At 56.7% G+C, this 57,330-nt stretch carries 54 protein-coding genes (2 of these 54 only partly in view); 36 read left to right on the top strand and 18 right to left on the bottom strand.

All coding sequences use genetic code 11. The annotated features are described in order from the left end of the window. The 3 genes from MA884_RS14700 to MA884_RS14690 all read right to left on the bottom strand — a co-directional run. On the bottom strand, positions 1–813 hold the 5' portion of the coding sequence (locus MA884_RS14700; protein WP_256231203.1) for an AraC family transcriptional regulator. The gene continues 15 nt to the left of window position 1, outside the view; only the first 813 of its 828 coding nucleotides appear in the window; its start codon is at positions 811–813; its stop codon lies beyond the left edge, outside the window. Positions 814–898: 85 nt separating this feature from the next. Further along, entirely contained in the window at positions 899–1,561 is a 663-nt protein-coding gene (locus tag MA884_RS14695; protein WP_256231202.1) for a redoxin domain-containing protein, read from the bottom strand. A 397-nt stretch (positions 1,562–1,958) separates the two neighbouring features. Then, positions 1,959–2,570, bottom strand: coding sequence for a cytochrome P460 family protein (locus tag MA884_RS14690; protein ID WP_256231201.1), 612 nt, complete (start codon positions 2,568–2,570; stop codon positions 1,959–1,961). A gap of 398 nt (positions 2,571–2,968) precedes the next feature. Here MA884_RS14690 and MA884_RS14685 point away from each other — a divergent pair, with 398 nt between their 5' ends. The 8 genes from MA884_RS14685 to ccmI all read left to right on the top strand — a co-directional run bounded on the left by MA884_RS14685 (position 2,969) and on the right by ccmI (position 9,096). Next, complete coding sequence (locus tag MA884_RS14685) at positions 2,969–3,397, top strand: cytochrome c family protein (RefSeq protein ID WP_256231200.1); 429 nt, start codon at positions 2,969–2,971, stop codon at positions 3,395–3,397. A 105-nt stretch (positions 3,398–3,502) separates the two neighbouring features. Then, positions 3,503–4,276 carry a heme ABC transporter permease gene (locus tag MA884_RS14680; RefSeq protein ID WP_256231199.1) on the top strand — a complete coding sequence of 258 codons (774 nt, stop codon included), beginning with the start codon at positions 3,503–3,505 and terminating at the stop codon, positions 4,274–4,276. After that, positions 4,273–4,461, top strand: coding sequence for a heme exporter protein CcmD (gene ccmD / locus MA884_RS14675; RefSeq protein ID WP_256231198.1), 189 nt, complete (start codon positions 4,273–4,275; stop codon positions 4,459–4,461). The genes MA884_RS14680 and ccmD overlap by 4 nt, the downstream gene beginning before the upstream one ends. Next, positions 4,445–4,912 (top strand): cytochrome c maturation protein CcmE, encoded by a 468-nt coding sequence (ccmE, locus tag MA884_RS14670; RefSeq protein ID WP_256231197.1) that lies wholly within the window; start codon positions 4,445–4,447, stop codon positions 4,910–4,912. Before ccmD ends, ccmE begins: the two co-directional genes overlap by 17 nt. A 3-nt stretch (positions 4,913–4,915) precedes the next feature. Beyond that, entirely contained in the window at positions 4,916–6,889 is a 1,974-nt protein-coding gene (locus tag MA884_RS14665; protein WP_256231196.1) for a heme lyase CcmF/NrfE family subunit, read from the top strand. Further along, positions 6,886–7,422 carry a DsbE family thiol:disulfide interchange protein gene (locus MA884_RS14660; RefSeq protein WP_256231195.1) on the top strand — a complete coding sequence of 179 codons (537 nt, stop codon included), beginning with the start codon at positions 6,886–6,888 and terminating at the stop codon, positions 7,420–7,422. Before MA884_RS14665 ends, MA884_RS14660 begins: the two co-directional genes overlap by 4 nt. Then, positions 7,419–7,892 (top strand): cytochrome c-type biogenesis protein, encoded by a 474-nt coding sequence (locus MA884_RS14655; protein WP_256231194.1) that lies wholly within the window; start codon positions 7,419–7,421, stop codon positions 7,890–7,892. Before MA884_RS14660 ends, MA884_RS14655 begins: the two co-directional genes overlap by 4 nt. Beyond that, positions 7,885–9,096 carry a c-type cytochrome biogenesis protein CcmI gene (gene ccmI, locus MA884_RS14650; protein ID WP_256231193.1) on the top strand — a complete coding sequence of 404 codons (1,212 nt, stop codon included), beginning with the start codon at positions 7,885–7,887 and terminating at the stop codon, positions 9,094–9,096. Before MA884_RS14655 ends, ccmI begins: the two co-directional genes overlap by 8 nt. Positions 9,097–9,295: 199 nt before the next feature. Here ccmI and MA884_RS14645 read toward each other — a convergent pair whose 3' ends face one another. The 4 genes from MA884_RS14645 to MA884_RS14630 form a co-directional block, all read right to left on the bottom strand. Continuing rightward, positions 9,296–9,580: a hypothetical protein gene (locus MA884_RS14645; RefSeq protein WP_256231192.1), complete on the bottom strand. Its 285-nt coding sequence runs from the start codon at positions 9,578–9,580 to the stop codon at positions 9,296–9,298. A 342-nt stretch (positions 9,581–9,922) separates the two neighbouring features. Further along, the gene (locus MA884_RS14640) at positions 9,923–11,296 is read right to left on the bottom strand and encodes a lactonase family protein (RefSeq protein WP_256231191.1); all 1,374 of its coding nucleotides are present in this window, start codon (positions 11,294–11,296) and stop codon (positions 9,923–9,925) included. A 218-nt stretch (positions 11,297–11,514) separates the two neighbouring features. Next, positions 11,515–12,189, bottom strand: coding sequence for a hypothetical protein (locus tag MA884_RS14635; protein WP_256231190.1), 675 nt, complete (start codon positions 12,187–12,189; stop codon positions 11,515–11,517). 206 nt (positions 12,190–12,395) lie between these two features. Beyond that, the gene (locus MA884_RS14630) at positions 12,396–13,073 is read right to left on the bottom strand and encodes an OmpW family protein (RefSeq protein ID WP_256231189.1); all 678 of its coding nucleotides are present in this window, start codon (positions 13,071–13,073) and stop codon (positions 12,396–12,398) included. Between the two features lie 706 nt (positions 13,074–13,779). On the opposite strand from MA884_RS14630, the gene MA884_RS14625 reads away from it, so the two are divergent. The 10 genes from MA884_RS14625 (at position 13,780) to MA884_RS14580 (ending at position 25,053) form a co-directional block, all read left to right on the top strand. After that, positions 13,780–14,391, top strand: a complete 612-nt coding sequence (locus tag MA884_RS14625; protein ID WP_256231188.1) for a TetR/AcrR family transcriptional regulator — start codon at positions 13,780–13,782, stop codon at positions 14,389–14,391. Between the two features lie 21 nt (positions 14,392–14,412). Next, entirely contained in the window at positions 14,413–15,090 is a 678-nt protein-coding gene (locus tag MA884_RS14620; RefSeq protein ID WP_256231187.1) for a glutathione S-transferase family protein, read from the top strand. Between the two features lie 12 nt (positions 15,091–15,102). After that, the gene (locus MA884_RS14615) at positions 15,103–15,801 is read left to right on the top strand and encodes a glutathione S-transferase N-terminal domain-containing protein (RefSeq protein ID WP_256231186.1); all 699 of its coding nucleotides are present in this window, start codon (positions 15,103–15,105) and stop codon (positions 15,799–15,801) included. A 105-nt stretch (positions 15,802–15,906) separates the two neighbouring features. Next, a complete protein-coding gene (locus MA884_RS14610; RefSeq protein WP_256231185.1) occupies positions 15,907–16,887 on the top strand; it encodes a ketopantoate reductase family protein in 981 nt (326 codons plus the stop codon). 55 nt (positions 16,888–16,942) lie between these two features. Further along, positions 16,943–17,638: a haloacid dehalogenase type II gene (locus tag MA884_RS14605; RefSeq protein WP_256231184.1), complete on the top strand. Its 696-nt coding sequence runs from the start codon at positions 16,943–16,945 to the stop codon at positions 17,636–17,638. Positions 17,639–17,820: 182 nt separating this feature from the next. After that, complete coding sequence (locus MA884_RS14600) at positions 17,821–18,162, top strand: hypothetical protein (RefSeq protein ID WP_256231183.1); 342 nt, start codon at positions 17,821–17,823, stop codon at positions 18,160–18,162. Between the two features lie 97 nt (positions 18,163–18,259). Next, positions 18,260–19,516: a TolC family protein gene (locus MA884_RS14595; RefSeq protein ID WP_256231182.1), complete on the top strand. Its 1,257-nt coding sequence runs from the start codon at positions 18,260–18,262 to the stop codon at positions 19,514–19,516. Continuing rightward, positions 19,513–20,997: an efflux RND transporter periplasmic adaptor subunit gene (locus MA884_RS14590; protein WP_256231181.1), complete on the top strand. Its 1,485-nt coding sequence runs from the start codon at positions 19,513–19,515 to the stop codon at positions 20,995–20,997. Before MA884_RS14595 ends, MA884_RS14590 begins: the two co-directional genes overlap by 4 nt. Then, complete coding sequence (locus tag MA884_RS14585; protein WP_256231180.1) at positions 20,994–24,143, top strand: efflux RND transporter permease subunit; 3,150 nt, start codon at positions 20,994–20,996, stop codon at positions 24,141–24,143. Before MA884_RS14590 ends, MA884_RS14585 begins: the two co-directional genes overlap by 4 nt. A 70-nt stretch (positions 24,144–24,213) precedes the next feature. Further along, positions 24,214–25,053, top strand: a complete 840-nt coding sequence (locus MA884_RS14580) for an AraC family transcriptional regulator (RefSeq protein WP_256231179.1) — start codon at positions 24,214–24,216, stop codon at positions 25,051–25,053. Between the two features lie 90 nt (positions 25,054–25,143). Here MA884_RS14580 and MA884_RS14575 read toward each other — a convergent pair whose 3' ends face one another. Further along, positions 25,144–25,659 (bottom strand): YkgB family protein, encoded by a 516-nt coding sequence (locus MA884_RS14575; protein ID WP_256231252.1) that lies wholly within the window; start codon positions 25,657–25,659, stop codon positions 25,144–25,146. Positions 25,660–26,140: 481 nt separating this feature from the next. On the opposite strand from MA884_RS14575, the gene MA884_RS14570 reads away from it, so the two are divergent. From MA884_RS14570 to MA884_RS14555, 4 genes are all read left to right on the top strand, one after another. Then, positions 26,141–27,748: a response regulator gene (locus MA884_RS14570; RefSeq protein ID WP_256231178.1), complete on the top strand. Its 1,608-nt coding sequence runs from the start codon at positions 26,141–26,143 to the stop codon at positions 27,746–27,748. Then, a complete protein-coding gene (locus MA884_RS14565) occupies positions 27,741–28,433 on the top strand; it encodes a sensor histidine kinase KdpD (RefSeq protein WP_256231177.1) in 693 nt (230 codons plus the stop codon). Before MA884_RS14570 ends, MA884_RS14565 begins: the two co-directional genes overlap by 8 nt. A 343-nt stretch (positions 28,434–28,776) precedes the next feature. Next, the gene (locus tag MA884_RS14560) at positions 28,777–30,018 is read left to right on the top strand and encodes a glutamine synthetase family protein (RefSeq protein WP_256231251.1); all 1,242 of its coding nucleotides are present in this window, start codon (positions 28,777–28,779) and stop codon (positions 30,016–30,018) included. Positions 30,019–30,086: 68 nt separating this feature from the next. Beyond that, positions 30,087–31,460, top strand: a complete 1,374-nt coding sequence (locus tag MA884_RS14555) for an MFS transporter (RefSeq protein WP_256231176.1) — start codon at positions 30,087–30,089, stop codon at positions 31,458–31,460. 284 nt (positions 31,461–31,744) lie between these two features. Here the strand turns inward: MA884_RS14555 and MA884_RS14550 are convergent, their stop codons facing one another. The 4 genes from MA884_RS14550 to flgA all read right to left on the bottom strand — a co-directional run bounded on the left by MA884_RS14550 (position 31,745) and on the right by flgA (position 34,350). Further along, entirely contained in the window at positions 31,745–32,491 is a 747-nt protein-coding gene (locus tag MA884_RS14550; RefSeq protein ID WP_256231175.1) for a flagellar brake protein, read from the bottom strand. An 89-nt stretch (positions 32,492–32,580) separates the two neighbouring features. Next, positions 32,581–33,048, bottom strand: a complete 468-nt coding sequence (locus tag MA884_RS14545; RefSeq protein WP_256231174.1) for a flagella synthesis protein FlgN — start codon at positions 33,046–33,048, stop codon at positions 32,581–32,583. 49 nt (positions 33,049–33,097) lie between these two features. Then, positions 33,098–33,412 (bottom strand): flagellar biosynthesis anti-sigma factor FlgM, encoded by a 315-nt coding sequence (gene flgM, locus MA884_RS14540; RefSeq protein WP_047228762.1) that lies wholly within the window; start codon positions 33,410–33,412, stop codon positions 33,098–33,100. Between the two features lie 173 nt (positions 33,413–33,585). Continuing rightward, on the bottom strand, positions 33,586–34,350 hold the full coding sequence (gene flgA, locus MA884_RS14535; protein ID WP_256231173.1) for a flagellar basal body P-ring formation chaperone FlgA: 765 nt from the start codon (positions 34,348–34,350) through the stop codon (positions 33,586–33,588). Positions 34,351–34,428: 78 nt separating this feature from the next. Here flgA and MA884_RS14530 point away from each other — a divergent pair, with 78 nt between their 5' ends. The 6 genes from MA884_RS14530 to flgE all read left to right on the top strand — a co-directional run bounded on the left by MA884_RS14530 (position 34,429) and on the right by flgE (position 39,536). Then, positions 34,429–35,355 carry a chemotaxis protein CheV gene (locus MA884_RS14530; protein WP_256231172.1) on the top strand — a complete coding sequence of 309 codons (927 nt, stop codon included), beginning with the start codon at positions 34,429–34,431 and terminating at the stop codon, positions 35,353–35,355. 53 nt (positions 35,356–35,408) lie between these two features. After that, positions 35,409–36,236 (top strand): protein-glutamate O-methyltransferase CheR, encoded by an 828-nt coding sequence (cheR, locus tag MA884_RS14525; protein ID WP_092392907.1) that lies wholly within the window; start codon positions 35,409–35,411, stop codon positions 36,234–36,236. 351 nt (positions 36,237–36,587) lie between these two features. Beyond that, positions 36,588–36,995: a flagellar basal body rod protein FlgB gene (flgB, locus tag MA884_RS14520; RefSeq protein WP_256231171.1), complete on the top strand. Its 408-nt coding sequence runs from the start codon at positions 36,588–36,590 to the stop codon at positions 36,993–36,995. A gap of 3 nt (positions 36,996–36,998) precedes the next feature. After that, on the top strand, positions 36,999–37,442 hold the full coding sequence (flgC, locus tag MA884_RS14515) for a flagellar basal body rod protein FlgC (protein WP_014339780.1): 444 nt from the start codon (positions 36,999–37,001) through the stop codon (positions 37,440–37,442). 15 nt (positions 37,443–37,457) lie between these two features. Beyond that, a complete protein-coding gene (flgD, locus tag MA884_RS14510; protein ID WP_256231170.1) occupies positions 37,458–38,180 on the top strand; it encodes a flagellar hook assembly protein FlgD in 723 nt (240 codons plus the stop codon). A 30-nt stretch (positions 38,181–38,210) separates the two neighbouring features. Beyond that, a complete protein-coding gene (gene flgE / locus MA884_RS14505; RefSeq protein WP_256231169.1) occupies positions 38,211–39,536 on the top strand; it encodes a flagellar hook protein FlgE in 1,326 nt (441 codons plus the stop codon). A gap of 397 nt (positions 39,537–39,933) precedes the next feature. Here the strand turns inward: flgE and MA884_RS14500 are convergent, their stop codons facing one another. Then, positions 39,934–42,825 carry a ribonucleoside-diphosphate reductase subunit alpha gene (locus tag MA884_RS14500; RefSeq protein ID WP_256231168.1) on the bottom strand — a complete coding sequence of 964 codons (2,892 nt, stop codon included), beginning with the start codon at positions 42,823–42,825 and terminating at the stop codon, positions 39,934–39,936. 859 nt (positions 42,826–43,684) lie between these two features. Between MA884_RS14500 and MA884_RS14495 the strand changes: the two genes are divergently transcribed. Both MA884_RS14495 and MA884_RS14490 read left to right on the top strand, forming a co-directional pair. Continuing rightward, positions 43,685–44,407 carry a response regulator gene (locus MA884_RS14495; protein WP_256231167.1) on the top strand — a complete coding sequence of 241 codons (723 nt, stop codon included), beginning with the start codon at positions 43,685–43,687 and terminating at the stop codon, positions 44,405–44,407. Continuing rightward, on the top strand, positions 44,404–46,014 hold the full coding sequence (locus MA884_RS14490; RefSeq protein WP_256231166.1) for an ATP-binding protein: 1,611 nt from the start codon (positions 44,404–44,406) through the stop codon (positions 46,012–46,014). The genes MA884_RS14495 and MA884_RS14490 overlap by 4 nt, the downstream gene beginning before the upstream one ends. A gap of 157 nt (positions 46,015–46,171) precedes the next feature. Here the strand turns inward: MA884_RS14490 and MA884_RS14485 are convergent, their stop codons facing one another. Next, a complete protein-coding gene (locus tag MA884_RS14485; RefSeq protein WP_256231165.1) occupies positions 46,172–46,897 on the bottom strand; it encodes a 4'-phosphopantetheinyl transferase in 726 nt (241 codons plus the stop codon). A gap of 206 nt (positions 46,898–47,103) precedes the next feature. Continuing rightward, positions 47,104–47,895: a dienelactone hydrolase family protein gene (locus MA884_RS14480; RefSeq protein ID WP_256231164.1), complete on the bottom strand. Its 792-nt coding sequence runs from the start codon at positions 47,893–47,895 to the stop codon at positions 47,104–47,106. Positions 47,896–48,047: 152 nt separating this feature from the next. On the opposite strand from MA884_RS14480, the gene MA884_RS14475 reads away from it, so the two are divergent. The 3 genes from MA884_RS14475 (at position 48,048) to MA884_RS14465 (ending at position 50,775) form a co-directional block, all read left to right on the top strand. Then, positions 48,048–48,647: a hypothetical protein gene (locus MA884_RS14475; protein WP_107321731.1), complete on the top strand. Its 600-nt coding sequence runs from the start codon at positions 48,048–48,050 to the stop codon at positions 48,645–48,647. 107 nt (positions 48,648–48,754) lie between these two features. After that, positions 48,755–49,432 carry a response regulator gene (locus tag MA884_RS14470; RefSeq protein ID WP_256231163.1) on the top strand — a complete coding sequence of 226 codons (678 nt, stop codon included), beginning with the start codon at positions 48,755–48,757 and terminating at the stop codon, positions 49,430–49,432. After that, positions 49,429–50,775 (top strand): ATP-binding protein, encoded by a 1,347-nt coding sequence (locus tag MA884_RS14465; RefSeq protein WP_256231162.1) that lies wholly within the window; start codon positions 49,429–49,431, stop codon positions 50,773–50,775. Before MA884_RS14470 ends, MA884_RS14465 begins: the two co-directional genes overlap by 4 nt. 158 nt (positions 50,776–50,933) lie before the next feature. On the opposite strand, the gene MA884_RS14460 is transcribed toward MA884_RS14465, so the two are convergent. Beyond that, positions 50,934–51,932 (bottom strand): AraC family transcriptional regulator, encoded by a 999-nt coding sequence (locus tag MA884_RS14460; RefSeq protein ID WP_256231161.1) that lies wholly within the window; start codon positions 51,930–51,932, stop codon positions 50,934–50,936. Between the two features lie 333 nt (positions 51,933–52,265). Between MA884_RS14460 and MA884_RS14455 the strand changes: the two genes are divergently transcribed. Then, positions 52,266–53,600, top strand: coding sequence for a dicarboxylate/amino acid:cation symporter (locus MA884_RS14455; protein WP_256231160.1), 1,335 nt, complete (start codon positions 52,266–52,268; stop codon positions 53,598–53,600). A gap of 259 nt (positions 53,601–53,859) precedes the next feature. Continuing rightward, positions 53,860–55,041: a CaiB/BaiF CoA-transferase family protein gene (locus MA884_RS14450; RefSeq protein WP_256231159.1), complete on the top strand. Its 1,182-nt coding sequence runs from the start codon at positions 53,860–53,862 to the stop codon at positions 55,039–55,041. 120 nt (positions 55,042–55,161) lie between these two features. Here MA884_RS14450 and MA884_RS14445 read toward each other — a convergent pair whose 3' ends face one another. Beyond that, entirely contained in the window at positions 55,162–55,656 is a 495-nt protein-coding gene (locus MA884_RS14445) for a SprT family zinc-dependent metalloprotease (protein WP_047228744.1), read from the bottom strand. Between the two features lie 176 nt (positions 55,657–55,832). Further along, positions 55,833–56,435 (bottom strand): Yip1 family protein, encoded by a 603-nt coding sequence (locus MA884_RS14440; RefSeq protein WP_047228743.1) that lies wholly within the window; start codon positions 56,433–56,435, stop codon positions 55,833–55,835. A gap of 298 nt (positions 56,436–56,733) precedes the next feature. On the opposite strand from MA884_RS14440, the gene ttcA reads away from it, so the two are divergent. Continuing rightward, on the top strand, positions 56,734–57,330 hold the 5' portion of the coding sequence (gene ttcA, locus MA884_RS14435) for a tRNA 2-thiocytidine(32) synthetase TtcA (protein ID WP_256231158.1). Its footprint extends 228 nt past the window's final position; the window shows 597 of its 825 coding nt (coding positions 1–597); the start codon lies at positions 56,734–56,736; its stop codon lies beyond the right edge, outside the window.

Genomic DNA, 57,330 nt, shown 5'->3' with positions numbered 1-57,330 from the left:
TCGGTATTGTCCAGGTGTAATACCTATTCGCTTCTTGAAAGTCGTAGTAAAATGCGATTGGGAGTTGAAGCCTGAATCATTTGCGATTTGTGACAAGCTAACGTTCGTTTCTGATAATAGATACTCTGCACGGCAGAGCCTACTATCCAACACATAAGAGTGAGGGGAGCGACCGGTACTTGCTCGAAATGTGCGGGCGAAATAAAATCTACTCTGAGTTGCGATCTCGGCCATTTCCGAAACGCTTATTGCGAACGATATTTCACTTTCAATATAGTCGACAATAGCTTTCAAAGTGCCTTCGGGCAGCTGAAACTTCTTCTGATTCGGTTTATTTCGGCCTTTACTGTTCCGAATGCTAACCATCATTGCGATCAGAAAGCGGGCCGTAGGCGCGCAATAATATCCATCCGTAACTAGGCTGGCACTGGTTTTTCGTTGACCGAACATTTTACACGCCAAGCGCTTGGCAAGTGCACCAAATCCGGCTTCGGGGCCATAAACGCCAATAACATCTGAAAGCGCGGTTTTGCTCGGCGAAACCGCCGCAATCACATCTGAGACGAACCTGTCTTCAATTGCAATTTCGAGTAGTTTGTTTGGCGCGCTCCAGGACATTATCTGATCTTTTCCGCTGGCGCCAATCAGTACGGTGGTTCCTATTTTAGCCTCGAGCTCGATACTGGCTGAGGCGTTATTAAAAATGAGTCGCCCGTTGTCACTAAGAAATACAATAAGTGTGAATCGCCCTGTCTTTGAAATATAACTGCCCGGCGATTCAGCGCTTAAAATACGCGCACTGACCAACACCATGGGGCGGAGGTGCCCTCCACTTTTTGAATGTAGTTGTCTTTGGTGTCGCATTCTTTTATCTCGTTTTCCCTGAAGAGGATAGTCACTATTCCATCGAACGGGCTTTTCGAAGTGGCGGCATGTTGTCCAGTAGTATAAAGAGCTCGTTCTCGTTCATTGGCTGTGTATAGTTTGCGTTGACTTCTGAGTATGTAATGGTTGCTTGTTTGTCTATCACGAATAGCGAAGCCATTGGAAGGAGTTCATTGTCTGGTCCGTTAAATTTGTCAAGATCTGCACCTAAAGTGAGATATTTTTTTCTCAAAGGGCTTGGTAGGCGCCATGCGACTTTGAATTCTAATGCAACTCGACTGTGCACGTCGCGCAGTACTGGAAAGCTAACGAGCTTTTTTTTATTTACGTCCGCATGTGAAAAATGTATTTGCGGTGAGATGGCGACAATTGACGCGCCTTTGTTAGTTATCGCTTTGTTGATTGTTTCAAGGGTCATGAGCGTCGCATGCGAATACCAGCACCACAGTCCTCGGAGAAAAACGATAATCATGGGGCCCTTTCTAATGAGGTCAAGCGAATGTAATTCGTCACCCTGCGTATTAATAAGCGTGAAGTCAGGCGCGCGACTGCCAGCCTTGATTGCATGTGTTGAAATTTTTGATTCGCAAAGTTCCATAATCGAGTTTCGTAAGATTTTCTGATCATCAGCAGCAGGCGGTTTTTTATCTCCGGCTAAAAAGTTAACCGGTTGCACGCAAAGCACCATCAAATTTCCCTAGTTTTTATTTTCTCTAGATTCTGTCGGCTGTAAATGGGCAAGTACCTTTTTGGGATGGCGAATTTAGTTGCTCTCATTGAAACCCTAGGCCAAACGATATTGAAATCCGATATACCCTAACTCATTGTTTTATAGACTTATTCCAGAAACGTGCGCTTTTCTATCTATTATTTTGGTAGCAATAGGTCAATGGCTGTGCTGTCAAGCGATGCACGTGACGGCGATCAGGTGCCTTTTCACGGCGTGAGTTTAAATTAGGTGCTCGCTGCAGGCGGCAAAGGAGGGGCGGTAAATGAGTACGTCTGGTTATTTTTCATGGAAAAAGCCCTATTTTAATAAAAATAAGGCTTGTTTTTCGACAGTTTTCTAGTTTTTAAGGCAGGGGTAGAGCGGTAAGGATTGGTTTATAGAACTGGATGTATACCATATCTTCCTTGGCGTTATCGATATGGCATCCCGCGCAGGCTTCTTTTGGTGATTCCGTAGAAACTGCGGAGTAGGGGGGGGCATGGTGGCCAAAATTAAAATAACCCCAGTTCTTGGTTTTGGCAAAACGCTTACTGTCTTTGACGGATACGTCTAAACCACTAGGCCCACCCCCTGGGAAAAAGCCTCTCCCTGATGGCTCAACACTTGATCCATCCTCCAGTGAACCTTTTTGTGTCAGATGCAGCTCTTTTACCATCATTGTGCCTTCAGGCCAGGTACCCGTTTTTCGATATTGCTCGAAGGCTGCGGGTTCGACATAAACGTTGTGAAACTCCGGGAATCCGGCTTTTCCGTTGTTTAATCCGTTTGGTGTTACAGGAGCCCCAATGAATACCCATTGGCGGAAATTCTTAGGCTGTACCAGCTGGCCTTTATCGTTGAAGGTTGGGCCAATTTTTACCTCTGGGTACTCTGCAGATTGTGCTGCCCCGACATATAGTCCAATGCACGTGGTTATAGCTATTGCGGCAGTGCTATTGATTTTCAGGCTTTTCATTGTGTTATCTCCAGTAGGCGGAGTCTAGTCGCTGATCCCAGAAACGGAATGTTTGTTGGTGGTGCGAATAGGAGACTAACGCACGCGTCGATGTGCCTCTTTCAAAAACGTGCGGAGTTTACCGTTGGCTGGTTGCGTTGCTTGACATTGAGGTCTGTCGTTCCGAGAATAATATCTCGATGGCGCATATTCTTATTGCATGTTCGACTGGGACAGACAGAACGATAAGTCGCTGGTCTCTGTCGCCTCATTCATTCGGACGGGCATGTTGGGTGCTAGGTGCGTTATTGCTTTTTTTTTGTTTGGCTGCTCTTGGGGGCATCAGCTTAGAACCCAGCAAGGGCCAAAGGAAAGCCGAATTAAAATTATACAATGCAAGCTTCGGAGGTCTAACCTGTATGAAATATATCTCGATTAATTGCCCTGCCACAGTATTGTCCGGGCTGCTAACGCTTGCTTTTGTTGCGCCTTCGTTTGCTGGGGAAGGGGATCCAAAACGCGGCGAAACGGTTTTTCAACAGTGCTCTATTTGCCATCAAATCGGCCCCATGGCACGTAATGGAATTGGACCAAATTTAACAGGTGTCCTGAATCGAAAAATGGGATCGCTTACCGATTTTTCCTATGAGACGGGCTTACAAAAAGCAGCTCAGGCCGGGATAAGCTGGGATGAAACTAAGGTCTTCAATTGGCTTGCCGATCCTCAAGGCTATATCAGGGGGGTTGTGCATGATGACTCAGTAAATACAAAAATGACGGTTAAAGTTAGTGACGAACAAGCGCGGCGGGATGTCATTTCATACATCGCGACGTTTGGTAGTAAATAGGGCGGTTGAAGGCATGTTGGGGCTTTAATCAGTAAGGGATTTGCGGTTTAGGCAATATTCGAATGAAGTAGGTGGTTTCTTCACTTGCAATGTGGACATACGGCTATGACATTTCGTTGGTTTCATCGAATGGGCTCCCCTAAGTGGTTTTATGAAACGAGCGGTCGCTTCATGCCCTGGCTCGGGGGGCTTGCCGCTCTGTTGATTATGGTGGGTGTGATATGGGGGCTGGCCTTTGCCCCGTCAGATTATCAACAGGGTAATAGCTTTCGGATTATGTATGTTCATGTACCGGCCGCGATGCTTGCGCAGTCCTGTTACGTCATGTTGGCGATATGCGGCGTAGTCAGATTAGTTTGGAGAATGAAAATTGCTGACGTTGCCCTACAGTGCGCTGCACCGATTGGAGCGTGGATGACGGTTGTAGCATTGGTCACCGGTTCCATTTGGGGTAAGCCAACGTGGGGTTCATGGTGGGTGTGGGATGCACGGCTGACATCCATGCTGATTTTGTTGTTTTTGTACTTCGGCTTGATTGCGCTCGGCAATGCGATTACCAACCGCAACAGCGCTGCCCAAGCGTGCGCGGTTCTGGCGGTCGTCGGGGTCATCAATATCCCCATTATCAAATATTCAGTCGAATGGTGGAACACGCTTCATCAAAGTTCGAGCTTCAGTCTCACTGAAAAGCCGACGATGCCACCTGAAATGTGGCTTCCGTTACTGCTTATGGTGCTTGGCTTCTATTGTTTTTTCGGCGCGGTGCTATTGCTTCGCATGCGCTTGGAGCTACTCAAGCGTGAATCTCGAACCCGTTGGGTCCGGAGCATGGTTATGGACAGTCCTCTGGCCCTTGGTGCAATGAGGGCGGCGCGATGAGTTTTTCCTCCTTCAATGACTTCGTTTCAATGGGACAACACGGGCTGTTTGTGTGGACTGCCTACGGTGTCTGCTTTCTGGTGCTTGCGGTTAATACCATGCTGCCGCTCTTTGCGCATCGGCGTTATTTGCAGCAGGAATTTCGTCGATTACGACGGGAGGAAAAAAATGAGTCAGCTCCATAAAATGCGATTACTTTTCCTCCTTGGCATGCTTGCTGGGATTGGCACGGCTTCTACATTAGTACTGAGTGCCCTGCAGGAAAACATCAACCTCTTTTACACGCCCACGCAAATTGCAGGCGGTGAAGCTCCCCCCAACACTCGACTTCGTGCCGGGGGAATGGTGGAAGCGGGGTCGCTGCGTCGCTCGGCCGACACGCTCGATGTGTCGTTCGCGGTTACCGATTTCAATAAATCGGTAACCATCACCTATCGGGGCATTCTTCCCGATTTATTTCGCGAAGGTCAGGGCATCGTCGCGCTGGGTAAGCTTAACGCTGACGGTGTGGTTGTGGCCGATGAAGTGTTGGCAAAGCATGACGAAAGGTACATGCCGCCCGAAGTCTCCAAGGCCTTAAAAGACAGTGGCAAGTCTGTGCAGAGTGCCTCTGGCATGCCTGCGAAAAAGGGGTAATTCATGGTTCCCGAACTTGGCCATCTTGCGATGATTCTCGCCCTGTGTTTTGCCAGCGCACAAGCGGTGGTGCCGCTGCTAGGTGCCTGGCGTTGTGATCGACAATGGATGGGATTAGCACAACCCGCGGCATGGGGCCAATTCACCTTCCTGCTATTTGCTTTTGGCTGTTTAGCCTTTTCATTCATGGTCGATGATTTTTCGGTGGCCTATGTCGACGAGAACTCCAACAGCGCCTTGCCCTGGTATTACAAATTCAGTGCAGTGTGGGGCGCCCATGAGGGGTCGCTGTTGCTCTGGACATTGATCCTGGGAGCATGGACGTTTGCGGTCTCTGTGTTCTCCCGCCAGTTACCGCAAGTCATGCTGGCCCGTGTGCTTGCTGTCATGGGCATGATCAGTGTCGGGTTTCTGTTGTTTCTGGTCCTCACGTCGAATCCTTTTAGCCGCATCCTGCCGCTGAGTCCACAGGATGGTCGCGACCTCAATCCGCTGCTCCAGGACATTGGCCTGATCGTTCATCCGCCCATGCTGTATATGGGCTATGTTGGCTTCTCAGTAGCTTTTGCTTTCGCCATTGCCGCGCTGCTCGGCGGTCGTCTCGATGCAGCCTGGGCACGTTGGTCAAGGCCGTGGACGATCATCGCGTGGGCTTTCCTTGGTATCGGGATAACGCTTGGGTCGTGGTGGGCCTACTACGAACTCGGTTGGGGTGGCTGGTGGTTTTGGGACCCGGTGGAAAATGCTTCTTTCATGCCGTGGCTTGTCGGAACAGCTCTCATACACTCACTCGCGGCCACTGAAAAGCGCGGTGTATTCAAAAGCTGGACGGTGCTGCTTGCCATCGCTGCCTTTTCCTTAAGTCTTTTAGGCACCTTCCTGGTTCGTTCTGGCGTGCTGACCTCTGTTCATGCATTCGCTTCCGACCCGACCCGGGGTGTCTTCATTTTGATTTTCTTGCTACTGGTCGTGGGCGGTTCGCTGGCCTTATTCGCCTTTCGCGCTCCGGTGGTCAAAAGCCGTGTTGCGTTTGGCCTGTGGTCACGAGAAACGTTGCTGCTAGGCAATAATCTCCTGTTGGTTGTAGCGGCTTCGATGATTCTGCTCGGCACTTTATATCCGTTGGCGCTTGACGCCATGAGCGGTGCGAAGATGTCGGTAGGCCCGCCATACTTCAATGCGCTGTTTGTACCGTTGATGGGGCTGCTCATGGTCTTGATGGCGGCAGGTGTATTGGCACGCTGGAAAGATACGCCCGCCAAATGGCTATTAAATATGCTCGCCCCGGTATTGGTCAGTAGCGCAGTGCTGGCGATCATCGTGGGGTTTGTCATGACGGATTTTCACTGGGCTGTGCTCGCCACGTTCCTGCTAGCGGCCTGGGTGCTGTTAGCGGCTATACGTGATCTGCTGGATAAAACCCGACACCAGGGTGTGTTCAAAGGAATGCGTGCGCTGACCCGAAGTTATTGGGGAATGCAACTGGCCCATATAGGGATTGTGGTGGCTGCGCTGGGGGTCATGCTGTCGAGTCATAACAGCGTCGAACGTGACCTTCGTTTGGCGCCCGGTGAATCTGTTGAGCTGGGCGGCTACATATTTATCTTCGACGGTGCCAGGCACGTTCAGGGCCCCAACTTCACATCTGACGTAGGCACTGTTCGTGTGCTGGAAGATGGAAGGGAGGTCTCCCTGTTGCACCCGGAAAAGCGGTTGTACACCGTCCAACGTTCGACGATGACTGAGGCTGGTATTGATGCCGGCTTCACCCGCGATCTCTACGTCGCCTTGGGTGAGCCATTGGACAATGGTGCCTGGGCGGTACGAGTTCACGTAAAACCGTTCGTGCGGTGGATCTGGTTCGGTGGCTTGATCACTGCCGTGGGGGGATTACTGGCGACGCTGGATAAGCGTTATCGGATTAAGGTCAGGAGCAGAGTCAGTAAAACGTTGGGTCTCTCGGAAGCCTCCGTATGAGGCGTTGGCTGTTACTACTGCCGTTACTGCTTTTTCTGGGCATGGCAACGTTTCTTGGCAAAGGCCTGTATCTCGACCCTTCGGCATTGCCCTCAGCATTGATCGACAAGCCGTTCCCCGATTTCTCCCTGCAGTCGGTGCTAGGCAACAGATCTCTGACCCGCGCTGATTTGCTGGGAAAACCGGCGCTGGTGAACGTTTGGGGTACTTGGTGCGTAGCTTGTCGGGCTGAACACCCGGTGTTGAACAAACTGGCCGGGCGGGGGGTGGTGATCTATGGCGTCAACTACAAGGACGATAATGCCGCTGCTCTGAACTGGCTCAAGAATCTTCACGACCCTTATCAACTGAACATTCGCGATGAAACCGGCAGCCTGGGAATGAACCTGGGCGTGTACGGCGCACCCGAAACCTTCCTGATCGACGATAAGGGCATCATTCGCTACAGACACGTCGGCATTGTGGATGAGACGGTATGGAATGAAAAGCTCGCCGTTCGGTATCAACGGTTGGTGGAGGAAGGCGCGCGATGATTCGGTTTCTATGGGGTGTTCTCCTGGCGCTGTGCTGGGCGAGTACCGTCCAAGCGGCCATTGATGCTTACACGTTCAAAGATGAGGCCGAGCGCTCTCGATACACCGAGTTGACCCGTGAACTGCGCTGTCCGAAATGTCAGAACCAGGATATCGCCGACTCCAATGCCCCCATCGCCGCTGACCTGCGCAAAGAGATCTTTCGCATGCTCGACGAAGGTCAGAGCAACCAACAAATCATCAATTTTATGGTTGATCGCTATGGCGAATTCGTACGCTACAAACCTGAGCTGAACGGTCACACCTGGTTGCTCTGGTTCGGGCCTGGCGGTTTGTTGCTGATTGGGGCGGTGGTGATCTATCTGGTCGTTGAGCGGCATCGTGAATCACATGGTGATGATGTTGAGGTGTTCTCTGAACGAGAGCGGCGGCGACTGTTCCTCCTATTGGATAAAAATACTCATGATTGATTTCTGGCTCGTGGTCGGCCTGCTGTTACTGGTAGCGCTCAGTTTCGTGCTGATCCCGGTGGTGTTTGTACGTCGATACCAAAGTGAAGAAGATCGGACCGCTTTCAACGTGGCGCTCTATCAGGAGCGCCTGGCGGAATTGCAACTTCAGCAGGAGGCTGGCGTGATGCCTTCCGCACTGAAAAATAGCGCCCGCTCGGAGGCAGCGCGCGAATTACTGGCGGACACCGAAGGGACGGACCTTGAGCGTTTTTCTACTATGGGCAAGCCGCTGCCGCTATTAGTGGCTTTTTTGATACCGGCGCTGGGACTCGCGTTGTACCTGCACTTGGGTGCCAGCGACAAAGTAGAGCTGGCTCGTGAGTTTGCCCAGCCTCCCGGTTCACTGGCGCAAATGAACGAGCGGTTGAAACGCGCGGTTATTGCCCAGCCTGAGTCGGCTGAAAGCGCTTATTACCTGGCCCAAAACTACATGGCTCAGGGGAGGCCAGGCGATGCAGCTGAAATGTTCGAGCGAACAGTGTCGCTCGCCGGCCGCCGACCAGAGTTGTTAGGCGAGTGGGCCAATGCGCTTTATTTTTCTAACAACAAAAAGTGGTCACCGACAATCAAGGCGCTGACAGATGAGGCTTTAGAGGGAAATCCGGGGGAAATCGTGAGTTTGAGCCTCTCAGGTACGGCTGCCTTTGAACAACAGCGTTACCAGGACGCGTTAGGGTATTGGAATCAAGCATTAGCACGGATGCGTTCCGATCATCCATCTCGCGCCGCCTTAGAACGGGCTATTGGAAGGGCAAGAGAGGGTCTGTCAAAGGATATGAAGAACAGCGATTTGACGAGCGACCGGGTTGATGGGCTGCCGCCAACATTGCTCCAGGTGCGGGTGGAAATTTCCCCGGAAATTGTCGAAAAGGTCGCTTCGGATGACAGCGTGTTCGTGTTCGTACAGGCGCTTTCGGGCTCCAAAGTACCTCTTGCTGCCAAACGACTGAAGGTCTCAAACCTGCCCACTGAGGTGGAATTTTCAGACGCTGATGCAATGACCGCCAGCAACACCTTATCGCAAGTCTCTGCGATTCAGGTGACTGCCAGGGTTTCCAAGGCGGGGAAGTCAGCGTCCGGGGAGTGGTTGGGACGCAACTCAACGACGATAAACTCAAGGAACCCAAGCCTTAAAATCACGATCGACCGACCGGATATCTGATCGCCAGAGAATGCGTATTGACAGGGGACTCTATAGTCAATGAGTTAGAATGAACAGTATTCAGATATTTGGTTCTACCTAACGCCAACATCAGTTGTTTTTTTAATGTCTGGCGTGGGATCAAGAACGTCATTAGGTCATTTTTCAAATCTGACCTCTGACCATTGCTTTATCTTGATCCCGCACCTATCCCATTGAGTTACTTGTTTCCCCCCCCGCCCATGCTGGCGTTTTCGAACCTGCTTAACGCTTGTTGAGTGAACCCAATGCATTTATCAATGTCGCCGGCCTCCTGCGCCTCCACTGCTTCTTTCCTAGTTTGCGTGAGATAGCTCGTAGTGTCTGCGCCGAAACGTTGGGTGGCTGTGAGCAGTACTTCATCAAGTTTTTGTAGGTTTATGTCGCACAAAGTCTCAGCAGCTTGGGATTGAATTGAAAAAATAGAAACGGCAATCGATGCTACCAACATGGATTTATATTTCATGATTTACTCCGGTGACGGCTGTGGGTGTAGGTAGGTTTGCTACAACATTGGTAAAATTCGTTTTCTGGATAGCCCCTATTGGGTGTGGCTTGGCCGAGCGTTAAAGCGAATAGGTGGTCGCTAGGTTTTAGGTAAAAATACGCTTCCAAGATGCAAGTTATAGGATTGCTGCTAATGGGGGCGGGCTAAGCCGGCGAGTGTGCCCTTCCAAGTGCCAGATGATTAATATAATCCTGATTTTCTTATGCAAGGTTTTTGCGCGCTCATGTGTGGTTTTATAATTTGTCTGCGCCGTCATTTATTGTAAGTTTATATCGGCGCTTATCCAGGATTTCTTAGGTTTTAGAAATCAACAGCGACGACTCCTTGAGCTCTTGAATTTGCCGGGAATCCGTCCTTTAAGAGGTCGACTGAGGATGCGGTCTTGAGGAGTCCGTCTTTTTTAACGGAAAAACTGTGTATTATGTTGCCCGTGTCAATGGTGTTCTCCTCGGTCTGATTGATTCTTTGATTGATGACATAAAGGAAGTCCTCATCAGGTGAAAGCGCTACCTCAAATGAAGTGCTTCCTGGCTGCATAAGGTTTCGATTGTTGATAAAAGACTCGCCAGGCATTGGAACATCGACGACTTGTATTTCCATAGGTGACAAAGCGTTGTCGCCTGAAATGTCATAAACGGATATTGTGCTCGCTGTCTGCCGGGTGCCCTGGCGCGGCAAATTGTTCACCGTATAAAGTCGGGTCGCTTGTTTGTTAACCAATATCCAACAGATATCTTGACCGCTATTGTTTACCGCATTGACAAATTTCAGAGTGCCCGATTCGTCGTACGAGAATACCCCCAGCTGATTTCTCGTCACGAACCCAGCGTACAATATATTCTGTGAAGGATGACTCCAAATCCCCAAGGGCATTGATGGTACGCCAGGAGAGCCGATGTAAAGATAGTTTTCAATTGTCTCAGGCAGTGTCGTTTCGTTGATTAGAGTCATCTTCCCCTTATCATCGACCTTGATTGTTTTGAGTTGCCCTTGAACACTGGTTTTCGGGCCAGCTAAAAATGACCGGTTGCCATCCCCGTCAAAGTCAGCGTCTACCTGGAACTCATCGGCGAAAAATAGATTCTTCACCGTGTGAGAGGCATGGATTTGTGCGGGTTTTTGAAAGCCAGGTACTTTTAACGTATCTGCGTACACCAGGGCTCCGTTAGGCTGGATTTCAAACGAAGTGTAACTGGCACCTTCGGGATCAGACAGGCTCGCCTTTTGATGGTAATCTTCGTTCCGATTGGCGGCGATCAAGATATTACCTGAAATATTAATACTGACCGGCGCGATACCTTTAGCTGGAAACGGTGAGCCGGGAATTTCTGTAAGAGTTCCTTCTTTTCCGAGACTGAATCCAGAGATGTTATTGCTATTAGTGTTTACCGCATAAAGTCTTTTTTTATCACCGGTGATGATGATTTGCGAATCGTTGTCCTGTGGGCCGAGTTTTCCATGGGTATCATTATTAATGCCTGTGCCGTTGGTTTTGTAGAATCTCATGAACTGAAGGGAACCATCCTTCAAACGTCGATATTGAGCGACCGCGTTTTGGTTTTCGGCAATGTTATTGGTTAATGTGTAGAGGAATTTTTTCTCGCCCTCTGCGAAGGCAGCGCAGCTCAAACAGATCACCACGGCAGATAGCGTGATTTTAGGTATTACACTCATGGAAGCGTCCTCGGATATAATTTAATTGATAGAAATAGACCGTGCTTAAATGACGGATCGCCACGTTAGTCCAGCCAGAATGCTTACAACTGACACGCTAGCATTGGCGTGGGCGCTTTGCTTTCAAAAAGATGCGGGTTTTGTAAAGGGCGATGGACGGAGAAGTCGCGTTATGAACGTGCTATGACCGCGTTTGGGGAAGCGATCGAGGGATCAGGTTATGAGTAGTTGTTCGCATGTTCATCATGAACGTTGAGCTTATGCTTTTGGGTGATTGTGTCTGTTCTGATCGTTTGAGTATTGGCAAAATACTCAATGCTTGAAGCAAGCCACATTGAATACGTCAGCAGTTCAATGCCTTCTTCCACAGTCGTCTTTGCAAGGCGGACGTAGCCATCGTCCAGAACCAGATGCCAAAAATTGCCCATACCAAAGACACGTGAAAATACAAGCACGCTCAGCCCCGTGGTCATGGTTCCGAACGTACGTGTACGAGCGAACGAGGCAAATGCAACCAAGGTTTCCTGACGGTTTTTTTCATTGAATGCAAAGGTTATCGAAAGCACGCCGATGACCGTTAAAGGCCAGCACCAGGCGCTATGACTTATGGGGTCCAGGATACCGTCCAGTTCCCGCATTAGCAGACAGGCAAAGAAACCACCAATCAGAACGTTAAAACCACTGTTTCCTGATACGTTGACGCCCGCAAAAAACAGTGCTGCACACAGAAATAGCATCACTTCTTGAGTGATTTCTACGAAGGATATCTCTAGTATTTTAGTTTCGAATACAGCGATGTCCAACCAGATCACACTCAAGGCTACCCCGGTTAAAGTAAGTTTAAGAAGTGCCTCTGTACACGAAGCTTTTAGTATTCGAGTATTGGAATTCATTAGATACCCCAGTTCCTAGCCATCAGGCGAGACAATAAATACGCGACTTAAACAGCGTTATTTCGCAAAATCTTCATATTGTGACAATTAACCTTAGCGCTGTTCGTCTGGAGGGTTCTTTCAAAAAATTGCTATACGTAGAGAGCGAGTGTGGCGGGACAGTCTGTGAAGGTCGATCTCTATGCCGATGTGCGGCCAAAGAGAGTTTAGAACTTATAGCCCAGACCGACCATGTATACCCAGGGGTCGATATCCACATTGAGCTTCAAGGCTCCAACACCCGCTAAATCAGCGTGAGCATTGGTGTCAATGTCGATATAACGCAGCTGACCGTTGACCATCCAATGGTCATTGATCATGTAGTCGGCACCGATTTGTGCAGCCATGCCCCACGAATCATTCAGATCAAGGTTGCTGTAGCCTTTGGCTTCAGCGCTGCTTGAGGTGTCGGCGTCATAGAAGGCGGTGTAGTTGATACCAATACCTGCGTATGGCTGGAATGCGTAGTTCTTGTCTAGCGGGTAGTAGATCAAGCTCAGAGTCGGTGGCAAATGTTTGACTTCGCCGAGGTCGCCATTGAGTCCAGCCAAACCGTCTTGCAGGCCATGTACTCCCACATCGTGGCTGAATGTGGCGGCCAGCAACTCGATGCCAAAATGATCGGTAATCATGTACGCAAAGTTGAGGCCTAGCCGGGTGTCGCTTTCAACTGTCGCGCTGCCGCCCAAGTCGCCGAGCGAGCTCTTCACGCCCGAGCTGTCTTCGTTCGGATCTACTGTGATTGCACCGGCGCGGACGATGATGTCGCCAGCTTCATATGCGTGCGCACAATTAGAGGCGATCACGAGGGTTAACAATGGAGCTATGAGCGTATATTTATTCATGGCTAACTCCTGTTGAATGTCTGGGTTTTTCGATGAGGGTTATAAGTTTTCCACTGGACGGGCAGTGAGCCAGCGCAATAAATTGCTGATCGTTTTTTTTGATTGTTCACGCATTGTCTTTGCAATTAGATTGAAAAATCTCAAGCGGTGCGTAGGGATTTCCTCTTTGTTTTTTTTCTCGCTACCCGCGAAGGCAATGCAAGTAAATACATGTTTTTATTTGTGAGGCTGAGACTGTCCTGGTAAATAACAATTGCTGGTGAAGTCCAGCGAAGATGCTTGCACGAAGACCCTAGCACCGACCCTGGTAGTTGGCTTTCAAAATTATGCGTATTTATAAGAGTGACGGACGAAGAAGCGATGCTGTGAAAGCCGTAGGCGGCTTAGTGCGGAGGCTGCCTTCGGTGCGGTTGCCTGCCCGTGCACAAAGCCTGCTCGTATCCTTCCGAACCTGATGGTGAAAGGTTGCAGGATCAGTGCAGTAAGGCGCTCAATCGCACCCGGATCGTCGTCTCGCCTGTCTTTGTGAAGACGGTGGAGGGCCGGGAAGCCCCATCCGCTTCAGTCGCAGAGAACACCCAAATAGATCCAGATGGGCTGGCTATGGGGGCTTGGCTGAGGTGGGGCTCTTGTTATTTCAATATTGTGGCGACCGATACAAAACATATGATAGGGTCGACGACAAACCCCCAGAGACACCTCGTCCATGGCTCGCCCTCGCGCATTTGATGAATCAAAGGTTCTTGCCGCTGCAGTCGAAGCATTCTGGGCGCGGGGATATGAAGGAACCTCGACCAGAGATCTCGTCAAGTGCACCGGCCTAAACCAGCCAAGCCTTTACAACGCATTTGGCGACAAACGCAGTCTCTATCGCCGGTCCCTTGAGCACTATTTGGAGTGCAGCGTTCGTGATCGCATCCGCCGCCTTGAGGTTTTGCCGAACGCAGGAATGGCCATTACAGATTTTTTTGCTGAGGTGTTGAATCGCACGCTGACCGATCCACTTCATCGTGGATGTTTGTTGGTGAACTCTGCCCTTGAAGCGACGGCAGAAGATCCCGATTTGCGTCAGGCCATAGCAACTGAACTCGAGACAATTCGCAGTTTTTTCCGAGACCGTTTGCATGCCTTCAGTAAACAGCCAGAAGGCGCTGCGGGCATCGACGCCTGCCAGGGCGCGCATCATCTGCTCAGTGTACTGCTTGGCGTTCGAGTGCTGGCGCGGGTTAACCCGGACCCGGCATGCGTAACTGAAGCTATCGAAATTGCACTCAACAGCCTGGGGTTACCGCCCTTGGTTCATTCCGACGTTCACTGAAGGCCACCGCGAGGAGTCAACATGATCAAGTTCTACTATCACCCGTCCCCCAATCCCGCAAAGATTGCCCTATTTCTGGAGGAGACCGGCCTTTCGTATGAACTCATACCGGTTGATACGCGCAAGGGAGAACAACACGATCCGGCGTTTCTCAAAATCAACCCTAACGCCAAGACACCTGCTTTGGTTGATAATGACACCATCGTGTTCGACAGCAACGCCATACTGCTTTACCTGGCCGAAAAGACCGGAAAATTCCTGCCGGTCGACAACCTCAACTCTCGCGGCGAAATGTATTCCTGGCTCATGTTTGTAGCGACAGGTATCGGTCCGTACTCTGGTCAGGCGGTGCATTTCAAACATTACGCTCCTGAACCGAAAGATTACGCGGTTACTCGCTACACGTTCGAAGCCTGGCGTCATTGGTCAATTATCAACGACCGCCTGGCGAATCTGCCGTATATGCTCGGAAATGAGTACACCTTGGTGGACATGGCCGTCTGGGGCTGGGCGCGCGCGGTACCGTTCATTCTCGGCAATGACGCTTGGGAAAAATTGCCGAACGTCAAACGACTTCTCGATGAGATCAACTCTCGACCGGCCGCACAGCGTGCTGAAGCGCTGAAGACCCAGCACAGTTATAAGACTGAAATGGATTCTGAAGCCCGCAAAGTTATGTTCCCTCAGATCGCTCAGTAAGGGTGTCAGATTATGATCGACTTACACTACTGGACCACGCCGAACGGGCACAAAATCACAATGTTCCTTGAGGAGTCGGGCCTGCCTTATCGCATCGTACCGGTGAACATAGGGAAAAAGGATCAGTTCGCGCCTTCGTTTCTTAAAATCGCTCCCAACAACCGTATTCCGGCCATTGTCGATCATGAGCCATTAGATAACGGACAGCCATTATCGGTCTTCGAGTCGGGCGCGATTTTGCTGTACTTGGCAGATAAAACTCATCAGTTCATTCCAAATGACCTACGTGGTCGCAATGAAACTCTGCAGTGGCTGTTCTGGCAGATGGGGGGACTCGGGCCGATGGCGGGGCAGAACCATCACTTCGTTCAATACGCACCTGAGCCAATCTTGTACGCCCAAGAGCGCTACATCAAGGAAACCGCTCGGTTGTATGGCGTGTTGAACAAACACTTGGCTGACGGTCGTGACTATATTGCGGGCGCCTACAGCATTGCCGACATGGCCAGCTACCCTTGGATTGTGCCTCACCAACGGCAGCGACAAAACCTCGGAGACTTCCCTCACCTGGCTCAATGGTTTGAGCGAGTAGGGGCTCGTCCTGCGACGAAGCGTGCTTACGCATTGGCGGATCAGATCAACACCGCGCCGGTGGTCGACGAGGAAACGCGCAAGCACCTGTTCAACCAGGATGCGAGCACGGTTCGATAAACAACGTAGAAACAGGTTCTCTTTGTCAGGGCTCACAGGAACAACGGATGTGAAGGACCGCGGGACGCAAGAAACGGCGAAAAAGCACGGAGATCTGAGTCGATTATGAAAATCACTGTCGTAGGTGCTGGAGCCATTGGAGGTTTTCTGGCGTGCAAATTGTTCGCGGCCGGCCATGACATCAGCGTCATAGCTCGTGGCGCGACACTCCATGTTATTCGCGAGCAGGGATTGCGACTGCACACGGGTAACGATCTAGTGATCGCGCCACTCAGGGCTACATCGGAGCCAAAGGAGCTTGGCATTCAGGATGTGGTGATTTTTGCCGTAAAGGCACCGGCGCTACCGGCTGCCGTTGACGCTGCAAAGGCGTTAATCGGTCAACAGACCCTCGTCATACCGGCGCTCAATGGACTTCCCTGGTGGTATTTCCTGAAGTCCAATTCGGCGCTGTCAGGTACCCGCTTGAAGGCCGTGGACCCTGACGGCATGATCGAAAGAAGTGTCCCTACCGACGCCATCATCGGTTGTGTTGTGTTCCCTTCTTGTAGGGTTGAGAGCCCTGGTGTGGTCAGGCATATGTCTGGGAGCAAGATCGTTTTCGGAGAGCCTGGTGGTGGCTCCAGCAGCCGCATTTCAGAAGTGGCAGACGTTTTTCTAAGGGCCGGTTTTGATGCTCATGCCCACGAAAACATACGTGAAGAAATCTGGCTTAAGCTGCTGGGGAATGCATGTTTCAACCCTGTCAGCCTGCTGGTTAGCTGCGCCACCGATGAGATGATCGATGACCCTAACCTCAATACTTTGTTCGTCGAGATGATGAGTGAACTCCTCGAGTTGGGGAACCGGTTGGGCATCTCACCTAAGATTGATCCTCTGCAACGGATTGCGATCACACGCAAACTCGGCAAGGTGAAAACATCGATGCTGCAAGACGTTGAAGGGCACAAACACGTCGAAATCGAGGCTATTTTGGGAGCGCTGATATCGGTGGCTGATCTGGCAGGGGCGCCGATGGCTCGGACGCGTACCGTGTATGCCTTGGCTCGTATGAGGGCAAAAACGCTTGGCCTGTTACCAGAATGATTAGACCGATTGGTTCACATTCAATCGCATCAGCGTCACTACTGAGGAACTCCGAATGGCCCCAACAATTGTCTTCGATGTTTACGGAACGCTGATCAATACAAGATCCGTAGAGAGAGCCTTGGGATCGCTGGTCGGCCCAAAATCCCGGGTCGTCTCGGAACTCTGGAGGCAGAAGCAGTTGGAATACAGCTTCCGTCGAGGATTGATGCGCGAATATCGTGACTTCTCTGTTTGTACGCGTGATGCTCTTCTGTTTGCTTGTGAGAGCAATGGTGTGCAGCTAAGCACTTTAGAGCAGGAGCAGGCGATGCATGCCTATACAGAGCTGGAGGCTTTCGATGATGTGAAAGGCGGACTGGCCGATTTGCTGAGCTCAAAGCTGCGGCTGTTTGCTTTCTCCAACGGCAGTCGTACTGACATTGACGCCCTCTTGCGGCATGCAATGCTACGAGAGAGCTTTATTGATGTATTGAGTGTTGAGGAGGTGCGTTCCTTCAAGCCGGACCCGCTCGTATATGAATACCTTGTTAACCAATGTGAGGTGCCAGCAGGAGACATTTGGTTGGTCTCCAGCAATCCTTTCGACGTGATTGGGGCCGCTAATTACGGTTTACGTACCGTTTGGCTGCGTCGCGACCCAACAACGATTTTTGATCCTTGGGGCGTGGAGCCTGACCTGGTTGTACTAGGGCTGGATTATATCGCTAGCAAAATACAAGCAGCCGTGTGTAACGCGGGCGAGCGTTGAGTCTCAATTTCAGGCAATCGTTCTGAATTCAGAGGTGACCAGGCAAATGAATAGGTATCTGTCGATAACGCTAGCTTAATGCACGCCCGGTGATATGACATTGGCACAGCATCCCTTCGCAGGATGATGTTAATTTTTGCTTATGGCGTTCAAAGCCATTTTCCAAAGACTACACTGCATCCATGAATCGCTATCTACGGTTTTGCCTGATTTTCCTGATTAGCCTTGCGCTTCCCCTCAGTGGGATGGCGGGCATTCAGGTATCGACAGAGCCGTGCCCAATGGAAGGTGTGGGCATGACGATGATGGATGACGTGGGGGCGGACTGCTGTCAGGATCAGAAGAGTCTCTCCGAGCACGGTAAGCCGTGTAAGCCAGGTCAAGAGTGCAAGACCGGGGGCATGTTGCAGGTCTCAGTGATTAAGACGCCTGTCATCTTGTCCCACCCTGTTGTCATTTCCTCCTCCAGCGATTTTTCGCCCGTACCGACCCCGTCAGGGGTATGGCGTCCGCCGCGGGTTTGATTCCTGTCCCTTGTTGAGCCTCATTCCGCGTTAGCGGGATGGCCTTGTTGCGCCTGGCTTTCAGCATGCGCAATGGATGATCACAGGAATCTTAAGCATGAACTCCAAGTGCTACCGCACGGGCTGGTCTTTAATGGTCGGCCTAGCGACAAGCCTATTGGCTTTGCCGAGCTTGGCCGCACCGCTGACCCTCGATGAAGCATTACGGCTTGCCGAAAACACGGCTCCATCGCTGAACGCGCAAGACTCAAAAATCCAGGCTGCTGCCAGTGCAGCTATTCCCGCCGGCGAACTACCCGAGCCGAAGCTGATTCTCGGGCTGCAAAACTTCCCCATTAGTGGACCGAGTCGGGGACGTATCGACGATGATTTCATGACCATGCAATTGGCTGGTATCAAGCAGGAAGTGCCCAACAGCTACAAGCGCAAAGCGCGCATCGAGGTCGCTGGTGCGGGCATCGATCGTGCGACAGCAGAGCGCCGAATAGAGCGTCTGAATGTACGACTGTCCACGGCCATGGCCTGGATCCGCAGTTACTCCGTTGAGCGCAAAGACGCGCTGTTTCAGGAGTTCTACAAAGAGAATCGTCTGCTAAACGATACTGTTCGGGCCGAGATTGCCAGCGGTCGGGCACAGCCGGCTGATGCAGTCACACCTAAACAAGAAGCGGCGCAGTTGGAGGAGCAACAGGACGATCTGATTCGCCAGAGAACCCAAGCCCGGGCCGCTCTCAAACGCTGGATTGGACCAGCGGCCAATGAAAAGCCTGCGGGTAGCTTGGTGGATTGGCCCGTCGATACCTCGGGTTACGTCCATCGCCTGCATAAGCATCCGAAGCTGGCGGCGTTTGAGCCAATGACCCGAGAAGCGCAAGCCAAGGTTCACGAGGCCGAGTCAGAGAAGCATTCTGACTGGAGCTGGGAGGTTGATTACCAGCATAGGGCTCGTGAATTCGGCGACATGGTCAGCGTGCAATTCACGTTTGATCTTCCACTGTTCCCAGATTCACGCCAGAACCCAAAGATTGCCGCCAAGTACGCCGAGCTCAATCAGATTGAAGCTGAGCGCGAAGCTGCGTTGCGCGAACACAACCAAGAGCTGGAGGACGAGCTCGCCAACTATGAGCGCCAGAATCGTGCGGTTCGACGTAGTAAGGAAAGCCTGGTGCCACTGGCCAAGGAAAAGGTCGAGCTCAGCATGGCCAGCTATCGCGCCGGAAAGGGCGATTTAGGTTCAGTTCTCACTGCCCGCCGCGAATTTATCGAAGCCCGTCTCAAGCAAATTGATGTTGAAGAACAGCAGGCGCTCACCAGCGCTCGCCTCTACTTAGCCTATGGGGAGTCCACTCAATGAGTTCTACCATCTGGAAGGTGCTCTTGCTGGTGGGGGTCTCGACGGCCTTTGGTGCAGCCGGCGGCTACTGGATACCTATAAAACGAACGGAGGGGATGCAAGACACACCCGCCCAACCGGGGCCGAAAGGTTCAGAAGATCGAAAGGCGTTGTATTGGTATGACCCCATGTATCCCCAGCAAAAGTTCGATAAGCCAGGCAAGTCACCTTTTATGGACATGCAACTGGTCCCCCAATACGCCGATGGTGGAGGGGACAGTGCCTCGGTTCACATTGATCCAAGCCTGACCCAAAACTTCGGTATGCGGCTGGCCACTGTCAGTCGAGGCGTGTTGGCTTCAAGTCTGGATGTGGTCGGTGTCTTGGCGTTCAACGAGCGAGATATCGCCGTCGTTCAATCCCGGACTGCGGGTTTTGTAGAGCGCGTCTATGCTCGAGCACCTGGTGACGTGCTCAAGGCGAATGCCGCATTGGCGGATATTCTGGTTCCGGAATGGGCGGGCGCGCAGGAAGAGTTTCTCGCACTCAAACGCAATGGCGATGCTGGCTTGCTGGCTGCGGCGCGCCAGCGATTGAGGCTCACCGGGATGCCGGCAGCATTAATCGCCCAAGTAGAGCGCAGTGGCACAGTCCAGCTGAACTTGACCCTCACCACCCCCATTGACGGTGTGCTGCAAGAGCTGAATGTACGCGAAGGTATGACGATTGCGGCTGGCGAAACGTTGGCCCGCGTCAACGGTTTGAGCAATGTCTGGATGGACGTGGCCGTCCCGGAGGCTGAGGCCGGATCGATCGTAACAGGGCAAGTGGTCCACGCGCATTTCCCGGCATTTCCCGGGGTGACGATCAAGGGCACCGTCAGCACGATTCTTCCGGACACAAATCCAGACAGCCGTACACTTCGCGTGCGCATCGAGCTACCCAACCCAGACGGACACCTCAGGCCAGGATTGACCGCACAAGTCAGCATCAGTCACTCAACGGAGCAGAGTGTCTTGTGGGTTCCCAGTGAAGCAGTCATTCGCACGGGGCGGCGAGCTTTGGTGATGCTTGCAGAAAAGGCTGGTCGTTACCGTCCGGTAGAAGTGCAGCCAGGGCAGGACAACGACGGCAAAACAGCAATATTGAAAGGCTTGGAGGGAGGGCAGCAGGTGGTGTCCTCCGGCCAGTTCCTGATCGACTCGGAAGCCAGTCTCAAGGGCATCGTCGCAAACTCGTTGGAAATGTCGGTGCCAAGTGCAACTACGCCTGCGTTGCATGAGGCGCACGGTCAGGTCTTAGGCATCAACGACAAAGAGATCAAGCTCGCTCATGGCCCGTTCCATACATTGGGTATGCCGGGTATGACCATGATCTTTCCACTCGCCCACTCGAGTCTGATGCAGGGCATCAAGACTGGCGATAAGGTTCGATTCGCCGTTAGCCAGAACGATGACGGCTTGCATGTTGAACGATTGGAAAAATCGGGAGACCAGCCATGATTGCCGCGCTGATTCGGTGGTCGGTGACCAACCGTTTGCTGGTGCTGCTGGCGACACTGTTCATCACCGCGTGGGGGGTCTGGTCGGTTCAAAGTACGCCTATTGATGCACTCCCGGATCTTTCGGATGTACAAGTCATCATCCGCACCCCTTACCCAGGACAAGCACCGCAGATTGTTGAGAATCAGGTGACCTACCCATTGGCCACCACCATGCTCTCGGTGCCCGGTGCCAAGACTGTTCGTGGTTATTCCTTCTTCGGCGACAGTTTTGTGTATGTGCTGTTCGAAGATGGCACTGACCTGTATTGGGCTCGCTCGCGGGTCTTGGAATACCTGAGTCAAATACAAAGCCGCTTGCCCGCCAGCGCCAAACCGGCGCTTGGACCTGATGCGACCGGGGTGGGTTGGATTTTCCAATACGCATTGGTCGATCGTAGTGGTGGGCATGACCTGTCGCAGTTGCGTGCCTTGCAGGACTGGTTCCTCAAATTCGAACTCAAGACCTTACCCAACGTCGCGGAAGTGGCCACCGTGGGGGGCATGGTCAAGCAGTATCAGGTTCAGCTCGATCCGCTGAAGATGACCAGCTTGGGCATCACACAAGTAGAAGTGACCGACGCAATCGGTAAGGCGAACCAGGAGGCCGGCGGAGCCGTACTCGAGTTGGCGGAGACGGAATTCATCGTGCGCGCATCCGGTTACTTGAAGACACTCAATGATTTTCGAGCCATTCCGCTCAAGCTGGGTATGGGTAATGTGCCCGTCACCCTGGGTGAGGTGGCCACGATCCAGTTGGGCCCGGAAATGCGTCGCGGCATCTCCGAGCTTGACGGCGAAGGCGAGGTGGTTGGCGGTGTGGTGATTTTGCGCAGCGGCAAGAATGCTCGCGAGACCATTGCGGCGGTCAAAGCCAAGCTCGAAGAGCTGAAAAGCAGTCTGCCGAAGGGCGTGGAAATCGTCACCACTTACGACCGCAGCAAACTGATTGATCGAGCGGTGGAAAATCTCAGCCGCAAGTTGCTTGAAGAATTCCTCGTGGTTGCGCTGGTCTGTGGGATCTTCCTCTGGCACCTGCGTTCATCGTTGGTGGCGATCATCTCGTTGCCGGTGGGTGTGCTGATAGCTTTCATCGTCATGCGCTACCAAGGGATTAACGCTAACATCATGTCCTTGGGCGGGATTGCCATCGCCATCGGCGCTATGGTCGATGCCGCGGTGGTGATGATCGAGAATGCCCATAAAAAAATCGAGGCTTGGTACGTGGCCCATCCTGGGCAGGAACTCAAAGGCGAGGAGCACTGGCGTGTGATGACTGACGCCGCGGCTGAGGTCGGCCCCGCGTTGTTCTTCTGCTTGTTGATCATCACCCTGTCCTTCATTCCGGTGTTCACGCTCGAGGCACAAGAGGGTCGCCTGTTCGGTCCGTTAGCGTTCACTAAAACCTATGCCATGGCTGCAGCGGCAGGGTTGTCTGTGACCTTGGTACCGATACTGATGGGCTATTGGATTCGCGGGCGAATCCCTGATGAAAAGCGTAACCCCTTAAACCGCTGGCTGATCCTTATCTATGAACCAGCCTTGGACGCGGTACTGCGTTGGCCGAAAGCCACAATACTGGCTGCGACGCTCGTTTTCTTGAGTGTGTTGTGGCCCATCTCCCGTCTCGGGGGTGAGTTTCTTCCACCTCTGGACGAGGGCGATTTGCTCTATATGCCATCGGCGCTACCAGGGCTGTCCGTACAGAAAGCCTCACAGCTTTTGCAGCAGACTGACCGGCTGATCAAGACAGTACCTGAGGTTGAACACGTCTTCGGTAAAGCTGGTCGAGCTGAAACTGCTACGGACCCGGCACCCTTGGAGATGTTTGAAACCACCATTGAGTTCAAACCGCATGATCAGTGGCGCCCAGGCATGACTCAGGAAAAACTCGTGGAAGAGCTTGATCGGGTCGTACGCGTTCCGGGTTTGACCAACCTCTGGATTCCGCCAATTCGCAACCGTATCGACATGTTGGCCACTGGTATCAAGAGCCCGATCGGAGTGAAAGTTGCCGGCACCCATCTGATGGATATTGATGCGGTCACACAGGCTATCGAGAAAGTGGCAAAGGGCGTGCCTGGTGTCAGTTCGGCCTTGGCCGAGCGGCTGACCGGTGGCCGCTATATCGACGTGGATATCGACCGTACGGCCGCGGCTCGCTACGGAATGAATATCGCTGATGTGCAGGCCATTGTGGCGGGCGCTATTGGCGGTGAAAACGTGGGAGAAGTCATTGAGGGTCTCGCTCGCTTTCCAATCAGCGTTCGTTATCCACGTGAGTGGCGTGACTCACCCGGTGCCTTGGAGCAATTGCCGATCAATACTCCAATGGGCGCTCAGATCACCCTTGGCATGGTAGCGAAGGTCAAGGTTAACGACGGCCCGCCCATGCTCAAGAGCGAAAATGCACGCCCTTCGGGCTGGGTGTACATCGACGTACGTGGACGGGACATAGCCTCTGTTGTGGCTGATCTTCGACAAACGGTGAACGAGCAGGTCAAGTTGCAGCCAGGCATGAGTCTGGCTTACTCGGGACAGTTCGAGTTTCTGGAGCGCGCTAATGCGCGCCTCAAGCTGGTTGTGCCTGCCACGCTGTTGATCATCTTCGTACTGCTTTACCTCACCTTCACGCGCTTCGATGAGGCGCTGTTGATCATGGCCACCTTGCCTTTCGCTCTATCGGGAGGGGCATGGTTCCTTTATCTCTTGGGTTTCAATCTGTCAGTGGCGACCGGGGTGGGTTTTATTGCCTTGGCCGGTGTGTCCGCTGAGTTTGGCGTGATCATGCTGCTGTATCTGAAGAACGCCTGGGCTGAAAGTCAAAGTGCCGGTGATGGCTCTGAACGCGGACTGGTTGCTGCGATTCGAGAGGGCGCCGTACAGCGTGTTCGTCCCAAGGCAATGACGGTGGCAGTCATCATTGCTGGTCTGTTACCCATTCTGCTGGGTAGTGGTACCGGCAGTGAAGTGATGAGCCGAATTGCAGCGCCGATGGTCGGCGGAATGGTCACAGCTCCCTTGCTTTCCCTCTTTGTAATTCCGGCGGCTTATCGCTTGATGCGGCGCCGTCATCTACCCGCTGCACCCGTCACCCATGAAGGATAATCGTATGAAATTGACGCTGATTGCAGTGGTAACAATGGAAGCAGGATTTCATCGGTTGAGGAATTGATTTATGGATCGTCTATCTACGTTGCTGTCTCGATTTGGCGTTCGTGCGAACCTTTTTTACAACGACAGGCTGTGTGGGGCACAGACTTACAGTGGAGCTGATCAGCGTGGTCATATCCACCTGTTGCGGGCAGGTACAGTGACGGTGCAAGGCGTTGAGAAACGCAATACGATACTTACCAAACCCAGTTTGATATTCCTGCCACGACCGTGTCAGTACCTTTTGTTCGCCCAGGAATTCGACGGCGCTCAGCTTCTCTGCGCTTCGATGGAGTTTGAAGGCGGCATCGACAACCCACTGTCAGCCTCTCTGCCGGACATGCTGGTTTTGCCTTTGGACGAATTACCATTGTTGGCCACGACACTGACGTGGATGTTCGAGGAGGCGGCTGAGGGACATTGTGGTAAGGAAGCCGTCATCAATCGGCTGTTCGAGTTGCTGGTTATATTGTTGTTCCGGCATCTGCTGGATCAGAATCAATTGCAAACAGGTGTGATGGCAGGGTTAGCGGACCCGCGGCTTGCACACTCGCTGGTGAGCGTCCATGACGCTCCCCACCACCCTTGGTCAATCGCGGAGATGGCGGACAAATCTAACATGTCGCGTTCCGCGTATGCGGCGCATTTCCGAACCATCATAGGACAAACACCGGCAGAGTATTTGTTGAGCTGGCGTGTCAGCCTGGCTCAGAAGCTATTACGAGAAGGTCGGGCTATTAATTTGATCGCGGCTGATGTGGGTTATGACAGCCCATCGGCTCTGGCACGTGCATTTCGCAGAAAAACAGGAGTCAGTCCCCGTGAATGGACTAAAGCGCTGACGGTACATGATGAACATGGTTGAAGATTTTTTCTGAGAGATAGCGGTCTATGAGCCTCTCACGAACCATGGCCTGAGTACGACTCGCACTCAGGCCATTGAAGGGGGCATCAATTATTTGGAGCGGCGTTCAAGCTCAACTAGCGAATGCCCTGCCACGAAAATCGAGGCTGCTAACAATCCAATGTCTTTGAGCAGAAATTGACCTGGCGCAATGGTGATGGCCGGAAAACCAAGTCCGGGTTCGAACACGCCCGGAGTTGACAACATAAAGCTTACGGTCGTCACAAACAAACCGGCAGATAGAGCTCCCCCCAGGACGGAGAGTTTCGGAGACAAGAAGCGGCCCAGTATCAGTGCGCCAATGGACACCTCCAGAATACCCAGCAAACTGGAGAACGTGTCGATACTGAAAATCTTGTACACCCAACCTAGCAGCGGGCTGTTGCCCACCAATGGAACTAAACCTTGCGCTTCATAGTGGGTAAATTTCATACCTCCGAACCAGAAATAGATCACCGCCAGGGCGAAATAAATGCCAAAAATGCCTAGGTTCATTGTAGTAGCACCTAGTGAATGTTTCTGAGCCTCGCCGTCCACTTTGTGATTTGCAGCAGTCAGAGTTTTCATGAGATTGATATTCCAAATAGCGGGTAACGGATTGGGCATGACGTCAGCCTGGAGTTGCTGTTGCTGGCTGCCCGCATGTCGTTCTGAAATCCAACAATTTAGCGCGTTGGGGGTGTAGAAATTGTTACCTTTTAGTGGAAGTTGATGTGCTCCGAACGTGCAGTGTTTGGTGCAGATCGTCTCGAACAGCATGTTTTTAGCCAGATCATGATTGGGCGGACATGAATGAAAACCCCCTCGCCACAGGCTAACCCTGTTCCCGGTCCAAACAGTTCTGCCCGGCAGGTAGCCCATATGTCCCGGAACCTCTCCACACAATCCCCTTAACGGAACGCCCTTTCCTGCCGATACCCTGATGAGCCCGTTTTCTCCGGCGTTTCGGCGCGCAGAAATGGCTCGCGCTATGCGCCACACCGGGTGGTGACACGGCGTTCGTTGTTTTGCCATTGGGTGCATCTTTTTACTTGCCTGGACATCCTCGATGCTGGCGTACCACCAAAAAAGTTTTCTGATCGTCGATGATTTCTCGGATTTCCGCAGTTCCGTCCGGTCCATGTTGCGTGAGCTGGGCGTCAAGGACGTGGACACCGCTGACACCGGTGAAGTGGCGCTGCGCATGTGCTCGCAGAAGCGCTATGACTTCATCTTGCAGGATTATCACCTGGGCGACGGCCGCAAGAACGGTCAGCAGGTGCTGGAAGACCTGATGGTCGAGAAGCTGATCAGCCATGAAAGTGTGTTTCTCATGGTGACGGCTGAAAGCAGTCAGGCGATGGTGCTCAGTGCCCTGGAGCATGAGCCTGATGCGTACCTGACCAAGCCGTTCAATCGCTCGGGGCTGGCTCAGCGGCTGGAACGGCTGGAGCAGCGCAAGACCCTGCTCAAACCGATCCTGCAAGCCCTGGATCGCGGCAAGCCGATGGAAGTGCTCAATGCCTGTATCGCCCTGTGCAAGCAGGATCCGCGCTACGGGCCGTTGTGTCTGCGTTATCGGGCCGATGCGCTGCGGGAGCTGAATCAGAACGAAGCCCTTGAGCGTCTGTACAACACCATCCTGGCTGACCGTCCTTTGCCGTGGGCCTATGCGGGGCTGGGGAAGTTGTTGTTCAAGCGCGGCCAGGTCGGCCAGGCCAAGGACGTGTATGAGAAGGCCTTGAAAGTCTTCCCGATGATGCCGGCGTTGTATGACGGCATGGCTGAAGTGCTGGTGGCCGAAGGCGATACGAAGCAGGCGCAACACGTGCTGGAAGAGGCGGTTCGTCTGTCGCCCCTGGCGGTGCGTCGACAGTCGCTGCTGGGCAAGCTGGCGATGACCAACGAAGATTTCGAGACCGCGTCCAAGGCCTATCGCCAGGCGGTGGGGCAGGGCGCGCAGTCGCGCTTCAAGGACCCGGAAAGCAACCTCGGCCTGGCCCATGCGCTGATCAGCAAAGGCAGCGAAAAAGGCCTGGATACCCGCACCCGGCTGGAAATCAACACCACCCTCAGCGCCGTGGCCAAGGAAAATATCAACGATCCCGGGTTGCAGGTGCGTGCGCGATTGATGAAGGCCACGAGCCTGCTGCTCAACGATGCCGAAACCGCCGAAAAGCTCACCGAGCAGGCCTTGCAGCGCCTCGACGGCATGGAGCAGTTCATGAGCGCCGAAGCCGCGTTGCTGGTGGCCAAGCAACTACAAATGCTTGGCCAGACCAGTGCCGGCGAGTCGATGCTCAAGAACTGCGCGGAAATCTATGGTGATGATCCGACGGTGATGCAAGGCATCGCCAAGCTGACCGACGATCCGAACATTCTCAATCAAGGCAATGCCGCCGCCGAGCTGAACCGTGAAGGTGTGCGCGTCTACAAGACCGGCGCGTTGCCCGAGGCGCGAGAGCTGTTCCGTCGAGCCCTGAAGATGCAACCGAAGAACATCAGCATTGCTTTGAACATGGCGCAGTCACTGTTGCATGGCACCGATACCAGCGTGGAGTCGGAGTTGCTGCAGGAGTGTCGCGCCTGCCTGAAACTGGTGGGCATGATGCCCGACACCGATGCGCGTTTTACGCGTTATCAGAAACTGCGAAGCAAGGCATTTGGCGATGAATGACAGCGAACAGGCTCTCGATTTTTCCACGGTGATCGCGTCTACCGTGCACGACATGAAAAACTCCCTGGCCTTGCTCATGCAGGCTCATACCCAGTGGCTTGAGCGTTTGCCCGACCCCGAGCGGCAGACGTCGGAGCAGGGCGTCATGGAGTTCGAGTTCGCCCACCTCAATGGCCTGCTGGTGCAGTTGCTGGGGTTGTACAAGCTGGGGGTCAACCAGTTGCCGCTGCATCCGGCCTATCACGAGCTGGATGACTTTATCGAGGCGCAACTGGCCGGTCATCAAGACGTGTTCCGCAGTCGCGGGCTCATGGTCACCTACGATGTCGACCCGCTGAGCCCCCTGGGGTTTTTCGATCGAGAGCTGATTGCGTCGGTGCTTGATAACAGCATCAACAATGCCATCCGCCACGCGCGCCAGGCGTTGCTGATCAGTGCGAGCGACGAGGCCGGGCAACTGGTGCTGACTATCAATGACGACGGCGAAGGCTATCCGGCCGAGATGATCGAGCGTCAGGCCGAGTATGTGCAGGGCATCAATCACAGCAGCGGCAGCACCGGGCTGGGCTTGTATTTCGCTGCGCGGATCGCCGGGTTGCATCAACGTGGCGGCGTGAGCGGGCGGACCGAGATTGCCAATGGCGGGGCGTTGGGCGGGGGCGTATTCCGGATTTATCTGCCCTGAACCTGCCCGGCACCAATTGCCCTACCAACACAAAACCCCTGTGGGAGCGAGCCTGCTCGCGATAGCGGTGTATCAGTCAACTCAGCATCGGCTGACCCGACGCCATCGCGAGCAGGCTCGCTCCCACCCAGTATTCCAGGGCTTGTTGTTTATTGTCTTGGGCCGCTTGATATTCCGAACACCCGAAGCCTATTTTGTACGGGTCGCCGTTCGCGGCTCGCACATAAACAAGGATTGCGTCATGACGACCGATGGCCAGTGTTCACTCGCGCAGCGACTGACGGGCATTGATGAGATTGAGTGTGTCACCCCGGATTTGAATGGGGTGCCACGAGGCAAGGTGATGACCGCCGAGGGCTTCCTCGAGGGGCGGCGGTTGCAGATGGCGCGGGGTGTGCTGTTGCAATGCATCATGGGCGGTTATCCGCCGTCGCGTTTTTATGGCAGCGACGACGGTGACCTGGCGCTGGTGGCCGATCTGAAACAGATCCACCGGCTGCCCTGGAGCGAACAGCCGCGCGCCTTGGCGATTTGCGACGCCGATGAGCTGACCGGTGAAAGCTCCCGGCTCTCCACGCGCGGTCAGCTCAAACACGTTATTGCTCGTTATGCAGCCCTTGGCCTGGCACCCGTGGTGGCGACCGAGCTGGAATTTTTTGTATTCGCGCCCAACCCGGACCCGACCCAACCGTTCCAGCCGCCCATGGGCCTGGACGGACGCCGTGAAGACGGTCACTCGGCGTTCAGCATCAGTTCCAATAATGGCTTGCGACCGTTTTTCAAAGAGGTTTATGCATGCATGGCGGCGCTGGGCTTGCCCCGCGATACCTTCATGCATGAAATGGGCGTGAGCCAGTTCGAGATCAATCTGCTTCACGGCGATCCTTTGTTGCTGGCCGACCAGACGTTCCTGTTCAAGCACCTGCTCAAGGAAGTCGCCCTCAAGCACGGCCTGACCGTGGTCTGCATGGCCAAGCCCCTGGCCCATACGCCGGGCAGTTCGATGCATATTCATCAGAGCATCGTCGAGCTGGGCAGCGGTCGCAATGTGTTCAGCGACGAAGCGGGGGAGCCGACGGCGGCCTTCCGGCATTTCATTGGTGGGCAGCAGGCCGGCATGGCGGATTTCACTGCGCTGTTCGCGCCGAACGTGAATTCCTACCAACGCCTGTGTCATCCCTATGCGTCACCGAACAATGCCTGTTGGTCCCATGACAATCGTTCGGCCGGGTTGCGGATTCCCGCCAGTTCGCCGGCGGCCCGTCGGGTCGAGAACCGCTTGCCGGGTGCCGATGCCAACCCGTACCTGGCGATTGCCGCGAGCCTTGCAGCGGGGCTTTATGGCATCGAAAACCGCCTGGAGCCGAGCGCCGCGATCCAGGGCGAATTCCAGGTGCCGGATAATCTTTCGCTGCCATGTACCTTGCATGCTGCCCTGGAACGTCTGAAGCGTAGTCATCTGGCGAAGGAACTGTTCGGCACGGAGTTCATCGAAGGCTACATCGCTTCGAAGACCATGGAGCTGACCAGCTTCTTTGATGAAATTACTCCCTGGGAGCGGCGTGTTCTAGCGGCCCAGGCATAACCAAACGTCGCATTCGGGCTATCTTCTAAATAGCCCGTACTCATCTCAAGGAGCCGCTCGGAACGCCGATGCGCCAAATCTGGAAACCTTTTCGAGCGCTGTATTTCTCCTCGCTGATGATGTTGATCGGCTCGGGCCTGCTGAGCACCTACCTGGCTCTGCGTCTGGCCGCCGACAATGTCGACAGCCTGTGGGTCGGTGCGCTGATGGCCGCCAACTATTTCGGCCTGGTGCTGGGCGGCAAGATCGGCCACCGGCTGATTGCCCGCGTTGGGCACATCCGGGCTTATTCGGCCTGTGCCGGGATTGTCGGTGCGGCGGTGCTGGGCCATGGCCTGGTGGATTGGCTGCCAGCCTGGATCGTGCTGCGGGTGATTGTCGGCCTGGGCATGATGTGTCAGTACATGGTGATCGAGAGCTGGCTCAACGAGCAGGCCGAGGCCAAGCAGCGTGGCGTGGTATTCAGTGGCTACATGATCGCCTCCTACCTGGGCCTGGTGCTGGGCCAGTTGATTCTGGTCATGCACCCGTCCCTGGGGCTTGAGCTGCTGATGCTGGTGGCGCTGTGCTTCGCCTTGTGTCTGGTGCCGGTGACACTGACCCGACGAATTCACCCGGCCGCGCTGCATCCGGCGCCCATGGAACCGCGCTTTTTCATCAAGCGAGTGCCGCAGTCATTGAGTACGGTACTGGGCTCGGGGCTGATTGTCGGCTCGTTCTATGGCCTGGCGCCGCTGTACGCTTCTCAGCAGGGGCTGTCGACCGAGCAGGTTGGTCTGTTCATGGGTAGCTGCATCTTTGCCGGATTGCTGGTTCAGTGGCCCTTGGGCTGGCTGTCCGATCGATATGACCGGGCACTGCTGATCCGCTGCTTTGCGCTGGTGCTGACGGTCTGTGCGCTGCCCTTGGCGATCCTGCCGACGGTGCCACTGGAGGTGCTGTTCGTCGCGGGGTTCTTCTGTTCGCTGGTGCAGTTCTGCCTGTATCCGTTGGCGGTGGCGTTTTCCAACGACCACGTCGAAGCTGATCGAAGGGTATCCCTGACCGCAATGCTACTGGTGACCTATGGGATTGGCGCCAGTATCGGGCCGCTGGTGGCGGGGGTGCTGATGAAGATGTTCGGCAGCCAGATGCTCTATGCCTTTTTTGCCTTCTTCGCCCTGATGCTGGTGTGGAGGATCCGGCCGAAGGCGGTGACCAACCTGCATCAGGTCGACGACGCACCGCTGCATCACGTGGCGATGCCGGACAGCATGTCCAGTTCGCCTCTGGTGGCGTGCCTCGATCCTCGGGTGGACGAACAAGTGGTGCAGGAACAAATGCATGTCGATCCTGTGCCGACGGAAGAACCGGCCGACGAAGAACCTGTCATGGAGGAAGCTGCCGCCGAAGAGGCGAGCGACGAGCCGCCGACTCCCGATTTCACTCAGGCCAGACCTTGAGTGGGTCGGGGATAAAGGCCTGAGGCAGAGAGAGGGGATCGGAGCGCGGGCTGATTGCGCCGGACAGGTAGACCGAGGCGCTTCCCAATCGCGAGCAGGCTCGCTCCCACAGTTGATCTGCGGTGGATACAACATTCCAGTTCGCAGCAGATCCAATGTGGGAGCGAGCCTGCTCGCGATGAAGTCAGCCCAAACGCAGCGGCTCTCAGGTCAGAGGCGTGTAAATCAGGCATAAAAAACGGGCAGTCACCGCAAGGGACTGCCCGTTTTTTACATGTCGAAAATCAGAGGTCGTCTTTGTCGAAGCGACGGGCTTCGCGCTGCAGCTGGTAAACGAAACGCTCAACCTGCCGTTGCACCAGGCCGCTGACGTTGTGGAAGCGCACGCCGGCGAAGGTGGTGTTGATCCTTTCTTCGAAATGCAGATAGCGCAGTTCGACTGGTGCGGTCATGTTGCCGAAGGGCAATGCCGCGATAAAACGCTCGTAGACCTGGCCCAATTGCAGGCGCGCGGTAATGTCTCCTTCGAAGCGCAACTTGCAGCCTGTGGCGGAAATATCCAGCAGCTTACCGTCAACCGGCGACTTGAGTTTGTCGCCGCCCAGCTCGACGCTTATCAGTTGAGCCAGCTTGAGGGCAGCGCGGAAGGCATTGCGACGTTGGTGGTAAACCACTTCTTCGGGTAAGGCGCCGCGATAGCAGCGACCGTCGCTGGACTCATTGATGGTCAAGGGGCCGTTGCTTTCCCAGGCGATGCGCACGCCATCATGAAAACCCTCGACACGAAACGGTTCGCCCGCCAGCAGGAAACGTTCACCGTCCCGAGGGATCATTTCGTCCAGGGCGATGGTGTTGCGCTCCCGGTCGACGTCGACCAGATAGCTCTGGAAGCGCTGGCTGCGCTCGTGGAAGGTGATGATCAGCGGGTCATGGCTGTCTTGCAGCATCCGCAGGTTGCCGGAAATTTCCAGGGGTGTGGCGAGAACCTTGGGGGGCTGCGGAGCATCATCCGCGTTTGAGGCATTGAACACGGTGGGTCAATCTCCAGGCAAAATACGACGAGTGGCCAGCATTTTGCCAGCATGTGTCGCGCGTTGATAGAGCGCCGGCACTGTTCGTTTCATGCCTGGCTGAGCGGGCGGTGCTTGACCATCTTGGCGGTCGAACCGCGAGCGTCATAGAGCGTCGGAATTTCACCGCCGTTGAGGATGCGCAACTGGTTGGCGGTGGCGGCTTGCTGAACCTGGATCGACTGTCCGTTGCGAGTGTTGGCAGCCTGGCATTGAGCGAGCAGGTCGTTGAGCACTTCGCTTTGGGTCAACAGTTGATCGCCAACCGACGACTGGCTGGCCAGTTGCTCAAGGCCGCCGCGATTGGCGGGCAGATTGAGGCTGGCGAGGATCTCGCTGCGCTTGCGGCCATGCTGATCGAGCAGAATGATCAATGCCTGTTTCTGCGCCAGAATATTCTCCAGCGACGGCATGTCGCGACCATGCAATGCCAGGGACTCGGCCTGCAATAACTCCAGCAATTGTTGCGCCGGGGCAAAGTCGTCGGTGATCAGTTGCAACAAATTAGTGTCGTGCATGGCTGGCCTTGGGGTCTTAAGCGTCCAAAAGCCTGGCGCAGGCGGTGGCCTAGCGCTGGGCTTCGAAGTTGAGCAGTTTGCTGGCTACACGGTTGCTGTCGACTTTATAGCTGCCATCGGCGATTGCTGCTTTCAACTCGGCCACGCGGGCGTTGTCGACGACAGGTTGATCGCGCAGCTTGTCAGTGACCTTCTGCAACTGCTGAGCCTCATTGCTGAGGTGTACCGACTCCCCGTTGCTGACAGTGGCGGCTTGTTCGGCCGGCGCGGATTTGTCGGTTTCGACGGTTTCCTTGCTGGCGTTAGGGCGCGTGGTGCCTGTTAGCGGCGAAGAGCTGTTTAAACGATTGAAATCGATGACCATGGTAAAAAACCTCTGGGTATTTGGACGCTTGCCATGTTTTCGGCCATCCCCCAAAAAACTTTAGGCTCATTTATTCAATGAACGTGCGCACGTCTGCGCTTGCCTTTGCGTAAGGCACAGTCTAGGGAACACCGTGGGCAAGCGCCAGCTCTCTACCCATTTCCAACCGATCGCTACATAGCCACTTCCACATGGCCGGGGGCCATTACCTGCGCCTTGATAACACGTTGGGAATTAAGGTTTCTCACTCGAATCTGTTCACGCATGCCACCGTTGGACAACGCCTCGCCTGGCATCCGCACGGCCAGGGTGCCGCTGCGGGCGGTGATGACCACCTGATCGCCCTTGCGGACCACTTCGGCTTGTTCCAGATGGACCAGGGTAACGATCTGGTCGGCGACCATTGGTCGGACAAGTTTCTGGCCGATGGCTCGATCGACAGAGGTCAGGAAACCCTGGTTGATCTGGCTGACATCCCGTTCACGCAGCGTCACGTCCTGAGGCTCGACGATCCCGGCCCGCTTGAGCGGACGGGTGGTGGTGACGATTTCGCGAAACAGGCGCACTTGAGCGGGCACGAACACCGTCCAGGGCGCGGCGCTGTCGCAGCGCAGCTTCACCGTGACCCGCCCCAGTGGTCTGCCCGGGCTCTCCAGTGAGGCAGTCAATTCCCTGTCACACATGGGCATGCGCAGGCGCGGGTCGAGCTGGTTGACTTCGATTTCGTAGCGCCCTTCGGTTTGACTGGTTGCCAGGTAGTCTTCTACGGTGAATTCAAGAAAGCCCTGAGTGACGCCGATAAGGAGATCAGGCAAGGTAACGGGAACAGCACCAAAGGCAGGGCCGCCCAAAGTGAGCAGGCAGGCAGCCAGCAGTGCACCAAGCCAGTGGCGGCAGTGAGTGGTCAGGCGTCGAAAAAATGTCGTTTGTGCGTTCATGCCGGTTCAATAGCAAGCCCCGTGCCGTTTAGTGATGAATGCACGTCGGACACATTAGCGTTAGGTAGGAGTCAGGGCATGGCGGGAGTAATGGATTCGGTAAACCAGCGAACTCAGCTGGTCGGTCAGAATCGCCTGGAGCTGTTGTTGTTCCGTCTCGACGGCCAGCAAATGTACGGGATTAACGTATTCAAGGTCCGCGAGGTGCTCCAGTGCCCGAAGCTGACCCTGATGCCCAAGTCCAACCCCGTGGTGTGCGGTGTGGCCAATATCCGCGGAGCGACCATCCCGATTCTCGATCTGGCGATGGCGACCGGTTCGGGGCGGTTGCTGGATCAGAGCAATCCGTTCGTGATCATCACCGAGTACAACACCAAGACCCAGGGCTTCCTGGTGCGCTCGGTGGAGCGCATCGTCAACATGAACTGGGAAGAGATCCATCCGCCACCCAAGGGCACCGGCCGCGATCACTACCTCACCGCGGTGACTCGAGTCGATAATCAGTTGGTGGAAATCATCGACGTGGAGAAAATCCTCGCCGAAGTGGCGCCGACCCCGGAAACGATTTCCGTGGGTGTGATTGACGCCGAAACCCAGCACAAGGCGATTTCGCTGCGGGTACTGACCGTCGATGATTCTTCGGTGGCACGTAAGCAGGTGACCCGTTGTCTACAAACGGTCGGTGTCGAAGTGGTGGCGTTAAACGACGGACGCCAGGCCCTGGATTACCTGCGCAAGCTGGTGGAAGAAGGCAAGAAGCCGGAAGAGGAGTTTCTGATGATGATCTCCGACATTGAAATGCCGGAGATGGACGGGTACACCCTGACGTCGGAAATCCGCAACGACCCGCGCATGCAAAAGCTGCATATTGTCTTGCACACCTCGTTGTCCGGTGTTTTCAATCAGGCGATGGTCAAGAAGGTGGGGGCCGATGATTTCCTGGCCAAGTTCCGGCCCGATGACCTGGCTTCCCGGGTAGTCGAGCGCATCAAGGCAGCAGAATAAAGGTCGGGCGCGTTGTGCGCCCGGCAAATCAATACGATGAAAGAGGCGGTATCTTGTCTACGGGTAATTTGGATTTCGAACAGTTCCGGGTCTTCCTGGAAAAAGCCTGTGGCATTTTGCTTGGTGAAAACAAGCAATACCTGGTGTCGAGCCGTCTCAATAAATTGATGGAGCAACAGGGCCTGAAATCGTTGGGCGAACTGGTCCAGCGCATCCAGACCCAGCCGCGCAGCGGTTTGCGTGAGATGGTCGTGGATGCCATGACCACCAACGAAACCTTGTGGTTTCGCGACACCTATCCGTTTGAAGTGTTGAAGAACAGGGTGCTGCCGGCGGCCATCAAGGCCAGTCCGGGGCAACGCTTGCGGATCTGGTCGGCGGCCTGTTCGTCGGGGCAGGAACCCTATTCGCTGTCGATGTCCATCGATGAGTTCGAGCGGACCAATATCGGCCAGCTGAAAATGGGCGTGCAAATTGTCGCCACCGATCTGTCGGGGACCATGCTCAATAACTGCAAGACCGGCGAGTACGACAGTCTGGCCATCGGTCGCGGCCTTTCGCCTGATCGCCTGCAACGCTACTTCGACCCCAAAGGACCGGGGCGCTGGGTGGTCAAGGCGCCGATCAAGAACCGTGTGGAATTCCGCTCGTTCAACCTGTTGGACAGCTACGCCAGCCTCGGCAAGTTCGACATCGTGTTCTGCCGCAACGTGCTGATCTACTTCTCTGCCGAAGTGAAAAAAGACATCTTGCTGCGCATCCACAGCACGCTGAAACCGGGCGGCTACCTGTTCCTCGGCGCCTCCGAGGCATTGAACGGGTTGCCGGACCACTACCAGATGGTGCAGTGCAGCCCCGGGATCATCTATCAGGCGAAGTGATTTGCTTGGGTTGTCATAAAAGCGGGAGTCCTCAAAGGCTCCCGTTTTTTTATGTCTGTCAGTTCACCATCGTCCTCTGTGGGAGCGAGCCTGCTCGCGATAGCGGCGTGTCAGTCGCCATTCATCTTCAATGATGAACCGCCATCGCGAGCAGGCTCGCTCCCACAATGGGATCTGATCAACGCCTGAGAAGCGGCAGAAAAGCGGCAGCCAGCGGAAACCGATTGCCGCTTTTCTGGCATTGCCGCCTTGCCGATGCCCGCAAAGCCCCGGTTTCTGGGCTTTTTGAAAGTGGCACGACGCTTGCTATGTCCATCGTACGTAAATTCTGGTCACCCGAAGGTTTCCAACATGAGCATCAGTTTCGATAAAGCGCTCGGTATCCACGAAAAGGCCCTGAGCTTCCGCGCCCAGCGTGCTGAAGTCCTGGCCAACAACATCGCCAACGCCGACACCCCGAACTTCAAGGCTCGGGACCTGGACTTCTCCAAAGTGCTCGCCGAGCAGAGCGAGAAGACCAAGAACGGCCACTTCGCCCTGAACATGACCAACAGCCGTCATATCGAAGCCGAAGGCCTGGGCAATAGCGATGAATCGCTGATGTACCGCACGCCGATGCAGCCTTCGATCGACCAGAACACCGTGGACGCTCAACTGGAACAGTCCAACTACACGGAAAACTCCGTGAACTTCCAGGCCAGCTTCACCCTGCTCAATAGCAAATTCAAAGGGCTGGTATCGGCCCTGCGCGGAGAGTAAGTCATGTCGATTGCGAGCGTATTCAACATTGCTGGCAGCGCCATGAGTGCCCAGACCACGCGTCTGAACACCGTCGCCAGTAACATCGCCAACGCCGAGACCGTTTCGTCGAGCATCGACCAGACCTACCGTGCCCGTCACCCGGTGTTCGCCACCATGTTCCAGGGCGGCCAATCCGGCGGCAGCGACTCGCTGTTCCAGGAGCAGGACGCCGCAGGGCAGGGTGTGCAGGTGCTCGGCGTGGTCGAAGACCAGAGCAACCTCGACGCACGCTACGAGCCGAACCATCCGGCCGCCGACGCCAAGGGCTATGTCTATTACCCGAATGTGAACGTCGTCGAAGAAATGGCCGACATGATTTCCGCCAGTCGTTCGTTCCAGACCAACGTCGAAATGATGAACACCGCCAAAACCATGATGCAGAAGGTCCTGACCCTCGGTCAGTGATAAGGGGCGAGTCACATGAGCGTCACTAACACCACCAGTGGTTTGAGCCTCAACGAGATTCTGGCCAACTCCTCGGTCAAGACCAACACCACCACCGATGGCTTGGCCTCGGCGACGAATGCGGCTACCGGCTCCAAGGAGCTGGGCAAGGATGCGTTCCTGCAACTGCTGGTCACCCAGCTGAAAAACCAGAACCCGCTGGAGCCGCAGGATAACGGCGAGTTCGTTGCCCAGTTGGCGCAGTTCAGCAGTCTGGAAGGCATCACCACGCTCAACGAAACCGTGAGTGGGATTGCCGGCAACTACAACTCATCCCAGGCCCTGCAAGCCTCGTCACTGGTGGGGCGTTCGGTCATCGCCCCGGGTGACAAGGCTGTGGTCGACACCTCCAAGAGCCTCAACGGCACGGTGGTGGTACCGGCTTCGGTGTCTTCCCTGGCGATCAAGATCGCGGACAAGGACGGCAAGACCGTCCGTACCATCGAGCTGGGCAGCCAGAATGCCGGCAACTCGGCCTTCATCTGGGATGGCAAGAACGATGCGGGCACCACGCTTGAGTCGGGCACTTACACCTTCACTGCTTCGACCACTATCGACGACCAGGCCGTGTCGCTGATCACCCACCTGCCGGCGACCGTCAGCAGCGTGACGATCAGCCAGACGGGCGGTGAGCTGATGCTCAATCTCGCCGGGCTGGGCAGCATCGCCCTGTCCAAAGTACAAACTATTGGTATGTAGAGCCGACTAAACCGGCAAAAGGAGTGCAACATGTCTTTCAACATCGGCCTTAGCGGTCTCTATGCAGCCAACAAACACCTGGACGTGACCGGTAACAACATCGCCAACGTGGCGACCACCGGTTTCAAATCGTCCCGTGCTGAATTCGAAGACGTCTACTCGGCCACCCGGCTGGGCAGCGGCAGCAAGACCGTCGGCAACGGCGTACGCCTGGCCAACGTCTCCCAGCAGTTCGGCCAGGGTGACGTCAACAACACCGGCAACGTGCTGGACATGGGCATCCAGGGTTCCGGTTTCTTTGTCCTGAGCAACGACGGCTCCCTGAGCTACACCCGTGCCGGTACGTTCAAGACCGACAAGGATGGCTTCGTCACCAACAGCGACGGCACCGCGCGTTTGCAGGGCTATGGCGTGGATGCCAATGGCAACATCCTCAACGGTATTTTGACCGACCTGCGCATCGACACCTCCAACCTGCCGCCGCAAGCGACCAGCCTGGTTTCGTCGACGATTAACCTGAATTCGACGGCGACCCCGATTTCACAGGCGGCTCCCTACGTATTCGATCCAACCGATACCGCCACGTTCACCAAGCAATTCACCACACCTGTCTACGATACCCAGGGTAACCAGCATTCCATGGACCAGTACATGGTCAAGACTGGGGCCAACACGTGGGATGTCTACACCCTGATCGATGGTCGTAACCTGGATGGCAGCGCGCCGGTTGCGCCGAACGCTCCCGTTCCTTCGACGATGACCTTTGATTCGAGTGGTAAGTTGGTTCAGGTCAGTACTCCAGGACCGGTCACAGTTCCGCCGACCGCGCCGACCATCAGTAACGATTTGGAACTGGACGGTTGGGTGCCGGGTACCGTGACCAACGGCGTGTGGACCGCCAACGGTGCCGGTTCGTCGACGATTACGGTCTCCATGGCCAACACCACCCAATTCAACGCTGACACCGCTCGGTCAATCCCTGCCCAGAACGGCTACGCCACCGGCCAGATCACCAACCTGACCATCGATGGTAGTGGTGTACTGCTGGCCAACTTCAGCAACAACCAGACCAAGCCGATCGGTCAGCTCGCCCTCGCCAGCTTCACCAACGAGCAAGGCCTGCAGCCGGTAGGCGGCAGCAGCTGGAAAGAAACCTTCGCGTCGGGCATCCCGGGCTACGATGCCCCGGAAACCGGCACCCTGGGTTCGATCGTCTCCAACTCCCTGGAAGAGTCCAACGTCAACCTGACCAACGAACTGGTCGAGCTGATCAAGGCCCAGAGCAACTACCAGGCGAACGCCAAGACCATCTCCACCCAGAGCACCATCATGCAGACCATCATTCAGATGGCCTGATATCGAAGGTTGTCTGAAAGCTGCACAAGGAGCCCCTCGCAAGAGGGGCTTTCTTTTGAACGGGTGTTTTGTGGTGCTCGTCCCGGCGCCATCGCGAGCAGGCTCGCTCCCACAGGTGGACGCATTCCAATGTGGGAGCGGGCTTGCTCGCGAAGGCGTCGGGACATTCAATAGGGTCACTGGCTGAACCACCGCTTTCGCGAGCAAGCCCCACACACAGTAATTTTCAGTGAGCGCAAATCTTGCGAACGAACCGGAACACATGTGGGAGCGAGCCTGCTCGCGATGGGGTCAGTCCGGTCGCTACTTTTTTCAAGGCAAAAGAAAACCCCCGATAAACCAGCGGTCTATCGGGGGTTCCTTTTAGCAAGCGCCTTGCAGCGCTCACCCACTCAGCTTATTGGCAAGCTTCGCAATCCGGCTCGTCGATCGCGCAGGCTTTAGGCACTGGCGCGGGCCCGGCTGGAGCCGCCAGGACCGAATCGTCACCGTGGTTGCCGCCGCTGGAAACAGCGTTCAGCTTGCCGGTGTTGATGGTCGACTTCTCGGTGCTGGTGGCGGCCAGGGCACGGAGGTAGTAGGTGGTTTTCAGACCACGGTACCAAGCCATGCGGTAGGTCACGTCCAGCTTCTTGCCCGAGGCGCCAGCGATGTACAGGTTCAGCGACTGAGCCTGGTCGATCCACTTCTGGCGACGACTGGCCGCGTCGACGATCCACTTGGTGTCCACTTCGAACGCGGTGGCGTAGAGCTCCTTGAGCTCCTGCGGGATGCGCTCGATCTGCTGCACCGAACCATCGTAGTACTTCAGGTCGTTGATCATGACCGAGTCCCACAGGCCGCGGGCCTTGAGGTCGCGAACCAGGTACGGGTTGATCACGGTGAATTCGCCCGACAGGTTCGATTTCACATACAGGTTCTGGTAGGTCGGTTCGATCGACTGCGACACGCCGGTGATGTTGGCGATGGTGGCGGTCGGTGCGATGGCCATGATGTTGGAGTTACGGATGCCTTTCTGTACACGGGCGCGAACCGGTGCCCAATCCAGGGATTCGTTCAGGTCAACGTCGATGTACTTCTCGCCGCGCTGGGCGATCAGGATTTGTTGCGAATCCAGCGGCAGCACGCCCTTGGACCACAGCGAACCCTGGAACGTCTCGTACGAGCCGCGCTCGTCGGCCAGATCGCAGGAAGCCTGGATCGCGTAGTAGCTGACCGCTTCCATGGACTTGTCGGCGAACTCGACCGCAGCGTCCGAACCGTACGGGATGTGCTGCAGGTACAAGGCGTCCTGGAAGCCCATGATGCCCAGGCCGACCGGACGGTGCTTGAAGTTGGAGTTCTTCGCCTGTGGCACCGAGTAGTAGTTGATGTCGATCACGTTGTCGAGCATGCGCACGGCAGTGTTCACGGTGCGTTGCAGCTTGGCGGTGTCCAGCTTGCCATCGACGATGTGGTTCGGCAGGTTGATCGAGCCCAGGTTGCAGACGGCGATCTCGTCCTTGTTGGTGTTCAGGGTGATCTCGGTGCACAGGTTCGAGCTGTGCACCACGCCCACGTGCTGCTGCGGGCTGCGCAGGTTGCACGGGTCCTTGAAGGTCAGCCATGGGTGGCCGGTTTCGAACAGCATCGACAGCATCTTGCGCCACAGGTCTTTGGCCTGGACGACTTTGAACAACTTGATCTTGTTGTACTCGGTCAGGGCTTCGTAGTACTCGTAGCGCTCTTCGAAAGCCTTGCCGGTCAGGTCGTGCAGGTCCGGCACTTCGGATGGCGAGAACAGGGTCCACTTGCCGTCATCGAAGACGCGCTTCATGAACAGGTCAGGGATCCAGTTGGCGGTGTTCATGTCGTGGGTACGACGACGGTCATCACCGGTGTTCTTGCGCAGCTCGATGAACTCTTCGATGTCCATGTGCCAGGTTTCCAGGTAGGCACACACCGCGCCCTTGCGCTTGCCGCCCTGGTTGACCGCCACGGCGGTATCGTTGACTACCTTGAGGAACGGCACGACGCCCTGGGATTTGCCGTTGGTGCCCTTGATGTACGAGCCCAATGCGCGCACCGGGGTCCAATCGTTGCCCAGGCCGCCGGCAAATTTGGACAGCATGGCGTTGTCGTGGATGGCGCCGTAGATGCCCGACAGGTCATCCGGCACGGTGGTCAGGTAGCAGCTCGACAGTTGTGGACGCAGGGTGCCGGCGTTGAACAGCGTCGGGGTCGAGGCCATGTAGTCGAAGGACGACAACAGGTTGTAGAACTCGATGGCGCGGTCTTCACGCTGCTTCTCTTCGATCGCCAGGCCCATGGCCACGCGCATGAAGAAAATCTGCGGCAGTTCGAAACGGATACCGTCCTTGTGGATGAAGTAACGGTCGTACAGGGTTTGCAGGCCCAGGTAAGTGAACTGCTGGTCGCGCTCGTGGTTGATCGCCTTGCCGAGCTTTTCCAGGTCGAACTCGGCCAGTACCGGGTTCAGCAATTCGAATTCGATACCCTTGGCGACGTAGGACGGCAGGGCCTTGGCGTACAGGTCGGCCATCTCGTGGTGGGTCGCGCTCTCGGCGACTTCCAGAAAGCTCAGGCCTTCGGCACGCAGGGTGTCCATCAGCAGGCGGGCGGTCACGAAGGAGTAGTTCGGCTCGCGCTCCACCAGGGTGCGTGCGGTCATTACCAGTGCGGTGTTGACGTCCTTGAGTGCGACGCCGTCATAGAGGTTCTTCAGGGTTTCGCGCTGGATCAGGTCGCCGTCAACTTCTTCCAGGCCTTCGCAGGCCTCGGTGACGATGGTGTTCAGGCGGCCCATGTCCAGCGGCGCCAGGCTACCGTCGGCGCGTGCGATGCGAATCGAAGGGTGAGCCAGCACCGGCGCGTCAGCCGGGGTGCGGATGGCACGCTCCTTGGCGCGCGAATCACGGTAGATCACGTAGTCGCGAGCCACTTTCTGCTCGCCGGCACGCATCAGGGCCAGTTCGACCTGGTCCTGGATTTCTTCGATGTGGATGGTGCCACCCGATGGCATGCGCCGCTTGAAGGTCGCGGTGACTTGCTCGGTCAGGCGGGCCACGGTGTCGTGGATGCGCGACGAAGCGGCGGCGGTGCCGCCCTCAACTGCGAGAAACGCTTTGGTGATGGCGACGGTAATCTTGTCATCGGTATAAGGAACGACAGTGCCGTTACGCTTGATCACACGCAGTTGGCCAGGCGCGGTAGCGGCCAGATCCGAGTTCGAATCAGCGGCCAGCGGCGCGGTGCCCTGCGGGTTCTCGCGAGTTGTGTCGGTGTGCATGGGTGTCTCCACATTCTCTATGTTTGTTTGGGCACCATCACGGTGCCCACCGTTCCGTCCTGAAGCACTACAACCGACTGGCGCCGGGTATAACAACTTCGGGACAGTAGGAAGCAGGCCTGAATACCGCTTCCTTCCGAAGTTCTGGGCTTCGAGCCTGGGCTCGAAACCGGATTGCAGAGGTGCCTGCAATGGACTGCAACACCCGTACCGTTCTGGTCATTTCCGACCTTGAAACAGCGGCCATCCGCAGAGGGCGGTCTGGTCGTAGGGGAATGCGGTGTTTCAGCCGGACAAAGGCAAGAAAAGCGCTTGAATTCTCTGTCCGACTTGTGTTTGGTTTTTGGTCGAAAACCCTACATGTAGGGTTTTTTACGCGACGGGCTACAAGATAATGCGTTTTGGGGGATGAATGCAACGTGCTACCTGTGGATAAGCCTGTGCGTAATTTGTGTGCGAAACGTGGAACAGCGCTGTAGGCCGCGACCTTGCTGGAGTGGACCCTTTTTCATCGTTTTGACGATCCGAAAACAGCCCGGTAGTTTTTGCGGGCGCGGACGTTACCACACAAATCCCGCGCGACCGAACGCATTTGTCCGCTTGTTTTATGCAGGGCCGGCGTTTATACAATCGGCCCGTGCATGAGCATGGTTATCCTCCTTTAACATGACAAAAAGACGGGAGGATCTGGATTCTATATTTGGAGCGGACATTTTGTGGCGAGGGAGCTTGCTCCCGCTCGGTTGCGCAGCAACCGCAAAAATCTGGGGGCCGCTGCGCAGCCCAGCGGGAGCAAGCTCCCTCGCCACAAGTCAGGTGCTTATCCTTTCTGCTATATACACAACAAGACGAGGCCCCCGTGGAACAAGAAGCCTGGCAGGTATTGATCGTCGAGGATGACCAGCGGCTGGCCGAGCTGACTCGCGAGTACCTGGAAAGCAACGGCCTGCGTGTTGCCATTGAAGGCAACGGTGCGGTGGCGGCGGCGCGGATCATTGCCGAGCAGCCGGACCTGGTGATCCTCGACCTGATGCTGCCCGGCGAGGACGGCCTGAGCATCTGCCGCAAGGTGCGTGAGCATTACGACGGACCGATCCTGATGCTCACCGCCCGCACCGATGACACCGATCAGATCCAGGGCCTGGACCTGGGCGCCGACGATTACGTTTGCAAACCGGTGCGTCCTCGCCTGCTCCTGGCACGTGTCCAGGCCCTGTTGCGGCGCAGCGAACCGGAACCGGCCACGCCGCAAAAGCCGCGGCGCCTGCAGTTCGGCCCGCTGGTGGTGGACAACGCCTTGCGCGAAGCCTGGCTGCGAGACAACGGCATCGAGCTGACCAGTGCCGAGTTCGACCTGCTGTGGCTGCTGGTGTCCAATGCCGGGCGCATCCTGTCCCGGGAAGAGATCTTCACCGCCCTGCGCGGCATCGGTTATGACGGCCAGGACCGTTCCATCGACGTGCGCATCTCGCGCATCCGCCCCAAGATCGGCGACGACCCGGACCACCCACGGCTGATCAAGACCATCCGCAGCAAGGGTTATCTGTTCGTTCCTGAAGCTTGCGTAGACCCGGCGCCGTGAACTCGATCTTCCTGCGCATTTATGGCGGCATGTGTGCGGCCCTGGTGCTGGTGGCGGTGCTCGGCGTGCTGGCCCTGCACTTGCTCAACCAGACTCGCAGTGAGCAGTACCGCGAGCGTCTGGCCCATGGCACGTTTTCCTTGATGGCCGATAATCTGCGGCCCATGAACGACACCGAGCGGCGCCGTGCCCTGGCGGTGTGGGAGCGTCTGCTGGGCATTCCCCTGGCGTTGCAGACTTACGCCCAGACCGATCTGGATCTCGGCCAGCGCACCCGTGTCATGCGCGGTCAGGCCCTGGTGGAGCAGACCGGGCCCCACGCGGCAAAAGTTTATCGACTGGTCAGCGACGCTGAAAAACTGATGCTGGTCGGGGAAGTCCGCCAGATCAGCGAACAGTTGGCCCGGGCGACTATCTACTTGCTGGCCGATGAGTTGGTGCGCTACCCGGTGGCCGAGCAGCCTGAACGCCTGGCGCAACTCAAGCAGGAAAAAGGTTTTGGTTTTGACCTGCGGCTGATGACCGTCACGCAGGCGGACATGGATGAAGACCAGCGGCGTCGCGTCGCCGAAGGCGACACGGTCATGGCGCTGGGCAAGGGCGGTGACTCGATCCGGGTGTTCGCCGGCATGGTCGGTACGCCGTGGGTGCTGGAAATCGGCCCGCTGTACCAGATGAACCCTTATCCGCCTGAGTGGCTGGTGCTGATCGCGGCGCTGGGGTTGAGCCTGATCGGACTGATCGTTTACCTGTTGGTGCGCCAGTTGGAGCGGCGCCTGCGTGGCCTGGAATCGGCCGCTACCCAGATCGCCCAAGGCAGCCTGGAAACCCGGGTGCCGGCCCGCGGCGCTGACTCGGTAGGGCGACTGGCCGCCGCGTTCAACGGCATGGCCGAACACTTGCAGCAGTTGTTGGCGATCCAGCGGGAGCTGGTGCGAGCGGTGTCCCATGAGTTGCGTACTCCGGTGGCGCGCCTGCGTTTTGGCCTGGAGATGATCGGCAGCGCCACCACGCCTCAGGCCCGGGACAAATACCTGGCGGGCATGGACAACGATATCGAAGACCTGGATCGGCTGGTGGACGAGATGCTGACCTACGCGCGACTGGAGCAGGGGTCGCCGGCCCTGAACTTCCAGCGCGTGGATCTGGATGCGCTGGTCAATCAGGTGATTGAAGAGTTGGGACCGCTTCGGGCCGGGATCACGGTCGAACGCGGCCTGTGCCTGTCTGCCGCCGATTGCGATGGCGCCTGGGTCGAGGCTGAGCCGCGCTTCTTGCATCGAGCCCTGCAGAATCTGGTGAGTAATGCGATGCGTCACGCCAGCTCCCGGGTGACGGTCAGTTATCAGGTGGGTCAGTTGCGTTGTCGGGTGGACGTCGAGGACGACGGGCCCGGCGTGCCGGAGGCGGCGTGGGAGCGGATCTTCAAACCCTTCCTGCGCCTGGACGACAGCCGGGCCCGTGCTTCAGGTGGCCATGGATTGGGGTTGTCGATCGTGCGGCGGATCATCCACTGGCATGACGGCCGGGCGTTGATCGGCAAGAGCAAGAGTCTGGGTGGGGCCTGTTTCAGTTTGAGCTGGCCGAGGCATCAGGACAGGTCTTGAGGCCAGTGGTGAAGGGTGGGACGCTATCGCGGGCAAGCCTTGCTCCCACAGGAGACCACATTTCTTGCTCCCACAGGAGACCACATTTAGAGGGGGGCAATGTACTCTGTGGGAGCAAGGCTTGCCCGCGATGGCCCCCTCATTAGCACCACAAATCTCAGGCCTTGATCCCCACCAGACTCAACAACTGCCCATCCTTCACAGCAAACTGTGCCGACAACTCACTGCCATGACGCCACTCGGCCGACAGGTCGGTGAGCAACCGCAGTCGCACCTGCCCGCCGTGCGTCCATTCCAGCACTTCGGCATGCTCGAAATAAAAGCGCTGCCTGACGATCGGGTACAAGGCCTTGAACAGGCTTTCCTTCACGGAAAAGGTCAGGGTCACCAGCAATGCCCGGTCCTCTTGCCGGGTTGCGGCCATGCGCAGCAGTTCCGGTGGAGTGAGGATTTCACCGGCCAGGCGCTCGGCGCGCTCGGGGTCGAGCAGGTTTTCCAGGTCCATGCCCAGCCCTTGCCAGTGGTGTTTTCTGGCGACGATGGCCGCTGCCCGGCCGGTGCTGTGGGTGATCGAGCCACTGACATGGGCCGGCCATATCGGGGCGCGGTCGTCACCGATGGCCGGCACGCAGGTCTGGCCGTCCAACTGATGAAGGGCCGCCCGGGCGCAGATCCGTCCGGCAAGGAATTCCGCCTGACGCTTGGCCACTGAACGCTGGATGCTCGGGGGTGGTTCGATGGCACTGTGCAAAAAGTCATTGCCGCTCAGCAGCAACGGATCGAAGCGGGTGCTCAGCAGCACTGTATCGGACAAGGCTTCGGGCAACAGCCATTGATCATCCAGAGGCGTGCAGCAGGCGGGCAGGGCGGGGAGTGCGTTCATGGCCGGCATTTTGCCGGGTTGGCGTGAGGCTGGGTAGTGGGGCGTGGAGATTGTGAACGGGGAAGCTTTTGTGGCGAGGGAGCTTGCTCCCGCTCGGCCGGGCTGGCGCTCGAGGGCGCAGCGCTCGCAGGTTTTGGGTCTGCTTCGCAGCCCAGCGGGAGCAAGCTCCCTCGCCACAGGTGGTTGTTTCAGTTGAAGGATGGGTTTTAGTCAAAAATCTTCTTGAAGAACTTCTGCATGTCCGCCCAGGACTTTTCATCGGCTTGTTTGTTATAGCCAATGTCCGGCCCGCCATGTTCACCGTGACCCAGGCGGTCGGCGTCGGGATTGCTGAAGCCGTGCTTGGCGCCTTCAAGGTTGACGAACGTGTAGTCGGCACCGGCCTTGTCCATCTCGCTCTTGAACGCGGTGACGTTGTCCGGGGTGACCATGCTGTCCAGTGCGCCATGTTCGACCAGGATCCTGGCCTTGACGCTGTCAGGTGTGGCTGGGGTATTGGTGACCAGTGCGCCGTGGAAACTCACCACGCCGGCCAGCGGAACGCCCTGGCGCGCCGCATCCAGCACCACCTTGCCGCCGAAGCAGTAACCGATGGCGGCGATTTTGTCCGGGTCGGTGTGGGGTTGTTTCATCAGCAGGTCGAGCCCGGCCTGGAACCGCGCACTGGCCGCCTTGCCGTCCTTGAGGGCCGCCTGCATGAACGCCATGGCGTCCTTGGGGTGCTCGGTGTTCTTGCCGTCGCCGTACATGTCGATGGCCAGCGCACTGTAGCCCAGGCCCGCGAGATCACGGGCGCGGCGCTTGGAATAATCGTTCAACCCCCACCATTCATGTACCACCACCACGCCCGGGCGCGGGCCTTTGACCGCGTCGTCGTAAGCGTAGTAGCCAATCAGTTGGGTGCCGTCGGCACTGGTGTAGGGGATCTCCTGGGTCTGGATAGCGGCGTGGCTCGCAGCGCTAAAGGCCAGAAGTACAACAGCAAGCAACCGGTGCATGACGGATCTCCTTGATAAATGTTTGGGTGAGACAGAACACTCTAGCCGATTCATTCAGCGCAGGTTCAGAGAACGTTCAAGGGCCATTCAGGGACGGTTGGTTAACGTGGCTGCGACTTCACAAATCACCCACGTTACACAGGAGCTTGAACATGACTCACATGAAAACTCTGCTGTTGGCTTTCACGGTGCTGGGCGCCAGCGCCATGGCCCACGCCGATGATAACTTCGCCAGCCTGACCCTCGGCCAGACCAGCGACAAGGTCAAGAAGTCCGACGCCCTGAACGCTAACCTCAACCACCCGAACGCCGACGGTATCATCGGCAAGGACACCACCTATGGCGTCCGACTGGGCCGGCAAAACGACCAGGGTCGCTACTACGCCACGTACGACAACGTTTCGGGCACGCACAATGGCATCAAATTGCGCCAGGAAAACCTGCTGGGCAGTTACGATATGTTCTATCCGGTCACCGGCAGCACCAAGCTGTTCGGCGGCGGTACGGCGGGCCTGACCAAACTGACCCAGGACTCTCCCGGCTATAGCCGTGACAGCGATATCGGCTACGCGGTGGGCTTGCAGGCCGGCATCCTGCAGAAGGTTTCGCAAAACACCTCACTGGAACTGGGGTACCGTTACCTGCGCAGCAACGCCAGCACCGAGATGAGCCCCCACGCAGGTGGCAAGGTGGGATCGCTGGACCTGACCAGCAGTGCCCAGACCTATCTCTCGGCCAACTACACGTTCTAAGGCTGGAAGGTGAGCGTGGGCAGCCGGATCGGCCCAAGACGATCCGGCACCTTTTTTCTTGAACCGATGTGCATGACTGGATTGTTCGATTTGCCTGGGAGAGCCCCATGAAATTATTGGTCGTCGAAGACGAAGCCTTGCTGCGTCATCACCTGCAAACCCGTCTCACCGACAGCGGCCATGTGGTGCAGGCCGTGGCCAATGCCGAGGAGGCCTTGTATCAGGTCGGGCAATTCAATCATGACCTGGCGGTAATCGACCTGGGCCTGCCGGGCATCAGCGGGCTGGAGCTGATCCGCCGGTTGCGCTCCCAGGACAAGACCTTCCCGATCCTGATCCTTACCGCCCGCGGCAACTGGCAGGACAAGGTCGAAGGCCTCGCCGCCGGTGCGGACGACTATGTGGTCAAGCCGTTTCAGTTCGAAGAGTTGGAGGCCCGCCTTAACGCGTTGTTGCGCCGTTCCAGTGGCTTCACCCAGTCGACCATCGTGGCCGGTCCGTTGCTGCTGGACCTCAATCGCAAACAGGCGTCCCTGGGTGAGGAACCCTTGGCGCTGACGGCCTATGAATACCGCATCCTTGAATACCTGATGCGCCATCATCAGCAGGTGGTCGCCAAGGACCGCTTGATGGAGCAGCTTTACCCGGATGACGACGAGCGTGACCCCAATGTCATTGAAGTGCTGGTGGGGCGCCTGCGGCGCAAACTGGAAGCCCCGGCCGGCTTCAAACCGATCGAAACCGTGCGTGGCCTGGGGTACCTGTTCAACGAGCGTTGCCAGTGATTCGTTCGCTACGGCTGCGGTTGATGCTGGCCGCCATGACCCTGGCGGTGTTGTTCATGTTGGCGCTGTTGCCGGCCATGCAGGGCGCGTTCAGCCTCGCCTTGCAGGAATCCATCGAACAACGCCTGGCGTCGGACGTGACCACACTCATTTCCGCTGCCCGAGTGGAAAACAACCGCTTGAAGATGCCGGCGCAATTGCCCGATGAGCGCTTTAACCTCGCCGACGCCCGTCTGCTGGGCTACATCTATGATCGCGACGGGCGCCTGGTGTGGCGGTCCAAGGCCACTCGCGAAGAGAACATCAATTACTCGCCGCGCTACGACGGCCAGGGCAATCAGTTCGCGCGTATCCGCGAAGACAACGGCCAGGAGTTTTTTGTCTACGACGTCGAAGTCAAACTGCTCGGCGGCCAGAGCGCGGCGTTCAGTTTCGTCACCCTGCAACCGGTGCGCGATTACGAAGTGACGCTCGACGGCCTGCGGGAAAATCTCTACCTGGGATTCGGTGCCGCACTGGCGGTGTTGTTGGCCCTGTTGTGGATTGGCCTGAGCTGGGGGCTTCGCGCGTTGAGGCGCCTGAGCCAGGAACTGGACGAAATCGAAAGTGGCAGCCGGGAAAGCCTCAGCACCGAGCACCCGCGGGAGCTGTTGCGCCTGACCGGCTCCCTCAACCGCCTGTTGCATGGCGAGCGGGAGCAGCGCAGCCGCTATCGTGATTCCCTCGATGACTTGGCTCATAGCCTGAAAACCCCGCTGGCGGTGCTGCAAGGCGTAAGTGAAGACATGGCCCGGCGCGCCGAGGACCGTGGGCAGGCCTGGGTGCTGCAAAGCCAGATCGAGCGCATGAGCCAGCAGATCGGCTATCAGTTGCAGCGCGCCAGCCTGCGCAAAAGCGGTCTGGTGCGCCATCAGGTGCGCTTGCGTCCGGTGCTGCAAAGCCTGTGCGATACGCTGGACAAGGTCTATCGCGACAAGCGTGTCAACGTCAGCTTCGATCTGCCGGAGCAGTGCCATGTGCCGATCGAGCAGGGCGCCTTGCTGGAAATGCTCGGCAACCTGTTGGAAAACGCCTATCGGCTGTGCCTGGGCGAGGTGCGCATCAGCGTGCATCAGACCCTCGGCGGCATTGAGTTGTGTGTCGAGGATGACGGGCCGGGCGTGCCGCCGGATCAACGTGCACGGATTCTGCAACGTGGCGAGCGGCTGGATCGCCAGCACCCAGGGCAGGGCATCGGGCTGGCGGTGGTCAAAGACATCATCGAGAGCTACGGCGCCCGGTTGACCCTGGGGGACTCAGAGCTGGGCGGGGCGGCGTTTCGGATTCATTTTTCGGTGGTTTGACTGCTAACGGATACCTGCTGGAATCAGACCTGTGGGAGCAGGGCTTGCCCGCGATGGCAGTCTCAAGGGCGCCATCGCGGGCAAGCCATGCTCCCACATTTTGATCTGAGGGGAGCGCGGGTTGTGTGTCCACTGAAAATCAGCAACCCCTCTCTCTATCAACTCTCCTGCTCCCGATAAGCCCCCGGCGTTACCCCCGTCCATTTCTTGAACGCCCGGTGAAACGCCGACGGTTCAGAGAACCCCAGCTGTTCGGCAATCTGCTGCAACGACAGGTCCGCGCGTCCCAGATGGTAGATGGCGATATCCCGCCGCAACTGATCCTTGAGTTCCTGGAAGCTGGTGCCTTCCTCCCGCAGATGCCGACGCAACGTCTGCGGACTGATGTGCAAATGCGCGGCGACGGTGTCCAGGTCCGGCCAGCGTGCGGCGTCGCGGCTGAGCAGGCGGCGTAGCTGGCTGCTCAGGCTGTTGCCATCGTCAGGGCGTGACAGCAGGTCGGCGGGGGAGTGTTCGAGAAAGTGTTTGAGGGTTCGTTCGTCCTGCAGCAACGGCATGTCCAGGTAGCGGCTGTGGAACAACAGGCTGCAACGTTGCGCCTGGAACACCAGCGGGCAGGGGAACAACAGATCGTACTCGGCCCCATGGGCCGGCTTGGCATAGCTGAAGGTCGCCTGTTCCAGACCGATCCGCTGGCCGATTAGCCAGCTGCCGAGGCGATGCCAGATCACCAGCAGGCTTTCGGCCAGGAAATGGTCGGGGTCGCGCAGTGTCGATTCATCCAGGCTCAGGCGCACCCGTTCCCCTTCCGCCTCAAGTGTCAGGCTCGGAGCGTCCGGGAACAGGCTGTAGAACAACAACCCGCGCTGAAGGGCCTTGCCCAGGGTCCGGCAGTGGATCAATGCGTGGCACATCATGGCAAACGTCCCGGGTTTACTCGGGGCCAGACCAAACCCCAGATACTCATCCCCCAGTGCCAGCCGCAGCGCCTGCAACAGGCCGGCGAACTGTGCTGGCGCTATGCGTGCTCGCGGCTCGTCCAACAGCTCGGGGCTGATGCCCAGCTGTTGCAGCAAGGGAACGTGATCGAAACCTTGCCGGCGCGCGCCACCCAGGGCGGCGCGGGCAAAGTGGCTGGCGATTGTGCGTTGGCGCATGGCAGGAATCCGTTTATTGAGCTGCCGATGGTAGCAGGGGACTTCAGCTCGACAAGGCGGATATCCGCCAAATCCCGGAGCGGGAACTGCCGTGTGGGCGGGAATCCGCCATTTCCGTTCGATTGTTCAGATGTGTTTAACGACGTGTAGCCCTTGCGGCTCAAGGGTTGTAGGCATTTTCCGGAAAATGGCATGGGCCTTGCGATAGGCATCCGCAGGTCTGCCGCAGTGCAGCCGCCAAAACAAATCCCTCCAATGCAGGAGGGTTCGCAATTGAGGTTTCGTGGACGACAGGTGGATGTTGTCACACGGGACACTTGAGGAAGGTTTGCCATGACGACTCGTCAGCCACTGTACAAATCCTTGTATTTCCAGGTGATCGTAGCCATTGCCATCGGCATTTTGCTCGGTCACTTCTATCCCCAGACCGGCGTTGCCCTCAAACCGCTGGGTGACGGATTCATCAAGCTGATCAAAATGGTCATCGCCCCGATCATCTTCTGTACTGTTGTCAGCGGTATTGCCGGCATGCAGAACATGAAGTCGGTGGGCAAGACCGGTGGCTACGCGCTGCTGTACTTCGAAGTCGTCTCCACTATCGCCCTGTTGATCGGCCTGGTCGTGGTCAACGTCGTGCAACCGGGCGCCGGCATGCACATCGACGTGACTACCCTGGACACCAGCAAGATCGCCGGTTACATCTCGGCCGGTAAAGACCAGAGTATCGTGGCCTTCATCCTCAATGTGATCCCGAACACCATCGTCGGCGCGTTCGCCAACGGCGATATCCTGCAAGTGTTGATGTTCTCGGTGATCTTCGGTTTCGCCCTGCATCGCCTGGGTGCCTACGGCAAGCCGGTGCTGGACTTCATCGATCGCTTCGCCCACGTGATGTTCAACATCATCAACATGATCATGAAACTGGCGCCTGTCGGTGCATTCGGTGCCATGGCGTTCACCATCGGCGCCTATGGTGTCGGTTCGCTGGTGCAACTGGGCCAGTTGATGATCTGCTTCTACATCACCTGCGTGGTGTTCGTGCTGGTGGTGCTGGGCGCCATCTGCCGGGCCCATGGTTTCAGCGTCGTCAAGCTGATCCGTTACATCCGTGAAGAACTGCTGATCGTGCTGGGTACTTCCTCGTCGGAATCGGCCCTGCCACGCATGCTGATCAAGATGGAGCGTCTGGGCGCACAGAAATCCGTGGTGGGTCTGGTGATCCCGACCGGCTACTCGTTCAACCTCGACGGTACTTCGATCTACCTGACCATGGCTGCGGTGTTCATCGCCCAGGCCACCGACACTCCGATGGACCTGACTCACCAGATCACCCTGTTGCTGGTGCTGCTGCTGTCGTCCAAAGGTGCTGCCGGTGTGACCGGTAGCGGCTTCATCGTGCTGGCGGCGACCCTGTCGGCCGTGGGTCACCTGCCGGTGGCCGGCCTGGCGCTGATCCTGGGTATCGACCGCTTCATGTCCGAAGCCCGCGCCTTGACCAACCTGGTGGGCAATGCCGTCGCGACCCTCGTGGTTGCCAAGTGGGTCAAGGAGCTGGACGAAGACCAGTTGCAGAGCGAACTGGCTTCCGGTGGTCGCGGCATCTCCGATACCCGTGAAGAAGATGACCTGGGCGTGGCCGAAGGCCCAACCCCTGCTGCTGTGAAGTAACCTTTCGCTGCATGAAAAAACCCGCTTCGGCGGGTTTTTTCATGGGCCCGAGTTCTCAAGGCTGGCGCGACTCCTTTGTGGCGAGGGGATTTATCCCACACTCTGTGGGAGCAAGCTTTGCTCCCACAGCCCAGCGTCGCCACAAGGATCTGTGACAGCCTTGAGCGCAATGGTCATCCCCAGTGACACCTGCGGTAATTGCCCCACCACCAACCCCTGCCTAGTCTTGAGGGCATCACCCCCCCCTCGGAGATCGCCCATGCAAGGCCCACTGGCATCGCTCAAGGTTCTGGACTTCTCGACGCTGCTGCCCGGTCCGTTCGCCTCGCTGTTGCTGGCGGACATGGGGGCCGAGGTATTGCGCATCGAGTCGCCGACTCGCCCGGACCTGTTGCGCATACTGCCGCCCCATGATCAGGGCGTCTCGGCCAGCCATGCCTACCTCAACCGCAACAAACGCAGCCTGGCCATGGACCTCAAGCAGCCGGCGGCGCTGGAGGTGATCAAGCAGTTGCTGGGCGACCACGACATCCTGCTGGAACAGTTCCGCCCCGGTGTGATGGAGCGGCTGGGCCTGGGGTACGAAGCCTTGAAGGCGATCAATCCCCGGTTGATCTATGTGTCCATCACCGGCTACGGCCAGACCGGGCCCTACCAGGACCGGGCCGGCCACGACATCAACTACCTGGCCCTGGCGGGGCTGGCCAGCCACACCGGTCGTGCCGACACCGGGCCATTGCCGCTGGGCATCCAGGCGGCGGATATCGCCGGTGGTTCACTGCACGGGGTGATCGGGCTATTGGCGGCGGTGATCGCCCGTCAGCAAACCGGGCACGGCCAGCACCTGGACGTGAGCATGACCGACTGTGTGTTCAGCCTCAACGCCCTGGCCGGCGCGGGTTATCTGGCCTGCGGCGTGGAGCCGGAGTGGGAAAACCAGATGCTCAACGGTGGCAGCTTCTATGACTACTACCGCACCCGGGATGGCCGTTGGATGTCGGTGGGCAGTCTGGAGCCGGTCTTCATGCAGGCGTTGTGCGAGGCCCTGGGAAGGCCGGAACTGGCGGCCCAGGGGCTGTCGCCCAATCCAGATCAGCAACGGCAGCTAAAGCAGCAACTGCAGGCCGAATTCGAGAAGCATGATTTCGACGAGCTTTGCCGGTTGTTTGCGGGGGTTGATGCCTGCGTTGAACCAGTGTTGAGTCTGGAAGAAACACTCAGGCATCCCCAGTTAGTGGCCCGGGACGTCGTGATCCAGGTGCCGCGTGGCGATGGCTCGAGCCAGGCGCAGATGGCCTGTCCGTTGAAGTTCTCGCAAGGCTTGCCCGAGCCGCGGCATATTGGCGCGGGGCTGGGAGCGCACACCGATCAGGTGTTGGGGGAGTTGGGGTTTAGTGTTGAGCGGATTGCTCAATTGCGTGATGCCGGCGTGGTTTTGTAGTGTTCTTTCGGGCCTCATCGCGAGCAGGCTCGCTCCCACACTGGATCTATGGCGCTCACAAAACCCTTGTGGGAGCGAGCCTGCTCGCGATGAGGCCAGCCCAGACACCACAGAAACCAGCTACTCCACCCGAGTCTCCCCACTGAACACCAAGGTATTGCGGCAACTGCGGCACAAATAGCGGCGCCCCTGGCGCACCAGGCTGTGGCGCTGGGCTGAGAAGGGAAAGTCGCTGCCGTCGCAAGGGCATTTGTAGATGTAGCGAGTCACGCTGCGGCGTTTGATCTCGTAGGTGTGACAACGGTTGGGCGGCAGTTCGTACACGCCGCGCATGATCAGTTGCCACTCTTCGCCGTGGGGCTGAATACGTTCGCCAAACAGTTGATGGGCAATCAGGTGCGCGACCTCGTGGGCGACGGTCTGCTTGAGAAAATCTTCGGCGTTTTCCCGGTACAACTGTGGATTGAAGCGCAGCAGATTTTCATGCAGGTGCGCGACACCGGCCTTCTGGCCACGCAATTTGAAGCTGACTACGGGGCGTTTGAAAGGACGTTTGAAAAAGGTTTCGGCTTGTTGGTAACACTCTTCGACGCGGGTATTGAGTTGCTCAAGCATGCTGTACGGGTCTCCAGAGGCTCGAGTATGCCGCAAGCGCCGGCTGTTGCGAATCGCCCAGACGCCCAGTGGTCGTTTCGACAGCGCCAAACACAGGAAGGCCGCCTTGCGGCGGCCTGTGTTGGCAGATCCTGCTTTGTTTTTCTAGGGGAGCGCCATGAGCGGGTTTCAACGCGTCAATTGGTATACACCGGGCCGACGCCCAGGCCCCAGACAATCACCGTGAACGCCATGATAGCCACCAGCACCACCAGGCCCACGGCGAGCACCGAGCTGGAAAACAGGAAACCCTCGTCCTGAGGAATATTCATAAAGGTGGGCAGGCCCACATACAGCAGGTAGACCGTGTAGCAGATCGCCGCCGTACCGACGATCATCCCCAGCCACATGTGCGGATAAAGCGCCGCCAGCCCGCCGATGAACAAAGGTGTCGCGGTGTAGGTGGCGAACGCGACGCAGCGCGCCAGGCTCGGGTTGGCATCATAGGTGCGGGCCATCCAGTGCACGAAGGCGCCCATCACCGCCACGCCGCCCAACATGGCGAGGTACGACATGATGGTCATCCACAGCGCACTTTCCTGAGTCAGCATCACCGGTGGCCGATTGCCGATGACCCATCCCACCTGCGTGGTGCCGATAAACGCCGATACCGCGGGAATGGCCGCCAGGATCAGCGTGTGGGTGAGGTACATGTGGCTGATGCTTTCCTCCTGATCGCCACGGATTTCTTTCCATTCTTGATCAGGGTGGGTAAAGAGCCCCACGACATGATGGATCATAGTCAGTCACTCCTTTGTTATTGCCATCGCCCCCCAACGGAGCGCCTACGGGCCAAACGGCCGAGTAAGTACAGGTCTGTAAGTGTGTGCGACCTTATGTCGCAGTATAGAAAGGAGTTACCCCGAGGGGGATGGGGGGCTTAGAGCAAATCGCGCTGTAGGAGAGGCTGTTGATAGCTAAAAGCTTCAAGTTTCAAGCCGCAAGAGAGAGCACCGCGCGTGACTTGCAGCTTGTGGCTTGTAGCTGCTTGAAAAGCTAAAATGCCGGCCTTTCGTCACACCTCACGGATTTCGCGTCATGGGCACTCTTACGGTCAACCAGAACAAACTGCAAAAGCGCCTGCGCCGCCAGGCCGGTGAGGCGGTCGCTGATTTCAATATGATTGAAGATGGCGACAAGGTCATGGTCTGCCTGTCCGGCGGCAAGGACAGCTACACCTTGCTCGATGTGCTGATGCATTTGCAGAAGGTTGCGCCGATCAAGTTCGACATTGTCGCGGTGAACATGGACCAGAAGCAGCCCGGTTTCCCCGAGGATGTTCTGCCGGCTTACCTTGGGTCGCTGGGCGTGGAGTATCACATCGTCGAGAAGGACACCTATTCGGTGGTCAAGGAACTGATCCCGGAGGGCAAGACCACCTGCTCGCTGTGCTCACGCCTGCGTCGCGGCACGCTCTACACCTTTGCCGACCAGATCGGCGCGACCAAGATGGCCCTGGGGCACCACCGCGACGACATCGTCGAGACCTTTTTCCTGAACATGTTCTACAACGGCTCGCTCAAAGCCATGCCGCCCAAGTTGCGCGCCGATGACGGGCGCAACGTGGTGATCCGCCCGCTGGCCTACTGCAACGAGAAAGACATCCAGGCCTATTCGGACTTCAAGCAGTTCCCG

The sequence above is a fragment of the Pseudomonas sp. Q11 genome (genome assembly GCF_024494355.1).
In the GTDB taxonomy this organism is placed as follows: Bacteria; Pseudomonadota; Gammaproteobacteria; order Pseudomonadales; family Pseudomonadaceae; genus Aquipseudomonas; species Aquipseudomonas hefeiensis.
Note: the sequence above shows the minus strand (reverse complement) of the source record. Positions and strands in the feature narration are given on the sequence as shown.

Bases quoted from the DNA above. Each gene is read 5' to 3' on its own strand.
- MA884_RS14690 (WP_256231201.1), bottom strand. From the start codon at position 2,570: ATGAAAAGCCTGAAAATCAATAGCACTGCCGCAATAGCTATAACCACG.
- MA884_RS14685 (WP_256231200.1), top strand. From the start codon at position 2,969: ATGAAATATATCTCGATTAATTGCCCTGCCACAGTATTGTCCGGGCTG.
- MA884_RS14680 (WP_256231199.1), top strand. From the start codon at position 3,503: ATGACATTTCGTTGGTTTCATCGAATGGGCTCCCCTAAGTGGTTTTAT.
- ccmD (WP_256231198.1), top strand. From the start codon at position 4,273: ATGAGTTTTTCCTCCTTCAATGACTTCGTTTCAATGGGACAACACGGG.
- ccmE (WP_256231197.1), top strand. From the start codon at position 4,445: ATGAGTCAGCTCCATAAAATGCGATTACTTTTCCTCCTTGGCATGCTT.
- MA884_RS14665 (WP_256231196.1), top strand. From the start codon at position 4,916: ATGGTTCCCGAACTTGGCCATCTTGCGATGATTCTCGCCCTGTGTTTT.
- MA884_RS14660 (WP_256231195.1), top strand. From the start codon at position 6,886: ATGAGGCGTTGGCTGTTACTACTGCCGTTACTGCTTTTTCTGGGCATG.
- MA884_RS14655 (WP_256231194.1), top strand. From the start codon at position 7,419: ATGATTCGGTTTCTATGGGGTGTTCTCCTGGCGCTGTGCTGGGCGAGT.
- ccmI (WP_256231193.1), top strand. From the start codon at position 7,885: ATGATTGATTTCTGGCTCGTGGTCGGCCTGCTGTTACTGGTAGCGCTC.
- MA884_RS14645 (WP_256231192.1), bottom strand. From the start codon at position 9,580: ATGAAATATAAATCCATGTTGGTAGCATCGATTGCCGTTTCTATTTTT.
- MA884_RS14640 (WP_256231191.1), bottom strand. From the start codon at position 11,296: ATGAGTGTAATACCTAAAATCACGCTATCTGCCGTGGTGATCTGTTTG.
- MA884_RS14635 (WP_256231190.1), bottom strand. From the start codon at position 12,189: ATGAATTCCAATACTCGAATACTAAAAGCTTCGTGTACAGAGGCACTT.
- MA884_RS14630 (WP_256231189.1), bottom strand. From the start codon at position 13,073: ATGAATAAATATACGCTCATAGCTCCATTGTTAACCCTCGTGATCGCC.
- MA884_RS14625 (WP_256231188.1), top strand. From the start codon at position 13,780: ATGGCTCGCCCTCGCGCATTTGATGAATCAAAGGTTCTTGCCGCTGCA.
- MA884_RS14620 (WP_256231187.1), top strand. From the start codon at position 14,413: ATGATCAAGTTCTACTATCACCCGTCCCCCAATCCCGCAAAGATTGCC.
- MA884_RS14615 (WP_256231186.1), top strand. From the start codon at position 15,103: ATGATCGACTTACACTACTGGACCACGCCGAACGGGCACAAAATCACA.
- MA884_RS14610 (WP_256231185.1), top strand. From the start codon at position 15,907: ATGAAAATCACTGTCGTAGGTGCTGGAGCCATTGGAGGTTTTCTGGCG.
- MA884_RS14605 (WP_256231184.1), top strand. From the start codon at position 16,943: ATGGCCCCAACAATTGTCTTCGATGTTTACGGAACGCTGATCAATACA.
- MA884_RS14600 (WP_256231183.1), top strand. From the start codon at position 17,821: ATGAATCGCTATCTACGGTTTTGCCTGATTTTCCTGATTAGCCTTGCG.
- MA884_RS14595 (WP_256231182.1), top strand. From the start codon at position 18,260: ATGAACTCCAAGTGCTACCGCACGGGCTGGTCTTTAATGGTCGGCCTA.
- MA884_RS14590 (WP_256231181.1), top strand. From the start codon at position 19,513: ATGAGTTCTACCATCTGGAAGGTGCTCTTGCTGGTGGGGGTCTCGACG.
- MA884_RS14585 (WP_256231180.1), top strand. From the start codon at position 20,994: ATGATTGCCGCGCTGATTCGGTGGTCGGTGACCAACCGTTTGCTGGTG.
- MA884_RS14580 (WP_256231179.1), top strand. From the start codon at position 24,214: ATGGATCGTCTATCTACGTTGCTGTCTCGATTTGGCGTTCGTGCGAAC.
- MA884_RS14575 (WP_256231252.1), bottom strand. From the start codon at position 25,659: ATGAAAACTCTGACTGCTGCAAATCACAAAGTGGACGGCGAGGCTCAG.
- MA884_RS14570 (WP_256231178.1), top strand. From the start codon at position 26,141: ATGCTGGCGTACCACCAAAAAAGTTTTCTGATCGTCGATGATTTCTCG.
- MA884_RS14565 (WP_256231177.1), top strand. From the start codon at position 27,741: ATGAATGACAGCGAACAGGCTCTCGATTTTTCCACGGTGATCGCGTCT.
- MA884_RS14560 (WP_256231251.1), top strand. From the start codon at position 28,777: ATGACCGCCGAGGGCTTCCTCGAGGGGCGGCGGTTGCAGATGGCGCGG.
- MA884_RS14555 (WP_256231176.1), top strand. From the start codon at position 30,087: ATGCGCCAAATCTGGAAACCTTTTCGAGCGCTGTATTTCTCCTCGCTG.
- MA884_RS14545 (WP_256231174.1), bottom strand. From the start codon at position 33,048: ATGCACGACACTAATTTGTTGCAACTGATCACCGACGACTTTGCCCCG.
- flgM (WP_047228762.1), bottom strand. From the start codon at position 33,412: ATGGTCATCGATTTCAATCGTTTAAACAGCTCTTCGCCGCTAACAGGC.
- flgA (WP_256231173.1), bottom strand. From the start codon at position 34,350: ATGAACGCACAAACGACATTTTTTCGACGCCTGACCACTCACTGCCGC.
- MA884_RS14530 (WP_256231172.1), top strand. From the start codon at position 34,429: ATGGCGGGAGTAATGGATTCGGTAAACCAGCGAACTCAGCTGGTCGGT.
- flgB (WP_256231171.1), top strand. From the start codon at position 36,588: ATGAGCATCAGTTTCGATAAAGCGCTCGGTATCCACGAAAAGGCCCTG.
- flgC (WP_014339780.1), top strand. From the start codon at position 36,999: ATGTCGATTGCGAGCGTATTCAACATTGCTGGCAGCGCCATGAGTGCC.
- flgD (WP_256231170.1), top strand. From the start codon at position 37,458: ATGAGCGTCACTAACACCACCAGTGGTTTGAGCCTCAACGAGATTCTG.
- flgE (WP_256231169.1), top strand. From the start codon at position 38,211: ATGTCTTTCAACATCGGCCTTAGCGGTCTCTATGCAGCCAACAAACAC.
- MA884_RS14500 (WP_256231168.1), bottom strand. From the start codon at position 42,825: ATGCACACCGACACAACTCGCGAGAACCCGCAGGGCACCGCGCCGCTG.
- MA884_RS14485 (WP_256231165.1), bottom strand. From the start codon at position 46,897: ATGAACGCACTCCCCGCCCTGCCCGCCTGCTGCACGCCTCTGGATGAT.
- MA884_RS14480 (WP_256231164.1), bottom strand. From the start codon at position 47,895: ATGCACCGGTTGCTTGCTGTTGTACTTCTGGCCTTTAGCGCTGCGAGC.
- MA884_RS14475 (WP_107321731.1), top strand. From the start codon at position 48,048: ATGACTCACATGAAAACTCTGCTGTTGGCTTTCACGGTGCTGGGCGCC.
- MA884_RS14470 (WP_256231163.1), top strand. From the start codon at position 48,755: ATGAAATTATTGGTCGTCGAAGACGAAGCCTTGCTGCGTCATCACCTG.
- MA884_RS14460 (WP_256231161.1), bottom strand. From the start codon at position 51,932: ATGCGCCAACGCACAATCGCCAGCCACTTTGCCCGCGCCGCCCTGGGT.
- MA884_RS14455 (WP_256231160.1), top strand. From the start codon at position 52,266: ATGACGACTCGTCAGCCACTGTACAAATCCTTGTATTTCCAGGTGATC.
- MA884_RS14450 (WP_256231159.1), top strand. From the start codon at position 53,860: ATGCAAGGCCCACTGGCATCGCTCAAGGTTCTGGACTTCTCGACGCTG.
- MA884_RS14445 (WP_047228744.1), bottom strand. From the start codon at position 55,656: ATGCTTGAGCAACTCAATACCCGCGTCGAAGAGTGTTACCAACAAGCC.
- MA884_RS14440 (WP_047228743.1), bottom strand. From the start codon at position 56,435: ATGATCCATCATGTCGTGGGGCTCTTTACCCACCCTGATCAAGAATGG.